This is a genomic window from Neorhizobium sp. 2083 (assembly GCF_031455615.1).
Lineage (GTDB): Bacteria > Pseudomonadota > Alphaproteobacteria > Rhizobiales > Rhizobiaceae > Neorhizobium.
In genome coordinates, this window is the sequence record NZ_JAVDTC010000001.1 from 1,508,727 (window position 1) to 1,564,565 (window position 55,839).

At 62.8% G+C, this 55,839-nt stretch carries 54 protein-coding genes and 1 tRNA gene (1 of these 55 cut by a window edge); 17 read left to right on the forward strand and 38 right to left on the reverse strand.

Annotated features, from left to right (window positions below; translation table 11 throughout):
• The 4 genes from J2X76_RS07740 to J2X76_RS07755 all read right to left on the reverse strand — a co-directional run.
• Positions 1-518: the 5' portion of an ABC transporter ATP-binding protein gene (locus J2X76_RS07740; RefSeq protein ID WP_310214531.1), read on the reverse strand. 541 nt of this gene lie to the left of the window's left edge; only the first 518 of its 1,059 coding nucleotides appear in the window; the start codon lies at positions 516-518; the stop codon falls past the left edge of the window.
• Between the two features lie 6 nt (positions 519-524).
• Positions 525-1,316: an ABC transporter permease gene (locus J2X76_RS07745; protein ID WP_310214784.1), complete on the reverse strand. Its 792-nt coding sequence runs from the start codon at positions 1,314-1,316 to the stop codon at positions 525-527.
• Complete coding sequence (locus tag J2X76_RS07750; RefSeq protein WP_113130212.1) at positions 1,313-2,137, reverse strand: ABC transporter permease; 825 nt, start codon at positions 2,135-2,137, stop codon at positions 1,313-1,315. The genes J2X76_RS07745 and J2X76_RS07750 overlap by 4 nt, the downstream gene beginning before the upstream one ends.
• A gap of 89 nt (positions 2,138-2,226) precedes the next feature.
• Positions 2,227-3,267: an ABC transporter substrate-binding protein gene (locus J2X76_RS07755; RefSeq protein WP_113130213.1), complete on the reverse strand. Its 1,041-nt coding sequence runs from the start codon at positions 3,265-3,267 to the stop codon at positions 2,227-2,229.
• Between the two features lie 271 nt (positions 3,268-3,538).
• Here J2X76_RS07755 and J2X76_RS07760 point away from each other — a divergent pair, with 271 nt between their 5' ends.
• Positions 3,539-5,413, forward strand: a complete 1,875-nt coding sequence (locus tag J2X76_RS07760; protein ID WP_310214537.1) for an adenine deaminase C-terminal domain-containing protein — start codon at positions 3,539-3,541, stop codon at positions 5,411-5,413.
• 119 nt (positions 5,414-5,532) lie between these two features.
• Positions 5,533-6,636, forward strand: coding sequence for an NADH:flavin oxidoreductase/NADH oxidase (locus J2X76_RS07765; RefSeq protein ID WP_113130214.1), 1,104 nt, complete (start codon positions 5,533-5,535; stop codon positions 6,634-6,636).
• Between the two features lie 6 nt (positions 6,637-6,642).
• Here J2X76_RS07765 and J2X76_RS07770 read toward each other — a convergent pair whose 3' ends face one another.
• From J2X76_RS07770 to J2X76_RS07795, 6 genes are read right to left on the reverse strand one after another with little or no spacing between them, the layout of a single operon-like run.
• Positions 6,643-7,146 carry a hypothetical protein gene (locus J2X76_RS07770; RefSeq protein WP_310214540.1) on the reverse strand — a complete coding sequence of 168 codons (504 nt, stop codon included), beginning with the start codon at positions 7,144-7,146 and terminating at the stop codon, positions 6,643-6,645.
• Entirely contained in the window at positions 7,143-7,763 is a 621-nt protein-coding gene (locus tag J2X76_RS07775) for a hypothetical protein (protein ID WP_310214542.1), read from the reverse strand. Before J2X76_RS07775 ends, J2X76_RS07770 begins: the two co-directional genes overlap by 4 nt.
• A complete protein-coding gene (locus J2X76_RS07780) occupies positions 7,763-8,377 on the reverse strand; it encodes a hypothetical protein (RefSeq protein WP_310214544.1) in 615 nt (204 codons plus the stop codon). The genes J2X76_RS07775 and J2X76_RS07780 overlap by 1 nt, the downstream gene beginning before the upstream one ends.
• Positions 8,374-9,132 (reverse strand): ABC transporter ATP-binding protein, encoded by a 759-nt coding sequence (locus J2X76_RS07785; protein ID WP_310214547.1) that lies wholly within the window; start codon positions 9,130-9,132, stop codon positions 8,374-8,376. The genes J2X76_RS07780 and J2X76_RS07785 overlap by 4 nt, the downstream gene beginning before the upstream one ends.
• Positions 9,129-10,193, reverse strand: a complete 1,065-nt coding sequence (locus J2X76_RS07790; RefSeq protein WP_310214549.1) for an iron ABC transporter permease — start codon at positions 10,191-10,193, stop codon at positions 9,129-9,131. Before J2X76_RS07790 ends, J2X76_RS07785 begins: the two co-directional genes overlap by 4 nt.
• 3 nt (positions 10,194-10,196) lie before the next feature.
• Positions 10,197-11,288, reverse strand: a complete 1,092-nt coding sequence (locus tag J2X76_RS07795; RefSeq protein ID WP_310214551.1) for an ABC transporter substrate-binding protein — start codon at positions 11,286-11,288, stop codon at positions 10,197-10,199.
• Positions 11,289-11,509: 221 nt separating this feature from the next.
• On the opposite strand from J2X76_RS07795, the gene J2X76_RS07800 reads away from it, so the two are divergent.
• The gene (locus tag J2X76_RS07800; RefSeq protein WP_310214553.1) at positions 11,510-12,067 is read left to right on the forward strand and encodes a nucleoside 2-deoxyribosyltransferase; all 558 of its coding nucleotides are present in this window, start codon (positions 11,510-11,512) and stop codon (positions 12,065-12,067) included.
• On the opposite strand, the gene J2X76_RS07805 is transcribed toward J2X76_RS07800, so the two are convergent.
• On the reverse strand, positions 12,064-12,792 hold the full coding sequence (locus J2X76_RS07805) for a GntR family transcriptional regulator (protein ID WP_310214555.1): 729 nt from the start codon (positions 12,790-12,792) through the stop codon (positions 12,064-12,066). The genes J2X76_RS07800 and J2X76_RS07805 overlap by 4 nt on opposite strands.
• Before the next feature lie 241 nt (positions 12,793-13,033).
• Here J2X76_RS07805 and J2X76_RS07810 point away from each other — a divergent pair, with 241 nt between their 5' ends.
• The 6 genes from J2X76_RS07810 (at position 13,034) to J2X76_RS07835 (ending at position 18,941) form a co-directional block, all read left to right on the forward strand.
• Positions 13,034-14,125: an ABC transporter ATP-binding protein gene (locus J2X76_RS07810; protein WP_310214557.1), complete on the forward strand. Its 1,092-nt coding sequence runs from the start codon at positions 13,034-13,036 to the stop codon at positions 14,123-14,125.
• A 37-nt stretch (positions 14,126-14,162) separates the two neighbouring features.
• Positions 14,163-15,452: a PotD/PotF family extracellular solute-binding protein gene (locus tag J2X76_RS07815; protein ID WP_113130222.1), complete on the forward strand. Its 1,290-nt coding sequence runs from the start codon at positions 14,163-14,165 to the stop codon at positions 15,450-15,452.
• A gap of 160 nt (positions 15,453-15,612) precedes the next feature.
• Positions 15,613-16,524, forward strand: a complete 912-nt coding sequence (locus J2X76_RS07820; protein WP_310214560.1) for an ABC transporter permease — start codon at positions 15,613-15,615, stop codon at positions 16,522-16,524.
• A gap of 13 nt (positions 16,525-16,537) precedes the next feature.
• The gene (locus J2X76_RS07825; protein WP_113282757.1) at positions 16,538-17,356 is read left to right on the forward strand and encodes an ABC transporter permease; all 819 of its coding nucleotides are present in this window, start codon (positions 16,538-16,540) and stop codon (positions 17,354-17,356) included.
• 5 nt (positions 17,357-17,361) lie between these two features.
• Positions 17,362-18,108 carry an aspartate/glutamate racemase family protein gene (locus J2X76_RS07830; RefSeq protein WP_310214564.1) on the forward strand — a complete coding sequence of 249 codons (747 nt, stop codon included), beginning with the start codon at positions 17,362-17,364 and terminating at the stop codon, positions 18,106-18,108.
• The gene (locus J2X76_RS07835; RefSeq protein WP_310214566.1) at positions 18,105-18,941 is read left to right on the forward strand and encodes a GNAT family N-acetyltransferase; all 837 of its coding nucleotides are present in this window, start codon (positions 18,105-18,107) and stop codon (positions 18,939-18,941) included. The genes J2X76_RS07830 and J2X76_RS07835 overlap by 4 nt, the downstream gene beginning before the upstream one ends.
• Before the next feature lie 50 nt (positions 18,942-18,991).
• Here the strand turns inward: J2X76_RS07835 and J2X76_RS07840 are convergent, their stop codons facing one another.
• From J2X76_RS07840 to J2X76_RS07905, 14 genes are all read right to left on the reverse strand, one after another.
• Positions 18,992-19,813 (reverse strand): bifunctional allantoicase/(S)-ureidoglycine aminohydrolase, encoded by an 822-nt coding sequence (locus J2X76_RS07840; RefSeq protein WP_310214569.1) that lies wholly within the window; start codon positions 19,811-19,813, stop codon positions 18,992-18,994.
• A gap of 214 nt (positions 19,814-20,027) precedes the next feature.
• The gene (locus J2X76_RS07845) at positions 20,028-20,942 is read right to left on the reverse strand and encodes a DUF6282 family protein (RefSeq protein ID WP_310214571.1); all 915 of its coding nucleotides are present in this window, start codon (positions 20,940-20,942) and stop codon (positions 20,028-20,030) included.
• 34 nt (positions 20,943-20,976) lie between these two features.
• Complete coding sequence (locus tag J2X76_RS07850) at positions 20,977-21,891, reverse strand: hypothetical protein (protein WP_310214573.1); 915 nt, start codon at positions 21,889-21,891, stop codon at positions 20,977-20,979.
• Between the two features lie 2 nt (positions 21,892-21,893).
• Positions 21,894-22,682 carry an aldolase/citrate lyase family protein gene (locus tag J2X76_RS07855; protein WP_310214575.1) on the reverse strand — a complete coding sequence of 263 codons (789 nt, stop codon included), beginning with the start codon at positions 22,680-22,682 and terminating at the stop codon, positions 21,894-21,896.
• Between the two features lie 114 nt (positions 22,683-22,796).
• Entirely contained in the window at positions 22,797-23,264 is a 468-nt protein-coding gene (locus tag J2X76_RS07860) for a PaaI family thioesterase (RefSeq protein WP_310214577.1), read from the reverse strand.
• Positions 23,264-24,145, reverse strand: coding sequence for a 3-keto-5-aminohexanoate cleavage protein (locus tag J2X76_RS07865; RefSeq protein ID WP_310214581.1), 882 nt, complete (start codon positions 24,143-24,145; stop codon positions 23,264-23,266). Before J2X76_RS07865 ends, J2X76_RS07860 begins: the two co-directional genes overlap by 1 nt.
• 96 nt (positions 24,146-24,241) lie before the next feature.
• Positions 24,242-25,126 (reverse strand): helix-turn-helix domain-containing protein, encoded by an 885-nt coding sequence (locus J2X76_RS07870; protein WP_113130233.1) that lies wholly within the window; start codon positions 25,124-25,126, stop codon positions 24,242-24,244.
• 128 nt (positions 25,127-25,254) lie between these two features.
• The gene (locus J2X76_RS07875) at positions 25,255-26,475 is read right to left on the reverse strand and encodes an MFS transporter (protein ID WP_310214584.1); all 1,221 of its coding nucleotides are present in this window, start codon (positions 26,473-26,475) and stop codon (positions 25,255-25,257) included.
• Positions 26,476-26,703: 228 nt separating this feature from the next.
• On the reverse strand, positions 26,704-28,215 hold the full coding sequence (locus tag J2X76_RS07880; protein ID WP_310214587.1) for a tripartite tricarboxylate transporter permease: 1,512 nt from the start codon (positions 28,213-28,215) through the stop codon (positions 26,704-26,706).
• A 9-nt stretch (positions 28,216-28,224) separates the two neighbouring features.
• Positions 28,225-28,710, reverse strand: a complete 486-nt coding sequence (locus J2X76_RS07885) for a tripartite tricarboxylate transporter TctB family protein (RefSeq protein ID WP_113130236.1) — start codon at positions 28,708-28,710, stop codon at positions 28,225-28,227.
• Between the two features lie 47 nt (positions 28,711-28,757).
• On the reverse strand, positions 28,758-29,252 hold the full coding sequence (locus J2X76_RS07890; protein WP_310214589.1) for a nuclear transport factor 2 family protein: 495 nt from the start codon (positions 29,250-29,252) through the stop codon (positions 28,758-28,760).
• 15 nt (positions 29,253-29,267) lie between these two features.
• On the reverse strand, positions 29,268-30,080 hold the full coding sequence (locus J2X76_RS07895; protein ID WP_310214591.1) for an amidohydrolase family protein: 813 nt from the start codon (positions 30,078-30,080) through the stop codon (positions 29,268-29,270).
• Positions 30,081-30,363: 283 nt separating this feature from the next.
• Positions 30,364-31,344 (reverse strand): tripartite tricarboxylate transporter substrate binding protein, encoded by a 981-nt coding sequence (locus J2X76_RS07900; RefSeq protein WP_310214593.1) that lies wholly within the window; start codon positions 31,342-31,344, stop codon positions 30,364-30,366.
• A 377-nt stretch (positions 31,345-31,721) separates the two neighbouring features.
• Positions 31,722-32,759, reverse strand: a complete 1,038-nt coding sequence (locus J2X76_RS07905; RefSeq protein WP_310214596.1) for a dipeptidase — start codon at positions 32,757-32,759, stop codon at positions 31,722-31,724.
• Between the two features lie 211 nt (positions 32,760-32,970).
• Here J2X76_RS07905 and J2X76_RS07910 point away from each other — a divergent pair, with 211 nt between their 5' ends.
• From J2X76_RS07910 to J2X76_RS07940, 7 genes are all read left to right on the forward strand, one after another.
• Positions 32,971-34,569, forward strand: a complete 1,599-nt coding sequence (locus tag J2X76_RS07910) for an ABC transporter substrate-binding protein (protein WP_113284340.1) — start codon at positions 32,971-32,973, stop codon at positions 34,567-34,569.
• A complete protein-coding gene (locus J2X76_RS07915; RefSeq protein WP_162732458.1) occupies positions 34,566-35,579 on the forward strand; it encodes an ABC transporter permease in 1,014 nt (337 codons plus the stop codon). The genes J2X76_RS07910 and J2X76_RS07915 overlap by 4 nt, the downstream gene beginning before the upstream one ends.
• Positions 35,576-36,478: an ABC transporter permease gene (locus J2X76_RS07920; RefSeq protein WP_310214786.1), complete on the forward strand. Its 903-nt coding sequence runs from the start codon at positions 35,576-35,578 to the stop codon at positions 36,476-36,478. The genes J2X76_RS07915 and J2X76_RS07920 overlap by 4 nt, the downstream gene beginning before the upstream one ends.
• Positions 36,479-36,482: 4 nt before the next feature.
• The gene (locus J2X76_RS07925) at positions 36,483-37,310 is read left to right on the forward strand and encodes an ABC transporter ATP-binding protein (RefSeq protein ID WP_310214601.1); all 828 of its coding nucleotides are present in this window, start codon (positions 36,483-36,485) and stop codon (positions 37,308-37,310) included.
• Positions 37,307-38,050, forward strand: coding sequence for an ABC transporter ATP-binding protein (locus J2X76_RS07930; protein WP_310214603.1), 744 nt, complete (start codon positions 37,307-37,309; stop codon positions 38,048-38,050). Before J2X76_RS07925 ends, J2X76_RS07930 begins: the two co-directional genes overlap by 4 nt.
• 56 nt (positions 38,051-38,106) lie before the next feature.
• Positions 38,107-39,615, forward strand: a complete 1,509-nt coding sequence (locus tag J2X76_RS07935) for a serine hydrolase domain-containing protein (RefSeq protein ID WP_310214604.1) — start codon at positions 38,107-38,109, stop codon at positions 39,613-39,615.
• A gap of 62 nt (positions 39,616-39,677) precedes the next feature.
• The gene (locus J2X76_RS07940; RefSeq protein ID WP_310214607.1) at positions 39,678-40,562 is read left to right on the forward strand and encodes a LysR family transcriptional regulator; all 885 of its coding nucleotides are present in this window, start codon (positions 39,678-39,680) and stop codon (positions 40,560-40,562) included.
• Positions 40,563-40,569: 7 nt separating this feature from the next.
• Here the strand turns inward: J2X76_RS07940 and J2X76_RS07945 are convergent, their stop codons facing one another.
• From J2X76_RS07945 to J2X76_RS07995, 11 genes are all read right to left on the reverse strand, one after another.
• A complete protein-coding gene (locus J2X76_RS07945; RefSeq protein WP_310214609.1) occupies positions 40,570-41,436 on the reverse strand; it encodes a D-amino-acid transaminase in 867 nt (288 codons plus the stop codon).
• 20 nt (positions 41,437-41,456) lie between these two features.
• Positions 41,457-42,503 carry a P1 family peptidase gene (locus J2X76_RS07950; RefSeq protein ID WP_310214612.1) on the reverse strand — a complete coding sequence of 349 codons (1,047 nt, stop codon included), beginning with the start codon at positions 42,501-42,503 and terminating at the stop codon, positions 41,457-41,459.
• Positions 42,504-42,653: 150 nt separating this feature from the next.
• Entirely contained in the window at positions 42,654-43,760 is a 1,107-nt protein-coding gene (locus tag J2X76_RS07955; protein WP_310214613.1) for a hypothetical protein, read from the reverse strand.
• Positions 43,761-43,964: 204 nt separating this feature from the next.
• On the reverse strand, positions 43,965-44,975 hold the full coding sequence (locus tag J2X76_RS07960; RefSeq protein ID WP_310214615.1) for an aldo/keto reductase: 1,011 nt from the start codon (positions 44,973-44,975) through the stop codon (positions 43,965-43,967).
• A gap of 63 nt (positions 44,976-45,038) precedes the next feature.
• Positions 45,039-45,740 carry a RibD family protein gene (locus J2X76_RS07965; protein ID WP_310214617.1) on the reverse strand — a complete coding sequence of 234 codons (702 nt, stop codon included), beginning with the start codon at positions 45,738-45,740 and terminating at the stop codon, positions 45,039-45,041.
• A gap of 44 nt (positions 45,741-45,784) precedes the next feature.
• A complete protein-coding gene (locus tag J2X76_RS07970) occupies positions 45,785-47,056 on the reverse strand; it encodes an MFS transporter (RefSeq protein ID WP_405029990.1) in 1,272 nt (423 codons plus the stop codon).
• Positions 47,057-47,162: 106 nt separating this feature from the next.
• On the reverse strand, positions 47,163-47,372 hold the full coding sequence (locus tag J2X76_RS07975) for a 2TM domain-containing protein (protein ID WP_113131276.1): 210 nt from the start codon (positions 47,370-47,372) through the stop codon (positions 47,163-47,165).
• Between the two features lie 230 nt (positions 47,373-47,602).
• Positions 47,603-48,361, reverse strand: coding sequence for an alpha/beta hydrolase (locus J2X76_RS07980; RefSeq protein WP_310214621.1), 759 nt, complete (start codon positions 48,359-48,361; stop codon positions 47,603-47,605).
• A 99-nt stretch (positions 48,362-48,460) separates the two neighbouring features.
• Entirely contained in the window at positions 48,461-48,583 is a 123-nt protein-coding gene (locus tag J2X76_RS07985) for a hypothetical protein (protein ID WP_310214623.1), read from the reverse strand.
• A complete protein-coding gene (locus J2X76_RS07990) occupies positions 48,580-49,575 on the reverse strand; it encodes an SMP-30/gluconolactonase/LRE family protein (RefSeq protein ID WP_310214625.1) in 996 nt (331 codons plus the stop codon). The genes J2X76_RS07985 and J2X76_RS07990 overlap by 4 nt, the downstream gene beginning before the upstream one ends.
• A 148-nt stretch (positions 49,576-49,723) precedes the next feature.
• On the reverse strand, positions 49,724-50,605 hold the full coding sequence (locus J2X76_RS07995) for a helix-turn-helix domain-containing protein (protein WP_310214627.1): 882 nt from the start codon (positions 50,603-50,605) through the stop codon (positions 49,724-49,726).
• Positions 50,606-50,913: 308 nt separating this feature from the next.
• Between J2X76_RS07995 and J2X76_RS08000 the strand changes: the two genes are divergently transcribed.
• A complete protein-coding gene (locus tag J2X76_RS08000; RefSeq protein WP_310214630.1) occupies positions 50,914-53,775 on the forward strand; it encodes a winged helix-turn-helix domain-containing protein in 2,862 nt (953 codons plus the stop codon).
• A 35-nt stretch (positions 53,776-53,810) separates the two neighbouring features.
• Here the strand turns inward: J2X76_RS08000 and J2X76_RS08005 are convergent, their stop codons facing one another.
• Entirely contained in the window at positions 53,811-55,148 is a 1,338-nt protein-coding gene (locus tag J2X76_RS08005) for an MFS transporter (protein WP_310214632.1), read from the reverse strand.
• 432 nt (positions 55,149-55,580) lie between these two features.
• Positions 55,581-55,657 (reverse strand) — tRNA-Met (locus tag J2X76_RS08010).
• Positions 55,658-55,839: the final 182 nt, after the last annotated feature.

Genomic DNA, 55,839 nt, shown 5'->3' on the forward strand with positions numbered 1-55,839 from the left:
ATGTCGATCCTGAGCTTCGCGTCGAGGTTGGAGAGCGGTTCGTCGAACATCAGGAGCGGCGGCTCGATGACGAGAGCCCGGGCGAGCGCGACGCGCTGCTTCTGGCCGCCGGAAAGTGCTGCCGGCAGGCGGTCGGCGAGCGGCGCGAGGCCGACGCGTTCCAGCATTGCCATTGCCCGTTTCGCCCGATCCGGCTTGGCAAGGCCACGCTGCTTGAGGCCGAAGGCCACGTTGTCCAGCACCGACAGATGCGGGAAGAGCGCATAGTTCTGGAAGACGAGGCCGATATCGCGGGCATGGGCGGGCAGTGTCGTCAGGTCGCGATCGCCGAGCCGGATCCGGCCGCTGGTCGGCTGCAGGAAACCGGCCACGAGGCGCAGCGTCGTCGTCTTGCCGCAGCCGCTGGAGCCGAGCAGCGACACGAGTTCGCCGGCGGCGACGGAAATCGACAGGTCCTTGAGAACCTGGGTGGTCCCGTAATGGGCGGAAAGGTTTTCGATGGTGAGGGATACGGTCACGGGAACCTACTTGGTCAGGAATGTAAGGCCGAGCGTCGCTTCGACGATCGCCATGACGCCGACGGTCACCAGCATCAGAAGCACGGAAACGGAGGCGATCGTCGGGTCGAAGAACTGCTCCATATGCGCAAGGATCTGGATCGGCAGGGTCGAGATGCCGGGACCGGTCAGGAAGACCGACACCGACACGTCGTTGATGGAAGTGATGAAAGCCAGAATGAAGGCGGCGATGACGCCGGCGCGGATGTTCGGCAGCACCACGGTCATGAAGGTCTTGAGCGGCGGGCAACCGAGGCTTCGGGCGGCTTCCTCGATCGAGAAATCGAAGGAGGCAAGGCTGGCGCCGACGACGCGTACGGAATAGGGCAGGATCAGCAGCGCGTGGCCGACGACGAGACTGATGAAGACCGGCAGGCCGAGACCTATGGTAATCGACTTCATGAGCGCGAAACCGAAGACGATTTCCGGCACCAGGATCGGCAGAACGAACAGCGTCGAGAGCCAGCGCGGCAGCTCGACACGGTAGCGGTTGAGCGCATAGGCCGCCGGAATGCCGATCAGCAGCGACAGGCCGGTGCCGAGAAGCGCCACCTGCAGGCTGGTGATCGCCGTGTGGCGGAAGGCCTCGATCTGGAAGATGTTGGCGAACCAGCGCAGCGTCAGCCCCTGCGGCGGAAAGGTGAGGAAGGTCGTGTCGCTGAGGGCGGCGCCGACGATGATCACCAGCGGCGCAAGCAGGAAGAAAAAGACGAGGATGGCGAAAGCGCCAAGAATGGGATGAATACGCGTCGGCATCAGACCGCCATCGGGTTGAGACGGCGTGCCATACGGCTCATGATGAGCACGACGCCGATGGTTATGACCACCATGATCGCGGCGATCGTCGATGCGCCGACCCAGTCGAAGGTCACCATGGCGCGCTGGTAGAGGAAGGTGCCCATCATCATCTGCTTTTCGCCACCGAGAAGCTGGGGTGTCGCGTAGGAGGTGAAGCTGCCGGTGAAGACCAGCACCGCGCCGACGATGAGGCCGGGGGTTGCGAGCGGCAGGATGACCTGGAGAAAGGTCGGGACCGGGCGGGCGCCAAGCGAGGCGGCGGCCTCGATGAGATCGCGCGGAATTCCCTCGAGCACGCCGACCAGGGTCAGGATCATCAGCGGCACGAACAGGTAGACCATCGCGACGATGACGGAGCCTTGCGTGTAGAGCATCGACAGGGGCTCACCGATCAGCCCGACCGACATCAGGACGTTGTTGACGATGCCGTTCTTGCCGAGAATGATCAGCCAGGCGAAGGAGCGCACGACGACGCCGGTCAGCAGCGGAAAGACCGCGGCAATGATCATGATGCTCTTCAGGCGTCCCGGCATCTGGGCGATGACGTAAGCCGTGATGAAGCCGACCACGAGGGCGATCGCGGTAGTGATCAGGGCGATCTGAAGCGTGCGGTAGAGGACCGCCATGCGGAAGCCGCTCTTGAAGAAGGCCGCATAGGTGGAAAACGGTCCGCCCGCTTCGCCGAAGGTGGTGGCGATCGTCAAAAGGACGGGGATCACCAGAAGCAGGATGACGGCGATCGTCGCCGGCATCGTCAAACTCCATCTGGCAAGCTTATTCATCTGGTGTTCTTTCAAAAGCAGGAGCGCCGCGTTGGTAGCGGCGCTCCGTTCTCAATTCAACCATACCGCCGGTTCGGGCGGCGTCGAAATTACTTGCCGAAAACCTCGTTCCAGCGATCGATCCAGTCGGTCTTGGCAGCGTTCATCTTGGCATAGTCGACGCGGGTCAGGCTCGAAACCTGGTCGGCGCCATAGGTCCAGATCTTCGCCTGGTCTGGGGTGAGCACGACCTTGGTGGAGATCGGCGCGTCAACGCCCTGCTCGGCTTCCTTCTGCTGCACGTCCTTCGACAGGATGAAGTTGATGAACTGGTGAGCCAGCTCGACGTTGGTCGAGCCCTTCGGGATGTTGACGGTGTTGAGCGTGGCGATATCGCCGTCCTTCAGCTTTGCCCAGGTCATCGTCTTCACTGCGGCCTGCATGGAGGCGAGCGTGAAGTCCTGGCCGATCGCAACGCGCACTTCGCCGGTCGAGATCAGGTTCACCAGTTCGGAACCGGTATTGTAGTTCTTGACGACGTTCGGCTTCAGCGCTTCGATGGCCTTGAACGCGCCATCGGTATTGGCGTAGGGATCGACGCCGGCATGTTTGCCGGCTTCGGTGACCACCATCGGGCCGGCCGTGGTGGTGATGCCGGGAAGAGAAACCGAGCTCTTCAGGTCCGGACGCCACAGATCGGCCCAGGAGGTGATCGGCGGGTTGACCTTGGCCGAGTCATAAACGAGGCCGATGCGGCCGATCGTGTAGGCCGGGCCATACTTGCCCTGCGGTGCGCGGCCGAGTTCGTAGATTTCGGAGAGGTTCGGGATCTTCGCCGGATCGACGGGCTGGAAGAGGCCCTGCTCGATGCCGAGCTGCGAGAAGCTGTCGGTCAGGTAGATGACGTCGACGCCCTTGCCGTCACGCAGCTTCAGCTTGTTCAGGCGGTCGGCATTGTTGCCGGTTTCGAAAACGATGTCGCAGCCGCAGATCTTCTTGAACGGGTCGATGATATTGGCGGTCATCTTCTCGCCGTTGTAACCCCACCAGGAAATGGTGAGCGTCTTCGACTGGGCGCTTGCCGTTGCCGCGCCGCCGAGCGTCGCCAGAAGAGCAAGGGTTGCCAATTGGGTGAAACGAGTGGCCTTCATAAGGCGTGTCCTTTTTTCGAAAAGCGGCGTTGATGCTCCCCTGGGCACCCCCGGGAATTGAGGGCGATACTATTTTTTGAACGCCCTGGCCGCAAGCCCAATTATTAGGCATGAACATCGAAAGACGCGATTTTCTTTAGGTTTAAAATACTACCTACTGCAGGTTGATTTCGGGCTGCGGTTCGGGTGCGGATGCGCGGTTTGCGACGGTTTACACGACCGGACATCGTCTTTAGGGTCCGGCGATCCAAACCTGACAGGCATGCTCCCGATGACGATTTCCGCCCCCCTTCCCGACGACCTGCTGATCAACGCAGCCGACGAGGTCCGCATCCGCCAGGACCTGGTGCTGACGGCGCTCGGCAAACGGCCGGCAGACCGGCTGCTGCGGGTGGGAAGATTGCTCGACGTCCACAGCAGGACATGGCTCGAGGACCAGGAGATCGTCATCAAGGGCCGCCGGATCGCCTATGTCGGCCCGGCCGGCAGTTTTACGGGCGAGGTGGCCGAGCGCAGCCATGAACCGGATCTCTCCGCAGTGCCGGGTTTCGGCGAGGCGCACAAGCATATCGAAAGCTCGCACCTGACGCCGGAATGGGAAGCGGCGCTGGTCATGCCGCATGGCGTGACCTGGACCTGCGAGGCGAGCCACGAGTTCTCCAACGTCAATGGTGCCCGCAACCTGGAATTCTGGCTGGAAGCCCGCCGCCGCGGCTCGCCGATGAAGATCTTTCCGCTGCCGGGATCGGCCGTGCCGCCGACGGCCTATGAATGGGGCGGCGGCTATTTCGGTCACGATGAGCAGAAGCAGTTCATGGGCGAAAGCCTGATGGTCGCCGGTCTCGACGAGGTGATGGACTGGCCGTCGATCTCCGACCCGTCCAATCCCTCCTATGACCGGCTGTGGGGCATGATCGGCGCCACCTTCGAGAGCCGCGGCGTGGTCGAGGGGCATGGCGCTGGCTTGCGCGACCTGCCGTCGATCAACGCCTTCGCCGCCGCCGGCCTCGCTTCCGATCACGAGGGCTGGTTCCTGGAGGAGGTCTGGCAAAAGCTGCAGCACGGGTTGTTCATCGAGCTCAGGCCGCATTCGCTGCCGGAGGTCATCCAGGGGCTCATCGAAAAGAACCTTGCCGACTGGTCGCAGGTGGCTTTCGTCACCGACGACCGCAGCGCCTCCGACACGCTGAAGATGGGCGCGACCGATTACAACGTGCGCCTCGCGATCGAGAACGGCCTTTCCCCGGAGATCGCCATCCAGTGCGTGACGCTCAACCCGGCGCGGCATATGCGGCTGACGCCCTGGGTGGGCTCGATCGCGCCCGGCCGTTTCGCGGATGTCGTGCTGCTCGATGATGTCGAAAAGCTGTCGATCGCCAAGGTCTGGGCGGATGGCGGGCCGGTGTCGCAAGGCAAGACATTTACTGGCGCGCGCCCGCAAATCGGTTGGCCGGAATGGGCGACGAAGACGGTGAAGATCGACCGGCAGGTGACCGCGGCCGATTTCCGCATCGAGGCGCCGGTAGATCGTGCTACCGCCAATGCCGCGCTGCTGCGGCCCTTCCATTGGTCCGACGAGTTCATCACCATGGAACTGCCGGTCAGGGATGGCGTCGTGCAGCGCGACCACGACCGCAACGTCACCAAATTCTCGATCGTCGACCGGTTCTCCGGCGAGGCGAAGGTGTCGAAGATGTTCTGGCTCGGCACCGGGCCGCGCACGCCGGATACGGCGCTCGGATCGACGCTCGGCCACGACAAACACAATATCTGGGTGGTCGGCTCCTCCGACGAGGCAATGGCGATGGTCGCCAATGCGCTCAATGAACAGCAGGGCGGATGGGTACTGGTGTCAGGTGGCAAGGTGATCGCCCGCGTCCACTACGAGGTCGGCGGGCTGATGACGGCGCGGTCGGCGAAAGAACTCGATGCGGAAATGCAGGCGCTGTACAAGGCCGGCGAGACGATCGACTGGATGTACGAACCGACGTTTTCGCCGCGCTGGTGGCCGGGCTTCCCGGAACGGCTGTCATTTGCGACGCTGACCTGCTCACCCTGGCGCTGGGTGCTGGTGGCGCCGTCGGAGCGGGCGCCGGACGGGTTCGTCAACGTGTTGACCGGCGAGACGCATCCGATCGTCTGGTAGGCCGCTCTCTTCAGCGTGACTTGAAGAGATCCGGTTGATTTGCCACAACGCCGGGATCGATTTCCGGCGCAAGTCCATCCTCCCACCTCGGCGCCGACGATCGCGCAAAGGAACCCGTCATGGCCCAGCCCGCTCTCTTCACTCCGCTCCGTGTCCGCAATCTGGATCTCTCCAACCGCATCGTCATCGCGCCCATGTGCCAATATTCGGCCGAGGACGGCTGCATGACCGACTGGCACCTCATCCATCTCGGCCAGCTCGCGCTTTCCGGCGCCGCACTTCTGACGATCGAGGCAACCGGGGTGACCCCGGAAGGCCGGATCACCTATGCGGATGTCGGGCTTTACGACGACGCGACCGAGAAGGCGATGGCCCGCACCATCGACAGCATCCGCAAATGGTCCGACATGCCGATCTCGGTGCAGCTCGCGCATGCAGGCCGCAAGGCTTCGACCGACAAGCCCTGGCTTGGCGGCAGCCAGATCGCCCCGGACCACGCCAACGGCTGGCAGACCGAGTCGGCCTCGGCGATCCCGTTCAATCCGAAATACGTGCCTCCCGTCGCTCTCGACAAGACCGGGCTGAAGAAGGTTCGCGACGCCTTTGCGGCCTCTGCGGTGCGGGCGGCAAGGATCGGGCTCGATGCGATCCAGATTCATGCGGCCCATGGCTACCTGCTGCACCAGTTCATGTCGCCGCTCGCAAACCAGCGGACGGACGAATATGGCGGATCGCTGGAAAACCGCCTGCGTTTTCCGCTCGAAGTTTTCGATGCCGTGCGGCAGGCATTCCCCTCCGACAAGGCTGTGACAGTCCGCGTGTCGGCGACCGACTGGGTCGACGGCGGCCTCGATATCGACCAGACAATCGCCTTCGCCCAGATGCTGGATGAAAGGGGCTGCGATGCGATCCACGTGTCGAGCGGCGGGCTGCATATCGAGCAGAAGATCCCGCTCGGCCCGAACTACCAGGTACCGTTGGCACGCGCCGTCAAGGCGGCGGTGAAGATGCCGGTCGTCGCGGTTGGCCTGATCACCGAACCGACACAGGCGGAAGCGATAATTTCGACCGGCGATGCGGATATCGTCGCGATTGCCCGCGCGGTTCTCTACGATCCGCGCTGGCCCTGGCATGCGGCGGCGGAACTCGGCGCCCAGGTGAAGCCGGCACCGCAATATCTGCGCTGCCAACCCTCGCAGTTCCGCAACCTGTTCACGGCTTGAGGAAGTTCACGCCTCTTCGTAGACGGCGTCGGCCGGCGCCGCGAGCAGCCGGTCGGCCATTTCCTGCTTCAGATAGGTCAGGCGGTCTTCCTCTTCGGCCGTGCGGCCCTGTTTCTGGCCGAGCCGGATAAACTCTTCCCGCACATGGCCGTCCTTCAGCTGCAGCGTCACCGTCCTGCCGCGATAGGTAAGTTCGAAGACGTAGCGCTGCAGGATGTCGCCGCGCTCCGGCTTGTCGAGCGACGGATCGACCGTGTAGCGGCCCTCGGTCAGGCCGCGCGTCACCATCTCGAACGCATCCCGGCCGCCTGGACCGCGGAAGGCGGTGCGGATGACGATCTCGCGGCGCTCCGGCGGGCTGTCGGGGCTCAGAAGCGGCATGGCGCGCTGCAACACCTTGAAGGCATGCGCGACGCCGCCCGGAAAACCGAAGCCGTGAAAGTGCATGAGATCGGCATAGGTGTAGGAGAGCGGCTTGCCGTCTTCGAGAACGTCGATCGTGTCGGTCATTTCGTCTGTGCTCCGTCCAGCTCTTCACGCATCCAGGGCAGGAAACCATCCAGGAAACGCGTCGTCGCCGGCATGAAATGGGATCCGTGATGAAAACACGGATCGAGGCTGGTGATGATCATGCGGCCGGGCGTGGTCACCTCGTCCACGTAGAGAATGGGTTTGCCCTCGCCGTTGACGGCCAGCACTTCGGCGCCATCAGGCGGGTCGAACCAGCCGTGCAGGTGCCAGGTGAGGTCGTCCTGTCCGAGGCGCCTGAAGAGCGAATGGCCGGCGGAGGCGACGCGGACACCGAGATCGGCGCCCGGCGTCAGCCACCACCACCAGTTCGTCGGCTGTGGCGTAAAGTTGATGCCCGGCAGGAAGACATCCCAGTTCGTCTCACCGGTGGCGACAATCGTGCCGCCCTGATCGAGATAGGCGCGAAGCTGGGCGGCATGCGGCGCCAGCCGGTCGGCCGGCGTGCGGCAGGGAATGAAGACGACGGCGTGTTTGCCCAGATCCACGGCGGGGAGGTCTTCCGGGCGCACCAGCACGTCAAAATGATGGGCGTAACGCGGCGCTTCGAGCGTTTCGATATGGTAATACGCGCCGGGATGGATCGCGAGAATGGTCATCAGTTCAGCTCTCCGGCGAGCCAGGCGACGGCGCGGCCGGCCAATTGCTTCCTGATTTCGGGATCGTCGCCGCAGCCCCAGAATTCGTTGCCGGCATGGGAGAGCAGCTCGCCGCCCTGCGGCCGGGCCCAGACCCAGTCGACCGGGGTTTGAGCCGGGCCGAGGACATTGATGACCACGGCGCCCGGCGGCGGAGGATTGTGACCACGTCCGTAGAAGCCGGCGACGCCGCGGTTGGTCTCCAGCATCTTCTGGTCGATGCCGGCGAAGATCGGATGATCGTGAAGCCTGGCCTGAACGAAATCCGGCCGTTTGGGATTGGGGATGGATCGGTAGATGCCGAGCTCGGCCAAGATCGGGCGCAGGATATGGCCGTGGTAAATCCACCGACCGCCGCGATCGAGGAAGGCGGTGACGTCGGGCGCGAAACGCTGGAAGCCGATCTGGTCGAGATGGGTGGTCGTGATCAGCCCACGCGCAATCGCGAAATCTTCACCGGTCAGGTCCATCTCCCGCACGACCTTCATGAGGCCTGAGGAGATCGCGTCCGCAAATGCCGGCGCGGTCATGGCGAACGGCTCCTGATAATGCGATTGGATCATCAAAATGGTCATGCGGCACGGATTCCGGCGAAGGCGGGCAGAACCGCCTGGTGAGTTTCGCCGGAGGGGCCGGCAAGTTCGACGACGCGCATCGACACGCCGTAAAGGTTTTCCAGATGTTCCGGCGTGATCGTCTCGGCAACCGGGCCGAACAGTGGCTGACCGCCCGGCATCATCAGCAATGCGTCGTCGGCGGATGAAAGCGCGTGGTTCGGATCGTGCGTGGTGAAGACGATCGCCTTGTCGCGCGGCTGGCGCAGCGTGTTGAGCAATGTCAGCAGGCGTTCCTGGTTGTGCAGGTCGAGCGCTGCTGCAGGCTCGTCGAGCACCAACGCCTCCGAGCCGGTGGCTATAGCGCGGGCGAGGAGGACAAGCTGGCGTTCGCCGCCGGACAAGCGATCGAAATAATGATCGGCGAAGCGGGCCGCACCCGCCCGTTCCAACGCCGAATGGGCAATCGCGAAATCCTCCGGGCCCGGCTGGCCGAAAATGCCCAGATGGGCGGCGCGGCCCATGACCGCGACGTCGAGCGCCCTGTAGCGCTGATTGCTCGTGCCGGTCTGCGGTACATAGCCGACGATGCTCGGTGCGATCCTGCGGCCGGCATCGAGCGGCTGGAAGCCGAGCATGGCCTTCAGCGTGGTCGTTTTGCCGCGGCCGTTCGGGCCGAGGATGGCAAGCGTACGGCCGACCGGTACCGAAAAGCTCAAGCCCTCGATGATCGTCCTCGGCCCGAACCGGACGGTGGCGTTTTCGAGGCCGATCATGAACCGTTCCTTTCGCGGTAGTGATTGCGCAGCAGCATTGCGAAGATCGGCGCGCCGACCAGAGCGGTGATGACGCCGAGCGGGATTTCCGCGGCGGTGGCGGTGCGGGCGAGCGTATCGATGATCACCATGAAGCCGGCGCCGAGCACGACCGAGGCCGGCAGCAGGGCGCGGTGATCATGACCGACCAGCAACCGCGAGGCATGCGGAATGACGATGCCGATCCAGCCGATGATGCCGGAGACCGCGACCTGGCTACCGACGATAACGGCGATCAGCCCGAACACCATCCAGCGCTCGCGATTGGTTTTGGCGCCGAGGCTTTGGGCCTCCGCTTCGTCCAGCGACAGGATGTTGAGACGGAAGCGCAGCATCCAGAGAAACGCGCCGCCGATGATGAGTCCAGGCGCGGCGATCAGCGTCCGTTCCCACGTGGCGGTCGCAAACGAACCCATCAGCCAGTAGACGATGGCGGGAAGCGAGGTATTGGGGTCGGCGACGAATTGCAGCAGCGAGACGACTGCAGAAAACATCGAGCTGACCACGAGGCCGGAAAGGATCACCGTGATCGTCTCGCTGCGGCCGTTGATGCGGGAAATCAGGCCGACGAGGACGACGGCCGCCATGCCGGAGAGAAACACCATGGAGATCAGCGGGAAACCCCAGATGCCGAGCATGATGCCGAGCGCACCGCCGAAGGCCGCGCCTTGCGAAATGCCGAGGATATCGGGCGAGACAAGCGGGTTGCGGAAGACGCCCTGCAGCGCCGCACCTGAAAGGGCAAGCCCGGCGCCGGCGAGTGCCGCGAGCACGACACGCGGCGCCCGGACCAGAAGAACGATGCGCTCGTCGATCGTCGCCAGTTCCCGCCACGGATCCGTGGCGCCGAGCCAGATCAGTTCGAGCGCGCGGGCGGGCGGAACGGCGAAGCGGCCGACGCAGAGGCTGACCACGAAAGCGACCGCAAACAGCGTCAGCAGCCCTGAGAAAACCAGGGTCTGCCGTGCCAGATGCGCGCGGCGGACCATCGGAGCCGCCTCATCCTGCGTCAACGCCGCCATGACCTACTTCGCCTTGAACTGGGCGTAGTTGGCCGAGCCGCCCTGTTCCTTCATCCACAGGATGCCGTCGATGTCGGCATCGGTGATGTCATAGTTGTAGAGCGTCTTATAGGCGGTCTTCATCTCGGCGCGCAGGTCGTATTTGAAGACGTCGGGCTGGGTCAGGTTGGCCGTCCACATCCAGGCGAGCGGCGATTCCTGGTTCGGCGGATCCCAGCGATAGCCGCCGAGCGGCATCTTGTAGACGCGCTTGTTCTTCGCGGCCTTGGTCAGCGACAAGATCGGGTCGTTATAGACCCAGTTGACGTCGAGCTTGGCCTCGAAGGCGTTGAGGAAGATGATTTCCGGATCCCACTGGGCGATCTGCTCCTTGTTGATCGTCACCGTGCCGTTGAGTTCGGCCGAGGCGTTCCTGCCGCCGACGAGTTCCATGTACCAGGCATTGTAGCTGCCCTTGGTTCCGGTGGTAGCGATCTCGCTCAGCGCGCGGGCGATATAAAGCGTGCTGGGCTTCTTGTCGTCCGGGATCGCCCTGGCCTTGGCTTCGATATCCTTCTGGACCCGGTCACGCCAGTCGACCAGTTCCTTGATGCGCTCCGGCTTGCCGATCGCTTTGGAGGTCATCGTCATGTAGTCGCGCGTCAGCTGCTCGGTGCCGTAAAGGATGAGCATGGCGTTGAGGCCGGCATTGGTGATCGGCGCGACGATGTCGTTGCCGCGGCCGCCCCACTGGATGACGAGATCCGGATTGGTCGCCGTCAGCGCCTCGATGTTCGGCACGAAATTCGGTGCCGTCACGTCGGACGGGATATCCTTGGTTTCCGGGAAGATCTTGCTCAGGATGCCTTCCAGCACGGCGCTCTTGGCGGTCGGGTTCATGCCGACAAGCTTCTTCGTGCCGCCATCCAGCGCGATCACCGTCGAGGCCATCGGAATGACGATCGAGACGATGCGTTCGGCGGCTTTCGCGAGTTTCACCTCGCGGTTTTCCTGATCCTTGAAGGTGATTTCCTGCGCCGCGGCGCCATGCGCCAGCAGGCCGGAAAGTGCGGCGGCCAGAAGGCCGCGCGAAGCAAAACGAGTGAGCGAAACCATATTAAATCCCCTGCCGGTAACGTCGTCGGGGAGCATTCCTAATGCGGGTGATTATTCTTGTCTACAAATCTCCACTTTAAAAAGCCGTTCAGACCGGTTGCGGGAGGAACGGCTTCAACGCCGGTGCCCGAAATCGGCCTGCCCGTGCATTGGCGCTGGCCATGCGGCGCTCCGGCCGATATTGAACGGCGAGGTCGATCGATTTTCATCAAAGGAATTTCATGCCCACCATCTATCTCGCCGGTCCCGAAGTGTTCCTTCCCGATGCCCAGACCGTGATGGGCGAGAAACGGCGGCTCGCCCGCAGCTTCGGCTTCGAGCCGACCGGTCCCGGCAGCGACGAAAACCAGGCGCCCGTCGGCCGGCTGACGGCGGAGGCGATCTACCAGCGCAACGATAACGCGATGCGGCGCGCGGATGTCTGCCTCGCCAATATCACGCCGTTTCGCGGCGTCAGCGCCGATCCCGGCACCGTCTACGAAATCGGGTTCATGATCGCGCTCGGCAAACGCGTCTGGGCCTATACCAACCATCCGGACGACTATGGCATGCGTGTGCGCTCGCTCTGGTATGCGGGGCTCGAGATCGATGAAAGCAGCGGTCGTCCCCGCGGCCCGGACGGGCTTTCCATCGAGAACCACGGCAAGTCGGACAATCTGATGATCGATGTGGGCATCGAGGAAGGCGGCGGGCGCGTCATCCGCGCCGTCGCGCTGCCGGCCGATCCCGAGCGGGACCTCGCGGCCTATACGGAGGCTTTGCGACACTTGCGCGGTTAGATCAGCGACAACGCGTCCTTGAGGCCGAGGCCTTGTTTCACCTGAAGATCGAGATCGGCTTCGATATGGTCGATATGGTGGATCATCAATTTGGCGGCGCGCGCACCATCGCCCTTTTCCAAGGCGTCGAGAACGGCGGTATGCTCGGAATGGCCGCAACTCGACACGCCGGAGCGGCCGTAGAGCGCGATCACCAGCGATGAACGGGCGACCAGTTCGTCCATGAAGCGCTGCAGGATGACGTTGCCGGCCACCGATGCCAGCATGAGGTGGAAATCGCCGGAAGCCTTGATCTCGGCACGGCGGGCGGCCGGACCGCGCTCGTTCAGATAGCGACCCTCCTCGTCGAGCTGGCGGCGGAACTGGACAATGTCCTCTGGCGTGATGCGCTCCACCGCCGCCGCGACGATGCCGGGCTCGATCAGCCGGCGAGAGGCAAAAATCTGGCGTGCTTCTTCCGGCGACGGATTGGAGACGAAGGCACCGCGATTGCGCTCCGTCTTTACCAGGCCCTCGAAGGCGAGCATCTGAAGCGCGGCGCGCGCGACCGTGCGACTGACATCGAAAAGAGAACCGACTTCGCTTTCGGACAGTTTCGTGCCGGGCGCGAGACGCCGGTCGATGATTGCATTGCGTAGGGATTCCCGGATCGCCATGGAGCGATCTTCCGGGGAACGTTCCTCGGGCGATGTGCCGGTGAGATTGATCTTTTCGCTGATATTCATTGCTGGGGGTCCACTATCCGGCTTTTGTAACCCGAGTGGCTACGGAATGCCAAGCGACTTGTTTTTGATCTAATGGCAAGATTGCATACGATTTGCCCATTGGATCGGAAACGATCGCATGATTTTTACGCAATCGCAAAGCGCGACTGGCGGGGCTTCGACGTAAAACCAAGTCTTTCTAAAGCTTTAATCGAGTTGGCATGGCTGATGCATAACAATATCAGACGCAAGGGAGCGCCTGATGAGCAAAGCCGCCGAAATCGACATCGCCTCAGTCTCTAAGATCTACGGAACAACAACCGCCGTCCACGCGATCAGCCTCAAGATTCCGGCCGGAAGCTATTGCTGCCTGCTCGGACCTTCGGGCTGCGGAAAGACCTCGACACTGCGGATGATCGCCGGCCACGAGAGCATTTCCTCGGGTGACGTCCGGCTTGGCAATACCGTGGTTACCGACCTGCCGCCAGCCAAGCGGGGCACGGCGATGATGTTCCAGTCCTACGCGCTCTTCCCGCATCTCGACCTCGTCGACAACGTCGCCTTCAGCCTGAAGATGAAGGGTATCGACAAGGACGAGCGGCGGGCCAAGGCGATGGACATGCTGCGGCTGATGCAGCTCGAAGCCTATGCGACGCGCCGCCCGGCCCAGCTTTCCGGCGGCCAGCAGCAGCGCGTGGCGCTTGCCCGAGCCCTGATAACCGATCCGGAAGCGCTGCTTCTCGACGAGCCGCTCTCGGCGCTCGACCCGTTCCTGAAGATCCGCATGCGCGCCGAACTGAAGAAGCTGCAGACCTCGCTCGGCATCACCTTCGTGCATGTGACGCATAGCCAGGAAGAGGCGATGGCGCTTGCCGACCTGATCGTCGTGATGAACGACGGCCGCATCGAGCAGGCCGCACATCCGCGCGTCGTGTTCGAAAAACCGGCGACCGCCTTCGTCGCCAAATTCATGGGCGACCATAACGTCATTTCCGGCCGGGTGACGCAGAGTTCCGGCGGGACATTGATGCTGTCCGTACCGGCCGGCGGTGAGTTCTTCGCCACCGACGACGGCGCCGCCGGGCTGAGCGACACCGCCGACATCGCCATCCGCACCGATCATGTGCGTATCGGCCAGCCTTCCGAAAAGGGCCTCGGCTTCACCGGCTCCGTCTCGAATGTCGAATATCGCGGCTCGTCGGTGAAGCTCTCCGTCAATGGTGCCGGGATCGAGGATTTCACCGCGATCCTGACCGACGCCGAATTTTTCGCCAACCCGGTCAAGGTCGGAGAAGCGATCCCGCTTTCCTGGGGCCGCGAGGACGCGATCGTCCTCGGTCGCCTCAAGAACTGATGCCACCACAAAAACTCAACCAGAGGAGAACAAGGCAATGACTGAGACCAAAAAAACACCCAAGGGAATTTCGCGCCGCACGCTGCTGAAGACGGCTTCCGCCGCGGCCGGTCTTGCCGCCGGCTCGGGCGCCATCACCGGCTTCCCGACCATCTGGGCCCAGAATCCGATCACGCTGCGCCAGTTCGGCACCGGCGTCTCGAACCTCAATGCGATCGCCGAAAAGTGCAAGGCCGACCTCGGCATCACACTCGAAATGACCGCGACGGATTCGGACGCAGCCGCCCAGCGCGCCGTCACCCAGCCGAATTCCTACGATATCGCCGATATCGAATACTGGATCCTCAAGAAGGTCTATCCGGCCGGCGTGATCCAGCCGATGGATACGACCAAGCTCAAGTATTACGACAAGATCGTGCCGCTGTTCAAAAACGGCAAGCTGAAGCCGGACAGCGTGATCGCGCAGGGCACCGCGCCGCACACGGTCGGTTATGTCGCAAAGCCCGGCGACAAGACCTTCGCCAAGGAAGAGACCAAGTGGTTCACGATGGTTCCGACCATCTACAACGCCGACACGCTCGGCATCCGGCCGGACCTGGTCGGCCGCGAGATCTCGACCTGGGCCGACATCATGGACCCGAAGTTCAAGGGCAAGGCCTCGATCCTCAACATCCCGTCGATCGGCATCATGGATGCCGCGATGATCATGGAAGCCATGGGCAACATCAAATATGCCGACAAGGGCAACATGACCAAGGCGGAAATCGACAAGACGATCGACTTCCTGATCAAGGCCAAGCAGGGCGGCCAGTTCCGCGCCTTCTGGAAGTCGTTCGACGAAAGCGTCAACCTGATGGCGTCGGGCGAGGTCGTCATCCAGTCCATGTGGTCGCCGGCCGTCGCCGCCGTCCGCTCCAAGGGCATCGCCTGCAAATACCAGCCGCTGAAGGAAGGTTACCGCTCGTGGGGCGGCGGTCTCGGCCTTGCTGCCCATCTTTCGGGCGCCAAGCTCGATGCGGCCTATGAATATATCAACTGGTACACGTCCGGCTGGGTCGGCGCCTATCTCAACCGCCAGGGCTATTATTCGGCCGCCATGGAAACCGCCAAGGCCCACATGTCCGCCGACGAATGGGGCTTTTGGATCGAAGGCAAGCCGGCCAAGGGCGATATCGTCGCTCCGGACGGCAAGATCATGGAAAAGGCCGGCGCCGTGCGTGACGGCGGCTCCTTCGAGGAACGCATGGGCCATGTCGCATGCTGGAACTCGGTGATGGACGAGGACCGCTACATGGTCCGCCGCTGGAACGAGTTCATCGCCGCCTGATAGCGCAAAGGCCCCTCATCCCCCTGCCGGGACCTTCTCCCCGCAAGCGGGGCGAAGGAGGATGGGGCGCCGGCGGTGCCACAAGTCCCTTCTCCCCGTCCCGACGGGGAGAAGGTGCCCGGCAGGGCGGATGAGGGGCAAACCCAGGAGACATCGAAACATGGCGACGATAGCATCATCAGAGTCGGGAACGACCGAGAGCGAGAAGCGCAAGAGCTTCCGCCTGTCACCGGCCGCCATCTCCTATCTCCAGGCGACGCCGCTGGCGCTGATCCTCGGTGCTTTCCTGCTGCTGCCGATCCTGATGATCTCGGTCGTCAGCTTCTGGGATTATGACTTCGCCCAGATGTATCCCGATTTCCTGACCATGAACTATGCCGAGACGCTCGGTTCCTGGGTCACCTGGAAGACCTATCTGAACACCCTCAAATTCGCTTTCCTGGTCTGGGCGATCACTCTGTTCGTCGGGTTCTGGGTCGCCTATTTCCTTGCCTTCCACATCCGTACCACCGCCATGCAGATGGTGCTTTTCCTCGTCTGCACCGTGCCGTTCCTGACGTCGAACATCATCCGCATGATTTCCTGGATCCCGGTGCTCGGGCGCAACGGCCTCGTCAACACGACGCTGATCAATGCCGGCATCATCCCCGAACCTATCGAGTGGCTGCTCTATTCGGATTTCGCCGTCGTGCTCGCGATGGTGCATCTCTACACGCTGTTCATGGTGACGCCGATCTTCAACACGCTGATGCGCATCGACAAGTCGCTGGTCGAGGCGGCGCGCGACGCCGGTGCCACGAGTTGGCAGACCCTGACCAACGTGATCCTTCCGCTTGCCAAGCCCGGCATGGCGATCGGCACCATCTTCGTCGTGACGCTGGTCATGGCCGATTTTTCGACGGTGCAGGTGATGTCCGGCGGCCAGAGCGCCTCGGTGGCGCTGATGATGAAGAACCAGATGTCGCTGCTGCAATATCCGGCAGCGGCCGCCAACGCCGTCGTGCTGCTGGTCCTCGTTCTCCTGATGGTCGCGGGCATCCTGCGCATCGTCGACATCCGCAAAGAGCTTTAGGGAGGGCTTCGAAATGCACAGCGACAAACGCGGCCGCGAATTCTACCTTCTCGCCATTTTCTTCGCCGTCTTCGTGCTGTTCCTCTACGGCCCGCTGTCGGCGATCCTGATCCTCTCCTTCCAGGGGCCGAACGGCGGGCTCACCTTCCCGCTGAACGGCGTGTCGCTGCGTTGGTTCGCCAATCTGTTCGAGACCCAGGCGGTCGGCGATTTCGGCGGCTCGTTTCGTCGCTCCGCCATGCTCGGCATCATGGTGATGATCGTCACCGTCGTCGTCTCGCTGCTGGCAGGCCTTGCCTTCCGGCGGCGCTTCATAGGTTCGACTGCGCTCTTCTATCTTGCAGTCGCCAGTCTCGTCGTGCCGTCGATCATCATCTCGCTCGGCATCGGCGTCGTTTTCCAGCAGCTCGGTTTCCAGCCGTCCTGGTACAGCTCCGCCTTCGGCGCGCATCTCACCTGGACGCTGCCCTTCGGTGTGCTGATCATGTTCGCCGTCTTCAACCGCTTTTCGCCGGCCTACGAGGAAGCCGCGCGCGATCTCGGTGCCTCGTCATGGCAGACCTTCCGCCATGTCGTGCTGCCGATGATCGCGCCGAGCCTTGTCGGCGTCGGCCTGTTCGGCTTCACGCTCTCCTATGACGAATTCGCCCGTACACTGATGACGGCGGGCACGTTCAATACGCTGCCGCTCGAAATCTACGGCATGACGACCAATGTCACGACACCGGTGCTCTATGCGCTCGGCACGGTGACGACCGTCTTCTCGTTCCTCGTCATCGCCGGCACGCTCGGCCTGATCGTCCACCTCAATCGCCGCCGCCTGCGGTCGTGAACAGAATGCGCATTCTTGTCGTAAATCCGAATACCACCGCCAGCATGACGGCGACGATCGCCGATTCCGCAACCCGCGTCGCCAATGCCGGCACCGAAATCCTTGCGGTCACCTCGTCCATGGGGCCGGTCTCGATCGAAGGCTATTATGATGAAGCCTTCGCCGTCCCCGGCCTGCTGGTCGAGATCGCCAAGGGCGAAAAGGCCGGCGCCGATGCGGCGATCATCGCCTGTTTCGACGATACCGGCCTCGATGCGGCGCGGGCGCTCGCCCACATCCCGGTGATCGGCATCTGCGAGGCGGCGCTCGCCTCGACCGCCTTCATCGCCCAGCGTTTCACCATCGTCACGACCATGGAGCGTTCGCGGCTGCCGCTCGAACATCTGGTTCATCGCTACGGCATGGCCGGGCGCTGCAAGGTGCGGGCCGCAGACATTCCCGTCCTCTCGCTCGAAGACCCGAATTCCAATGCCCGCGACCGGCTGCGCAGCGAGATCGCGACGGCGCTGCGCGACGACAAGGCGGAGGCGATCGTGCTCGGCTGTGCCGGCATGGCCGATCTCACGGCCGAACTTCGGGCGGAATTCGGCGTGCCTGTCGTGGACGGAGTGGCTGCGGCGGTGAAACAGGCGGAAGCGCTGGTAACATTGGGCTTGTCGACGGCGAAGCGGGGCGCCTATGCTTCGCCTGTCTCAAAACCCTATAAAGGCCTTCTCGAAGGTTTCGGCCCCGGGAAACTCACCACCTCATGAATAGCCAGCACCCCATTCGCGCACTCACCTCTCCCGAAGTCGAACAGCTGGTGGACTGGGCGCGGATCGAGGGCTGGAACCCCGGCCTTGCCGATGCGCCAGCTATTTATGCGGCCGACCGCCAAGGCTTCATCGGCTGTTTCGTGGATGGCAAAATGGCGGCGGGCATTTCCGCCGTCCGCTACGGTTCGGCTTTCGGCTTTATCGGGCTTTATATCGCCCATCCGGATTTCCGTGGCAAAGGTTTCGGCAGAAGGGTGTGGGATGCCGGCATGGCGCATCTCAACGGCCGCGCGATCGGTCTCGACGGCGTGCCGGAACAGCAGGCGAACTATCGCAGCATGGGGTTCGAGACGGCCTATGAAACGTTTCGCTGGAGCGGCAGCCTGGAAGGAAGCCCCGATGCAGAAGTCGCCGCGATCACGGACGATCTCGTACCTGCCATTGTTGTCTATGACCGGAGCTTCTTCCCTGCGGAGCGCAGCGCCTTTCTGGCCCAATGGCTGAAGCCGCCGCGAAACGCCAAGGTCATCATCCGAGACGGTCATATCCGTGGCTACGCGGTCTGTCGGCAATGCCATGACGGCTACAAGATTGGCCCATTGTTTGCGCAGACCACCGCCGACGCGCAGAGGTTGCTGGACGCTTTTTCTGCCGAGCTCGGCAACAAGACCCTGCATATCGACGTCCCGGCCGCGCAGACGGAATTCTGCGCCTATCTCGAAGCGCATCACTTCACGAAAGGCTTCACCACCGCACGCATGTATCGCGGCCCGGCACCGGCGGTGCAGATGTCGGGCGTGTTCGGGATTACCACGCTGGAGCTCGGCTGAGGGCAGCGTCCCGACGCCCGGACGCTGCTCGCGCTTGCCAGGACCGGCGACTACCAGAGCTCGGCGTGGCGGTGAACGTCCTTGTAGAGCAGGTAACGGAAGCGGCCGGTGCCGCCGGCATAACATGCCTGCGGGCAGAAAGCGCGCAGCCACATGTAGTCGCCGGCTTCCACCTCGACCCAATCCTGGTTGAGCCGGTAAACCGCCTTACCTTCGAGCACGTAGAGGCCATGCTCCATGACATGAGTTTCCATGAAGGGAATGGTAGCTCCCGGCTCCAATGTAACGATGTTGAGATGCATGTCGTAACGGATGTCGGACGTATCGACGAAACGGGTGGTGCCCCAGCGATCGCCCGTGTCCGGCATCCACGAAATCGGATGCTCGTCTTCATGGGTGAAGACCGCCGGCGGAGCTTCCAGCCCCTCGACCACCTGGAACGCCTTGCGCACCCAATGGAACTTCACCGGTGCGGTGCCCCTATTGCGCAGCTTCCACGGCGATCCGGCGGGGATGAAGGCGAAAGATCCGGGCCTCAGCGCCTGATCATTTCCGGCAAACTCGATCGACATCTCGCCCTCGACGACGAAGATCGCCGCTTCGGCGCGGGTGTTCGGTTCGGGCCGGTCGCTTCCGCCGCCCGGCTGCACTTCCATGATGTATTGCGAAAACGTCTCAGAGAACCCTGTCATCGGGCGGGAGATGATCCATGCCCGGGTTCCTTCCCAATGGGGAAGCAGGCTGGCGACGATATCGGACATCACGGTTCGCGGGATGACCGCATAGGATGTCGTGAAAACGGCCTTGCTGGAAAGGAGTTCGGTCTGCGGCGGCAATCCGCCGAGTTTCGAATAATAGTCTCTGTTCGTCATGGGTCTGCTTGCGGTCCAATTTCGCGGCGTCTGATGCGTAAGGTTTAAGCCCCGCGCATCTCTAAGCAACCACAAATTCGACCCGGAAAGCCGCAGGCTTACGATTCCGTCGATTATTCGTCTTGCGACGATCTCGGAGCGATACAGCGAAGCGCAAGGATTTTGCCTGAATGCAGGCCGCAAAGCCGCGGCCTGTTTTATCTCTCACGTCCCGCTAAAGCAGTCCCGCCGCATTGGAGGAGACCAGCTTGCGGATCTCGGACTTCGGCATCTGCAATTCGAGCAGGTCGTTGACGATAGCCCGGTAGCCCTCGACAGGACGCGGCATTTTCACGAGCCCGAGGTCGGAGCCGAATATGGTCATGTCGACGCCGGCAACTTCCACCAGGCGGCGCAGTTCCGACGCATCCCATTTGGCCGGACCGCGCTGGTTCGGGATGAACATGCAGATCGAATGCTCCATATAGACCCCGAGCCGGGCAAGCTCCCTCATGTCGTCGTCGCTGCAGCCGATGACATAGGTGGGATGATTGACCAGCATTTTCTTCACGCCGCGCCGCTTCGCCTCGGGAAACAGCACCTTGAGCTCATGGACCGAGAGATGCCCGCCGGCCAGGATGATGTCTCCAGCCGCGATGACATCGATGACCTCGTTGGTTTCCCTGGTCAGCTTTCCGTTCTCGTCCAAGACGGTCAGGGGAATGGGCGGCAGCATCGGGTTGGCGCTCTTCGGATAGTTCTTGGTTTCGTCGGCGCTCTTGTCGATGTGGTTCTGAGCCGCGAATGTCGGCATCCAGACGATCTTGCCGCCGAGCTTGACCGCGTGATCGACAGCATGGGGATTGATGCCGCCACTGGCATTGTTGAGCGCGACGCCCGAATAGAGGCGTGTGCCTCTGTCGGGATAAAGCGTTTCGAGAAGTTGGGCATGAGCCATGCCGGGATAGAAATGGTCCTTGTAGACGAGTGCGGAGAAACCCGCCTCGGACGCTTCCACCATGGCCTCATAATGGTCCAGCAGGCGGGGAAAAACCGCCGGCCCGCTGTGGCAATGCAGGTCCACAGCGCCGACGAGAAGGTCGGCGATTTCGGCGTCTCGGTCGGTCGCAAGGGCGGCGGATTGGGTCATGGATGGGCACTCCCGGAAAGGCTGGTGTTCGGTTTTACAGTGTGACGGCGTCGGGCGCGGGGTATTCGGCCGCATTCAGCACCCAGCCGGGTTTTGCCGAAAAATCGGCGCGGGGCGGGCTGAAGATGTCGACCAGCACATTCTTCACCGGGTCCATGGACCGCGATGTGTGGATGGCCGGCGGCGGGATGACGGCGACGGAAGGTGCGGCGCAGAGTTCCGCATCGTCCGGCCGCCAGGCGTTCATGTCGCTGATCCATGGCCAGCGCAGGTAATGGATGTAGGAACCTTCAACGCAAAGCGAATACTGCTCGAAATCCTCGTGGAAATGCGGAGACATCTTGGTGACGTCGCGCGGGCCGCTGCCGGGCAGGTAGTTCACCATGATCGTCGAGCAGCGGAAGATGCGCCCGAACCGGCCGGGCTCGGGAGGCACATCCAGGCTATAGTGACGCAGCTTCGGCCCATCGAGGGGGTCGGGCCAGGCCTGGAACGGCGGCACGTTCGGATCGGGACTGAGATAGGAGCCCGCGTTGGAGCATTTGGCGACGAGATCGGCGGCCCGCGTGGTCACCAGCCGGATCACTTCGCCATCGCCCTTCAGATGCACTTCACTATCGCCGGCCGGTACGACCACGAGGCAAAAACCATCGACCGAGATGCTCTCGCCATTCCAGCGGATCTCGACAGGCGTATCGGGCTTGGGGAGAAGGACGACGTATTCGTCAAGCTGATTGACGCGGGAGAGCACAAGGCCAGCCTTGCCGGTGGTGTGCGCCACGACGAGGTTTTGCCCCCGCGCGCAATAGGTCGTGCTGCCATCCGCGACGTCCTGTGGCGGCGCATCGTAGAAGCGCGCATATTCGCCGCCCTTGAATGCCGTCGGCACGGCGCCTGTGGCAGCAGCGGCGGTGTTGAGGCTCGCGCGTGGGTCGTTGGCTGCGTACATTTTCACGTCCTGACTGATGGGGATTCGATTGCGGCGGCGTTGAACTCGGCACGGATCCGGGCGGCGCTGGTGCGCAGGATGCCCTGGTCGGAGGAGACGATGAACGCGCTCGCCCCTTCGGCACGGAACGGTTCGATTTCGCCCACCGAGCCGACCATTACGCAGACAGGCTTGCCGGCGTTGCGGGCAGCCGACAGGATGCGGGCGACCGCGTCCTTGACCACCGGCTCGCTCGCCGACCGGGCGCCGAGGGAAACCGTCAGATCGCCACGGCCGATAAAGATGCCGTCGAGCCCTTCGACCGCCAGGATGTCCTCGATGACATCGATGGCTTCACGATCCTCGATCATCGCCAGGACAGCGATATCGCGATCCTGTGCCTCGATATGATCCCACATGCCCGTCGCGCCATATGCACCGGCCCGCGGGGAATTGGAAAAGCCGCGTATGCCGCCGCGATATCGGCTTGCGGCGACCACGGCGCGGGCGGTCTCGACCGAGGCCACATGCGGAACCAGCACGCCATTGGCGCCGCAATCCAGCACCGACTGGATACTCGCGGGAAATGACGAGGGAACCCTGACGAGGCCGGCGATGCCATTCACCCGGCATCCGAGGAGAATCTGGTCGGTCGCGGAGCGATCGATCGGCGCGTGTTCCTCATCGATGACGACAAAGTCGAAACCGGCTCCACCCAGGATTTCCGAGGCATGGCTGGTGGGCGTCTTGACGAACGCGCCGAGCAATTGCTGGCGTGCCTTGAACCGGGCCGTAAACTCCGTTGGTGGCATTGTTCCTCTCCCTGTCATCGTCTTGTTGTCGTCACTCTGCGGTGTTCGCAGGTGGCGGGGGAGTACCGGCGTCCGGCCATTTCAACGCGTGAAAAACAAGACGAAGGATTGCGGTCAGGCCGCCGGCTTGACCAGCTTGAACACCGACTGCAGGGAGGCGACGGCTTCCCCACCCACTTCCGCCAGCCCATCGACGAACACCAGCGTCCGGGTGCGGCGGGTCACCCGGCACCGGCCGATCATGAAATCGAACGGCTTTACCGCGGCCAGGAACTGGACATTGAGCTGGACGGTGACCGATCGCACCGGCCCCACCTGACCTTCGGCACGCGACAGGGTTTCGATGAGCGTGCCGCCCAGCGCCTGGTCGCAGAAAGCTGTGAGCGCACCGCCATGCATGTTGCCGTTGTTATTGAGCGTGTTGGGCGTGCAGTGCATGGCGAAGATGAACTGGCCGTCCTCCTCCTGTTTCTGCCAGAAGGGTCCGATCAGATCGAAAAAGGGATTGGACCGGCGCCGGGTCCAACCGGCCCCGGCGGGATCGAAAACGCCTTCGGGAAGCGGATGGGTGTTGCTTATCATCAGGCTGCCGCCCTCGCGGCTTCGAGCGACAAGATCTCGCGGGCTTCGGAGGGTGTGGCCGGCTCGGCCCCGAGCGCCCTGATGATTTCGACGGCGCGCTGCACCAGAGGCTCATTACCCTCGGCAAGCACACCCTGCTCCAGATACAGGTTGTCCTCCAACCCGACGCGGCAATGTCCGCCGAGAATGACTGACTGGGCGACCATGGGCATCTGGAAGCGGGAAATGCCGAAGGCGGACCAGATCGTGCCCGGGGGGAGGAGCGAGCGCATCAGCAGCATCGCCTCGGTGGTTGCCGGCGCGCCACCCGGAATACCGAGGCAGAACTGGAAGAAGGGCGGCTTGGGCAGGTGACCCGCCTCCAGCAGCCGCACCGCCACGCCCACATGGCCTATATCGAAGACTTCGAGTTCCGGCTTCACGCCGGCGGCGCGGATCATCTGCGCCATGGCAATCAGATGCGGCGGCGTGTTGACGATCGCCCGGTCACCGAAATTCATGGTCGCCACGTCGAGCGTGCAGATGTCGGGACGAAGGCGCGAGACGTGGTGGGTGCGCACCTCCGGTGAACGGACGGGCGGTGCGGCAGTCTCGTCCAGGGGCGGTGCATAGCCGGCTCCCGGTCCCGCCGTCAGATTGATGATGACATCGCTGCCGGAGCGGCGGATGCGCTGCATCACCTCGTCATAGAGCTCGAACTTCATGGAGGGCGCCCCCGTCTGCGGATCGCGCACGTGGATATGCACGGAAGCGGCGCCGGCCCTTGCCGCCCTGATCGCCTCGTCGGCGATCGCTTCGGGCGTGATCGGAACGTATTGGCTGTTCTTCGACAGCGCGCTGCCGCCCGTGACGGCACATGTCAGTATCACCTTGCGCTTCATTGGATCCTCATCGGGTTTGCGGCGTGATCGCCATGGCAAAGCCGTGCCGCGCGCGATCGCGCGGCATCCGGCCGATATCGATAATCGGGTGGCGCCTTAGTAGGTGGTGCCGTGCAGGCTTCGCATGTCCACCTCGATGGCGGATGCGGCTTCGAGCATGGGCTGGACCACGCTTTCGAGAATGCGGTCGCTCGAAACCGCCGTGCGGTAATAACCGACGCCCATGCAGGCCGAGCAGCGCTGCTGGTCGAAGATCGGGACCGCGACGAACTCGAAAACGCGGCGTGGTCCGCCGACGCGGGCATAACCGCGCTTGCGGGTAGCCCGGAGGTCACGCAGCGTGCGGGCGACATCGATCGGCTTGCCCTGTTCCCGGCGCTGCTGGGCGACCGCGTTGAGGAGGAGCGCGCGTTCCTCGTCATCGCAGAAGGCGAGGTAACATTGCCCCATTGCCGTCAGTTCCAGATCAAGGAACCGGTGCAGGACCGGAAAAGGATAGGCCCAGGGGCTGATCGGTGCCGTGGTGAAACTGACCAGGATGTGGCCGTCACGCAGCGTTCCGAGGCTCACTGGCCACTTGATGTCGTTGGTCAGCGCAACCGCCCGCGACCGCGCCGCCTCGATCAGCAGCGGCGCCCCGCTGAAACCCGAGGCAAGCGAGACGACCTTCGAGGTCACGCTATAGCCGCCGACGAAGTTGTCACGGACCACGTAGCCCTCGCTGATCAGGGTTTCGAGCATCCTGACGATCGTCGGCTTGGACAGCCCGGTCACCTGATGCAGCGAACCGATGGTGGCGATGCGCTGCGCATTCAGCGCCTGCAGCAGCACCAGGACCCGGCGCGCGGATTCGACCGGGGCGTAGGACGGCTTGTGTTCGTCGATGCTGCCGCGCAATGAATTCGCCCTGCAGTGAAGATCGTTGTATTTCGGTAGCTGCGGAGATCTGGCCGGTCTCTCCCTCAACTCGCTGTCGAACATTCAGAACTCCTCCCAGAATTCTTCAGCATCGGTTTGGTTACCAATGCCGATAAAAGCGTAGTTGTGACCTGCCGACTAGGCCAGCAGTTTCCATGGCGTATTTCAATACGTGAAATGCAATTGCGGGATCACCTGGGCCGGCGAAACGCCAGGGCGATGATGGCGGCATAACATGCCGCCAGGGCGGCAACGCCGATAACGGGAATGACCATGCCCACGAAAGTGGCCGCCGCGCCGATCAGGAAGCTGCCGACTGCCGGTCCGCCGCGGATGATCATGCTGTAGATCCCCATCACCCGGCCGAGCTTGCCGGGCTCGCTTTCCAGCTGCAGCAGCGCCTGACCGGCGATACCGGCATGCATATTGGCGAAGGACATGCAGAAGATCGCGATCAGCGCGAAATGAAAGCCGGGCACAAGTGCGAGCGCAACAAGCGACGCGGTAGCGCAGAGCGCTGCGACAGCGATGCCGGGAACGCCGCGGCTGCTGGATGGCCGCAACAGGGTCACCGTACCGGAGACAATCGATCCCAGGGCCGAAGCGGCCATCAGCGCGACAAAACCATCGATGCCTCTGGCGAACAGGGCGTCGGCCACCGCCGGCAACATCTGCAGGATCCCGCCGACGCTGATCCCGGAAAATCCCATCAGCCCAAGCGTGGCGAGCACGCCTCTATGGCGCAGCACATAACGGAAACCGTCGGCCGTCCCCGATCCAGGCATGGTGCCGGCCGGGCGCGCCATGCCTCTTTGCACTCGGATCACTGCGAGAGTGTAGGAAAAGCAGGCGATCGCCAGTCCACTGACGGCAAAGGTAATGCCGACATTGACCTCGCTGATCAAAGCGCCGGCGATGACCGGGCCGACAAAGCGAGCCAGGTTGAAGCTCAGCGCATTCAGCGCCACCGCGGCATGCAGATAGTCGGGGGGCACGATCTCCCGGATGAGCGATAGCCGCGCCGGCTGCTCCAGGCTGCTGGAGATCCCGAGCACCAGGGTCAGCCCGAACAGCACTTCCACCGTCGTCAATCCCGCCCATGACAGCATGGCGAGAACCAGCGACTGCACGATCGCGACCGACTGGGCCCGGCGCAGCACCTTGATCTTGTCGTGCGCATCCGCAAGCGAGCCGGCATAGCTGCTGAGGAAGATCGACGGCAACATGTCGGCGGCCGCGATCAAACCCAGCCAGAACGGCGACCGGCTGAGTTCCCAGGCCAGCCAGGCGACACCGATCTTCTGCATCCACATGCCGAGAACGGAGATGATGCTGCCGATGGCAAAACGGCGATAATGGAGGTCCCTGAGCGCCAGGAGCGGGTTATAGCGTGGTGACTTGCCAGCGCTCATGGCCGCAGCCGGCGAAAATGGACAATGAGTGCGGGTTGCAAGCCTCACCTGTGGATTTTGGAGTGGGAGGGCCGCTCATGGCGGCGTCAGGACGGTTTCCCTGTCCCGACGAATAGAGCGCCAGATCGCCCGCGGTCCATCTCCGCCGGCGGCTCATTTCAAGAGATGAAACAGAATAGGTGGCAACCGGGCAAGCCGGATGAGAGCCGGCCCGGAGTCTGACGAGGCTCAGTCCTCTTCGGCGAACACGACCCTGCGGCTGTTGCGGATGGCCGGAAACAGCACGGCGAACAGCGTTACCGCCGCCACGATCAGCAGGCCTGCCGTGATCGGCCGCTGGAAGAAGGTAAGAGGATTGCCGTTCGCCAGCAGCATGGCACGCCGCAGATATTCCTCCAGCATCGGCCCAAGAACAAAGCCGAGAAGCAGCGGGGCAGGCTCGCAATCGAGCTTCGTCAGGCCGTAACCGACCACTCCGAAAACCGCCATGACGACGAGATCGAAGGGGTTGTTGCCGACGCTGTAGACGCCGATCGCCGAGAAGCCGATGATGGCGGGGAACAGGAAGTGATTGCGGACCGACAAGAGCTTCACCCAAAGCCCGACAAGCGGCAGGTTGAGAACCACCAGCATCAGGTTGCCGATCCACATCGAGACGATCACACCCCAGAACAGCACCGGCCGCTCGTTGACGAGATTGGGGCCGGGCGCCACGCCCTGCAGCATCAGCGCCCCGATCATCAGCGCCATGATCGGGTTGGACGGAATCCCGAGCGTCAGCATCGGAATGAACGAACTCTGAGCCCCGGCATTGTTTGCGGATTCCGGGCCGGCGACACCGGCCAGGGCGCCGTGACCGAAGCGTTCGGGATGGCGCGACAGCTTTTTCTCGAGCGCATAGGACGTGAACGACGAGAGCATCGCCCCACCGCCGGGCAGGATGCCGAGAATGGAGCCCAGGCCCGTGCCGCGCAGGATCGGGCCGGCCGATTCCCTGATATCGGCCCAGGAGGGCATCAGGCCCGTCACCCGGGTGGTCAGCACATCGCGCTCCTGCTCCCTTTCATCCTCCAGACCCCGCAGGATTTCGGCGATGGCATAGACGCCCGAACCAAAGGCGATGATCGGAATGCCGTCCGCCAGATCCAATGTCCCGAGGGTGAGGCGCATGCTGCCGGTATAGACATCCGTCCCCACGCAACCGAGCAGTAGGCCGAGCACGATCATGACAAGCCCCTTCAGCACCGAGCCATGCGCGAGCGCAATCGAGGCGACAACGCCAAGCACCATCAGGGCAAAATAATCCGACGGGCCGAACTGGAGGGCCAGCGTCGTCAGCGGAACAGCAAACAGGGCGATGACGAGCGTCGCGAAGCAGCCCGCAAAGAAGGACCCGAGTGCTGCGATTGCCAATGCCACGCCGGCCCTTCCCTGACGCGCCATCTGGTAACCGTCGATCGCGGTGACCGCGGAAGTGGCTTCACCGGGCAGATTGATCAGGATCGCCGTCGTCGACCCGCCATACTGGGCGCCGTAATAGATGCCCGCCAGCATGATCATCGAGGCTTCCGGCGGAAACCCGAACGTCACCGGCAACAGGATGGCGATGGTGCCGAGCGGTCCGATGCCCGGCAGAACGCCGACCGCGGTGCCGAGCAGGCAGCCGATGAAGCAGAACAGAAGATTGGAAGGTTCGAGAACCGCCCCGAAACCCACGGCGAGATTGGCAAAGATATCCATGGCGTATTTCTAACCAATGATCAGATCGCCCCAGAGGGGGATCGGCAGGTTCAGGAGGAAGTGGAACACCGCGACGCAAAAGATGGTGAAGCCGGCGGAGAGAAGCAGCGACTGGCGCAAGGTGGCAAACCGGCTGGCAAAGCTCGAAAGAAAAATCGTCACGGCGACCGCGATCACGAGGCCGAGCGACTGGATCGTCAATCCGAACACGAGAGGAGCGCCCATGACCAGTATCGACGATTTGATCGAAGCGAACCGAAGCGGCTGGGCGCCTGACGAAAGCGGCGTGAAGGCAACGGCCAGAGCCAGCAAAGCCAGCAGGATCGACAGCATGACGGGGAAGAACCCGGACCCCATTTCGGCCGCGGTGCCGATCTTCAGCGTGCGATAGGCGTAAATGCCGGTCGCCACGGCGAAGCTCACGAAGATGGCTGCGAAGGTGATGTTTCGTCGGCTAAGCGATCGCGGTCGGGGCCGGCCCATTTCGGTTGTCATGCTGTTCTCCTCCTCAACGGCATTTCAAAATCGGTATCAGGCCTGAGCTAGCTCTGGTCCTGCGGTTCGTCCGACAGCAGGCTCCTGCGCAGATGATCGGGCATGGTCGTGGTCGGTTCCTCTCCCCTGAACAGGGCGGTGAAGGTCTTCGACCGGATCTTCCAGCCTCCCTGCGCATCGCGGACAAGCACCTCGACAACTTCCGAAATGCTGTTCGGCCCGCTGACGGACAAGACGGGTACCCCATCGACCGCATAGATGGTCATGATATATCGGATCGTCGCCCGGTCGGGGCTCTCAATGGTGATCATCGGATTATTGATGAGATGGCGCACGACCCGATCGCCGCGGCTGACGCGCCAATCGTAGAACGCCTTGATCTGCTGCCTGCCCGTATAGGCGGTCTCGCCGGATCCGAACACGCCGTCCTCGGTGAACAGCGTATGGGCGCGAGCTCCCCAATTGGTGTCGACATCGTCCCAGTATTCGGTGACGAGAGACAGGATAACGGATTTGACCGCAAGTTCAGCGAGTTCGTCCATATTCGTTCCCAGACATTACATGAAATAGAGTTCGAGGGCGTTGCGCCCGCCGATGCGTCGTCGCATGGCCGGGTCGGGCACCCACTCCGACAGAGCCGCCACGGTTTCCCCGTAGGTGACGCGACCCTCAAAGGCGGCGAACGGCCAGTCGCTGGCCCAGACCAGCCGCTCCCCGCCCGTCAGCCGCAGCAGGTCGCGTGAGAAATCGATCGCCAGCGATGGAGGCCTGAACCGGTAACCCGCCGAAAGCTTGACCCAGGCATTGCCCCGTTCCAGCGCATCGAGCACCAGCCGAAACCCGGGATCGTCCACCCCCCTGGCCGAATCGGGCATTCCCATATGGTCGATCACCATCCGGGCACCCGAGGCAGCAATCTCCTCCATCATCACCGGCAGGCGATCGGCGCGTTCGATCAGGTGGACATGCCAGCCGAGATCGGCGACACGCCGCAGCAGCCGACGATATTCCGGCGAGGTGATGTCGGGCGCCTGATCGAGCGTCCGCCACATCAGTCTTATCCCGACGAAGCCGTCATCGCGCATCCGCTCCAGCTCGTAGATGCTGATCGACGGAGAGACGATGGCAGTCGCCCGCAGGCGCCGGTAGCGGCGCAGGGCGTCGCGAACATGGTCGTTATATTCCCCGTGCAGGCTGGCGGCAGCAACGACACCGAGCGCGATGCCATGCTCGTCGAGCAGTCCGATCAGCCGATCGACGCCGGCATCTTCCGGCGGCCTGTGCCAGGCATTCGGCGCCAGCGGCAGATCGGTGGTGTAGATATGAAAATGCGTGTCGACGAGCGGCGGTTCATTGTCCGTGTCAGCCATGCAGGGTCGTCCTTCTTCCGGGATGCGCTCGATGCCGCGGCGAGGAGCAGGCGTCACCCGGCGGCCACGCTTCCGATTACCGGCTTGCCAGGCAATTTGCAGAGGATCGATGCCAAGAGCACGACCGGTCAGGGTTCCGGATTCTCAAGTCCTGCCGCCGGCTCCAAGCATCTGCGAGGCGGTGGAGCGGGGCCTTGCGATCAGCGTGCAACCACATCATTCAAAATGAGCTTCGGCCCCTTCAGGCGGGCCGCAGTTCGACCGCCCGCCGGAAAGGAAAAGCCTATTCGCTCCGGATGTTGTACTTGGCGATGATGTTCCGCCACAGCGCTTCCTCATCGACCACGATCCTGTGGAATTCCTCCGGCGTGGTCGGCGCTGCGATCTGCCCCGCCACGGCGAATTTTGCGATCGCGTCGTCGGATTTCAGATAGGCGGTGAGAACTTCGTTGATCCGCTTGACGATCGCGGGAGGCGTGCCCTTCGGAGCCATGATGCCGCCCCAGGGAACCGCGACGAGATCGAGTCCCTGCTCCTTCAGGGTCGGAACATTGGGCAGGATCTTTGCGCGCTTGGCCGAGATGACGGCGAGCGGCTTCAGGTTCCCGGCTTCGATGTGCTTGATATAGGCGTCGCCGAGATAGTCCACGGACAGGTCGACGCTGCCCGACAACATGTCGGTGACGATCGGGGGGCTGCCCTTGTAGCTGACGAGCTTGATGTCTATGCCGGCCATGTCCATGATCGCGGTCTCGATCATATGACCATAGGATCCTATGCCGTTATTGCCTGCGCTTACCTGCGAGGGGTTCGCCTTGGCATAGGCGATCAGTTCGCTCAGGGTTTGCGCCGGGAAATCCTTGCGGGCCACCAGCACCATGTCGCCCACGGAGAACTGGATGATGTGCTCGAAGTCCTGTACCGGCTTGTAAGGCAGACCCGGCATCGTATTGGTGAAATTGGCCGCCGGTCCGGGATAGGCGGTCACCAGCGTATAGCCATCCGGCTTCTGGCGCGCCACATAGCCCGTACCGATGGCACCGCCCGCACCCGGTTTGTTTTCGACGATCACGGTCTGGCCGACGCCCTTTTCAAGCGCCGCCGCCACGAGGCGCGCCAGATAATCGCTGCCGGCCGCGAATGCATGGACCAAGGTGATCGGCTTGTCTTTCGGCCAGTCCGACGCCATGCCGGCGCTGCTGCTCGCGGCCACGCCGACGAACCCCAGCAATGCGATACCGATGGATGCCAGTATGCTGCGCATCGTTTCTCCTCCCTCAACCCGGCGACGTTTGTGCTCCCCATCCCGGTTGACGATCGATCATAAACAAAACCGCCGCTACGGCCATTGCAGCAAGGCATCTGTTTCATTCATTGAAATTGGCCGCGGCCTTTCGGGGACGCGGAACACAAGCCTCGGAGCGTTCTGCTGCGATTGCTGCTTTGGAAGCGGGTCGATGGACCGCGGCGAGCCCGCCGCCTCTAGGCCACGGAATACACGAGCCCGACCGAATCGGTAAGGTCATCGCTCTGGAGAGTCGGCAAACTGTTGGCGACATCATTGAATTGCAGACATGGGGCAATCACCGCGCACATCCGCCTCCGGACGGATGTGGCGGGACTTGGACTTGGCGTGCGCAATCAGGCCGCCCAGCTGCGTTGCAATACGGAGACCCAGTTCTCATGGGCGATCTTTTTCAGTTCCGCATCGTTGAAACCGTGGCGGCGGAGTGCTTCGACGAGACGCGGCAGGCCAGCGACGTCCTTCATCTCGGCCGGAATAGTCGTACCGTCGAAGTCCGAGCCGAGCGCCACATGCTCGATGCCGATGCGTTCGGCGATATACGCGACGTGGCGGACGATGAGGTCCAGGCTGGTATTCGGGTCCTTGATCCCGTCGTTGCGCAGGAAGAGGACGCCGAAATTGATGCCGGCCAAGCCGCCCGTGTCCTTGATGGCGTCGAGTTGGCGGTCGGTCAGGTTGCGGCTGTGCGGGCAGAGCGCGTGCACGTTCGAATGGGAAGCAACGAGCGGCGCCCTGGAGATTTTCGCGATCTCCCAGAAACCGGCTTCGTTCATATGCGACAGGTCGACCATGATCTTCAGCTCGTCGCAGGCCTGGATGAGGTCGCGGCCCGCATCGCTGAGGCCCGGGCCGATATCCGGCGAAGACGGGTAGCGGAAGGGAACGCCGTAAGCGAAGACGTTCGGGCGGCTCCAGACCGGGCCGAGCGTACGAAGGCCGGCCTGGTGGAGAACATGCAGCGCATCGAGATTGGCTGCGACGGCTTCGGCTCCCTCGATATGAAGGACGGCTGCGAAACTACCGGAGTCGATCGAGCGGCGGATATCGGCGGCGTTGCGACAGACTGTCACTGCGCCTTGCGAACGTGCTTCGATATCGAACAGCAGCCGCGCCATTGCGAGCGTTTCATTCAAGGCATCCGGCTGAGCCGGCGTCGGGAAATCGCCATTGGCATCCTTGGCCATGCTTGGCGAGGGAACATAAATGGCGCAAAGACCGCCTGCGAGACCACCGGCCCTCGCGCGTGGCAGGTCGATATGCCCCGCCTCTTCACCTTCGAGAAACCGCTTCACCGGATCTTCACCACCGGCGCGCCTGAGGCGCAGCAGAACATCGTTATGGCCATCGAAGACCGGGAGCAAATCGTTGAGCATTTCCTGAAATATCCTGCCAAAGCACGGGACTTTTGACTATCCGTACGTAGCCGGCGCGGCGGCCGCAAATGCAAACCGCGCATAACCCATTCGAAAAACGGAATTGGTCGCCTGAAATGGCGCCTGATATGAGGCTTGCATCATTTTTCGGCAAAATCTTAACCGGCCTCCCGCATTTCCGGAGGCCCGGCCATTCAAGGGGAATAGAATAATGGTATCCAGACGTAACTTTCTGATCGGCGGCGCTGCCCTGCCCTTCCTGTCCTATCTCGAACTGGCAGACACCGCATTCGCGGCCACGCCGAAGGATATCCTGGTCGTTGCCCAGCAACTCGACAACATGACCAGCCTCGACCCGCATGAGGGTTTTGAGGCCGTCGGCGGCGAAATGATCAGCAACATGTACCAGAAGCTGGTGCGCGCCAATAACGACAATCCGGATCAAGTCATCCCCGTTGTCGCCGCTTCGTGGGAAGCGGATGCCGAGAGCAAGGTCTTCACCTTCAAGCTCTCCGACCAGAAGTTTTCGTCCGGCGCGGATGTCACGGCCGAGGACGTTGCGTTCTCGCTGCAGCGCGCCATCAAAATGAACAAAAGCCCGGCTTTCATCATCAACCAATTCGGCTTCACGGCCGATAACGTCGAGGCCCGTATCGTCGCCAAGGACGCCAAGACCGTCACGCTGACGACCGAAAAGCCGACCTCGATCTCCTTCCTGCTGTTCTGCCTCTCGGCGAATATCGGCGCGATCGTCGAGAAGAAGGTTGTCATGGCGAACGCCGTCAATAACGACCTCGGCAATGCCTGGCTGCAGAAGAACAGCGCCGGCTCCGGCGCCTTCATGCTGCAGGCCTGGAAGGCGTCTGAAAGCATCTCCCTGCAGCTCAACCCGCATGGCCCTTACAAGGGCAATCTGAAGCGCGTCATCGTCCGGCATGTGGTCGATCCGTCTTCCCAGCTTCTCATGCTGCAGAAAGGCGATGTCGATATCGCCCGCGACCTGACGTCCGAACAGTTGAGAGCCGCGCAGAACGACAAGGACATCACCCTCATCCAGAAGCAGATCGCTTCGCTGGTGCTGATCTCGCTGAACCAGTCCAACCCGAACCTCGCCAAGCCGCAGGTCTGGAAGGCCGTGAAATGGGCTCTCGATTACGAAGGCATGCAGAAGAACATCATTCCGCTCAGCCACGTCGTGCACCAGAGCATGGAGCCTTCGGGCTTCCCCGGCACCGTGAAGGATCTGCCCTACAAGCGGGACGTCGAAAAGGCCAAGGCGCTGATGGCGGAAGCCGGCCTGAAGGACGGTTTTGAGATCACCCTCGATCACTATGCCGCCCAGCCTTACCCTGATCTCGCCCAGGCGATCCAGGCGAACCTCGGTGAAATCGGCATCAGGGTGAAGCTGCAGTCGGCCGAGAACCGCCAGGTTCTGACCAAGATGCGCGGCCGCCAGCACGAGATGGCGCTGTCCGCCTGGGGCACGGACTATTTCGACCCGAATTCCAATGCCGAAGTCTTCTGCATCAACAAGGACAATTCGGAAAACGCCAAGAACAAGCCTTTCGCATGGCGCTCCTCGTTCAAGGACGACGCTCTCGCCGCCAAGGCGGAAGCCGCCCGCGACGAGAAGGACCCGGCCAAGCGCATCGCGCTTTACGAGGCCCTGCAGCGCGACTTCATGGAAAACAGCCCGTTCGCCGTCATGTTCCAGACCACCAAGACCGCGGCTTGCCGGGTTGGCGTGGAAGGGTTCCGTCTGGGCGTCTTGTCCGAAGGCAATACCTACCTGGAGACCAAAAAGGCTTGAAGAACCGGCTTAAGTCCTTTTCCGCAATGCTGAGCAGCGTCATCCTGACGCTGTTCGGCCTCACGGTCCTCACCTTCCTCATCGGCCGCGTCATGCCGGTCGATCCGGTTATCGCCGCCGTCGGCGACAATGCGCCGGAGGATGTCATCCTGCGGGTACGCGCCGAAATGGGGCTCGACCAGCCCATTCCGGTGCAGTTCCTGCATTATCTGAGCCAGCTTCTGCACGGCGATTTCGGCATGTCGGTTCTCACCAAGAACCCGGTCGCGACCGATATCGCCCGCTTCTTCCCGGCCACGTTCGAACTGGCCACCGCAGCCCTGCTGCTGGCCACCCTCGTCGGCATTCCGCTCGGTGTCTGGGCCGCCGTCCGCCAAGGTTCGTTCACCGACCAGGCGATCCGCGTGCTCTGCCTCGCCGGCCATTCCGTGCCGGTCTTCATGCTGTCGATGATCTCGCTGCTGATCTTCTATTCGGCGCTCGGCATCGCGCCTGGGCCGGGCCGTCAGGACATCATCTATGACGGCATGATTCCGACGGTGACCGGCCTGATGTCGGTCGATACGCTGCTTGCGGGCGATCTCGACGCCTTCCGGGATGCGCTGGCGCATATGGCCCAGCCGGTGATCATCCTCGCCTATTTTTCAATGGCCTACATCGCCCGCATGACACGCGCCTTCATGATCGACGCATTAAAGGGCGAATACGTCATCACTGCCCGCGCCAAGGGGCTTTCCGGCCTCAAGGTCGTCTGGAGCCATGCCTTCCCGACCGTCGCCGTCCAGCTCATCACGGTTCTGGCGCTGACCTATGCCGGTCTGCTCGAAGGCGCGGTCGTCACCGAGACCGTCTTCTCCTGGCCGGGCATCGGCCAGTATCTGACGACATCGCTGATGAACGCCGACATGAACCCGGTCATCGGTTCGACGCTTCTCGTCGGCCTGATCTATGTCGGGCTCAACCTACTCGCGGACATTCTGTACCGTCTGCTCGATCCGAGGGTGCAATAATGACTTCCGCTTTCCGTAACTGGGCGCTCAGCGAAACGCCCTCCTCGCGCCGTCAGGCCGCATGGGGCAACCGTTACCGCGCCTGGCTGAACTTCAAGGGCAACCCGCTCGGCATGATCGGGCTGACGATCATCACGATCTTCGTGCTGATGGCGATCCTCGCGCCGCTGCTCGCCACCCACAATCCTGCAACGCAGGAGCTGGGCAACCGGCTGGCAGCACCAAGCGCTGCGCATTGGCTGGGCACCGACGAGCTGGGCCGCGATGTCTATACCCGCATCCTTTATGGCGCCCGCGTCACGCTCGGCATGGTCATCGCCGTCGTCGTCCTCGTCGCGCCGCTAGGGCTCGCCATTGGCTGCATCGCAGGCTATTTCGGCGGTATCGTCGATACGATCCTGATGCGCATCACCGATATCTTTCTGGCCTTCCCCCGCCTCGTTCTGGCGCTTGCCTTCGTTGCGGCGCTGAAGCCGGGCGTCGAAAGCGCGGTTCTCGCCATCGCACTCACCGCATGGCCCCCTTATGCCCGCATGGCGCGCGCCGAAACGCTGACCGTACGCGGCAGCGATTTCATCGCCGCATATCGGCTGACGGGCGCTTCGCCCTGGCGGATCATCTTCCGCCATATCGCGCCGCTCTGCACGCCGAGCCTGATCGTCCGCGTCACGCTCGACATGAGCTCGATCATCATCACCGCCGCCTCTCTCGGCTTTCTCGGCATGGGCGCGCAGCCGCCATCGCCGGAATGGGGTGCGATGATCGCCACCGCCAAGCGCTTCATCTTCGAACAATGGTGGGTGCCGATGATCCCGGCCGTCGCTATCCTGCTCGTCTCGCTTGCCTTCAACTTCCTCGGCGACGCACTGCGCGACGTCCTCGATCCGAAGGGGAACTGAGCCGATGCTGGTCGAAATCCAAAATCTCCATATCGGCTTCCAGAGCCGCACCGGCTTCGCACCCGCCGTCAAGGGCGTGTCGCTGAAGCTCGGCACCGAAAAGCTCGGCATCGTCGGCGAAAGCGGCTCGGGCAAAAGCCTCACCGCCCGCGCGCTGATGAAACTTCTGCCCAAGCAGACCCGCATCGAAGCCGACAGATTGGCCTTCGACGGCATCGACATCATGTCCGCCAGCGAAAGAGAGATGCGCCAGATCCGCGGTAAGCGGGCGGGCTTCATCCTGCAGGACCCGAAATATTCGCTGAACCCGGTGAAGACCATCGGCAGCCAGGTGGCGGAAGCCTGGCGCACCCACAAGGGCGGCGGCAAGCGACAGGCTTTGGAAGCAGCGATTGCGCTTCTCGAACAGGTGAAGATCCGAGATCCGAAAAAGGTCGCTGGCTCCTATCCGCACGAAGTTTCCGGCGGCATGGGACAGCGCGTCATGATCGCCATGATGCTGGCGCCGGACCCGGAATTGCTGATCGCGGACGAACCCACCAGCGCGCTCGATGCGACCGTTCAGGCCGAGATCCTGCGGTTGATCGAGGAGCTGGTGTCGGAGCGCGGCATGGGCCTGCTGCTCATCAGCCACGATCTGCCGCTCGTCTCGCATTTCTGCGATCGCGTCGCCGTGATGTATGCCGGGCGCGTGATGGAAGAGCTGAAGGCATCCGAGCTCCTTTCCGCACAGCATCCCTACACGCGCGGGCTGTTGAACTGTATGCCTTCGCTGATCCATCCCAAGGAGCGCCTGCCCGTGCTGACCCGTGATCCGGAGTGGCTGAAATGACCATCGAGATCGACAATCTGCGCATCAGCTTCGGTGACAAGGAAGTCGTCAAGGGCGTCTCTTTCAAGGTGGCTGAGGGCGCCAGCTTCGGCATCGTCGGCGAAAGCGGCTCGGGCAAATCCACCGTGCTGCGCGCCATGGCCGGCCTCAACAACCACTGGTCCGGCCGCATCGCCTTTTCCGGTGAGGACGCGCCGCTGAAGCGCCCGCCGGCCTTCTTCCGCAAGGTGCAGATGGTGTTCCAGGACCCCTACGGTTCGCTGCATCCGCGCCAGACCATCGACCGCATCCTGTCGGAACTTCCGCTCGTGCACGGCATGAACGATATCGACGCCCGCATCGCCAAGGTGCTGTCGGCGGTGGCGCTGCCGCAATCGGCGCGCTTCCGCTTTCCGCATCAGCTCTCCGGCGGTCAGCGCCAGCGCGTGGCGATCGCCCGCGCCTTGATCGCCGAGCCGCAGGTGCTGCTGCTGGACGAGCCGACCAGCGCGCTCGACGTTTCCGTGCAGGCGGAGATCCTCAATCTTCTGGCCGATCTCAGGGTGGAGCAGAACCTTACCTATGTGATGGTCAGCCACAATCTCAGCGTCATATCGCATCTCTGCTCGCATGTCGGCGTGATGATCGACGGCCACATGGTCGAGCAGGTGACGGCCGAGGATCTGCGGCTCGGAAATGTGCAACACGCGCACACACGCGAATTGCGCACCCTGAGCGTCGAACTCGAAGAACCGGCCTGACCTTTCAGGGTCTGGCGGACCAGGGTCCGGTTTTCGAGGGTTTATTGGAGAAGTACATGTCGATCACGGCCAATTGGGAAGCGGCGCAGGCAGCCGCCGGGAAGTTCGCTGCCAGCTGGGGCGCGGACCAGCCGGGCGGCGCAGTGATCGGGTTCGACGAAAACGGCATCCGTTTCGCCGAAGTCGGCGGCGTCGAAAACCTTTCGACCATGGCTTCCTTCACCGCCGATACGGTCGTGCGTTACGCCTCCGTCACCAAACATGCCTTCTGCACCATGGTCCTGTCGCACCCGGACGCGATCTCGCTCGACGATAGGCTCGGCCTGCATCTGCCGGAGCTTCAGGAACCGCTCGCGAGCGTAACCGTTGGCCGCGCGCTCGACATGAGCGGCGGCCTGCCCGATACGCGCGAATGCCTGTCGCTGCTCGGCCTGTCGGTCTATACCGAAACCAAGGCCGGACCGCTGATGGAGTTCCTGGCCCGTCAAACGCGGCTGAACTACGACGCCGGTACCGAAATCTCCTATTCCAACACCGGTTATCGGCTGGTCGAAACAGCGCTCGAGCGCAAGGGCCTGTTCTTCCGCGATTTCATCCGCTCTGCCGGCGCGACAACAGATGCCGTGCTGGACGCGCCGGATCTCTGGAACGATGCGGTTGCCGGCCTTGTGCCGGGGTACTGGCATGACGGCGAAAAATGGCAGCTCTCCGCCGCCGGCCTCCATATCTCCGCCTCGGGCAGCATGACCGGAAGTGCGACGAGCCTTGCCAACTGGCTGCGCGCCCTGCTCGCCGGTGAAGGCTCGTTCGCCGGTATACTCGACCAACTGGCCGCGCCGCGTGCCCTCTCCGACGGCCGCGAAAGCGGCTACGGTCTCGGCCTGCGCCGCACACTCCTAGGTGGGCACGAGTTTACCGGCCATGGCGGTTCTCACCCCGGCTACAAGAGCTATTTCCTGCTCGATCGTCAAAGCAGAAGCGGTTTCGTCATCGTCTCCAACCGCGAAGACACCAATGGCAACAAGATTGCCCAGGAGGCCATGGCGGCTCTGCTCGGCCTTGCCCCGCCCGTCCCCTCGACAGCGCTGACGGACGGCCTCTATGTGACCGAGACCGGTCCCTTCTGGATCGAGGTCAAAGGTTCCACCGTCACCTGGCTCGATGCCGATGAGACCGTCTACGAGGACGACGGCGAATTCGTTTCGTCCTTTTCCGCCTCCTCGCCGATGCGCCTCAAGATGGATGGCCCAGCGGTCGTCGGCGAGATCGGTCATCCCGCGCGCCGCCTGCTGCCGGTCGTCGATACCGGCATACCGGCCTCGCTTGCCGGTCGCTGGCTCTCTGACGAAGGCGCCTGTTTCGAGATCGATGGCGATGCGGTCGTGATGGGCGTCGGCCCGGTTCGCCATCGCATGCCGCTCAAGGCTCTCGGCAATGGCCGCTTCCTGTTCACCCTGAAGGACGGCCCCTGGACGAAGCGCGTCTGCCTCCATCTCCTGTCCGAAAACCGGCTCGAACTCGTCCTTTCCCGGGCGAGAATGATCGAGTATAGCCGCGCAGGCTGATTGCGTTTTTCCGCCAATCAGACCAAGGGAGAAGCGCGGTCGGTTTTCCATTGGAGCTCGTGGTGGAAGTCAAATGGCTTGAAGATTTCCTGGCACTGGCCCAGACGCTGAACTTTTCCAAGGCGGCGGAAGAACGGCATGTCACCCAATCGGCCTTCAGCCGCCGGATTCGGCAGCTGGAAACCTGGGTCGGCACCAGCCTGATCGATCGCGCCACATATCCGTCGCGACTGACCGATGCCGGCGAACGCTTCGTGCCGATTGCAGAGCAGACCCTGCAGGGCCTCTACCAGGCTCGCCGCAATCTCCAGCACGAGGAAGGCAACGACGCCCGCACGGTCACCGTAACGGCGCTGCACACGCTGTCCTTCACCTTCTTCCCGAACTGGCTGAACGGACTCAACGCGAAGCTCGGACCGATCGTTTCGCATATGCGGCCGGACTCGGGCAGCATGGAGGAAAACCTCAACTCATTGGTCGATGGGGACTCCGATTTCCTGTTGACCTACCAGAACGAGCACGTGCCGATGCTGCTCGATCCGCAATTCGAACATCATCGCCTTGGCGCGGAAATCATCATTCCGGTTACCGCGCCGGACGCCAACGGGCAGCCGCAGCATCGCATCGAGCCGGGTTTCGCGCATGTCAGCTATCAAAAGATTTCGTTCTTCGGCCAGCTTGTCGCCGGCGCCATGGCCGATCGCCTGCCGCCGGATAACCGCGTCCATGTCGGCAGCATGTCGGTTGGCCTCAAGGGCATGGTATTGGCAGGCTGGGGGATTGCCTGGATACCGGAGAGCCTGGTAACCGCAGAACTCTCCGATGGCCGGTTGGTACGGGCTGCGGAGCCGGACTGGGATATCGATGTCGAGATCCGGCTCTACCGCTCCAAGGAAAACCGGCGGCCCATCATCAAACGCACTTGGGACGTTCTGGCCGCCGGCTGAGTTTTCGTCAGACCGCAGTGCGGCGGGCATTGTCCATGTAGAGCGTCCGCAGACGCCTGAACATCGGGCCGGCCCTGCCGTCGCCGACCGGCTTGCCGTCGATCGAGGTGATCGGCACGATGAAGTTCGACGCGCTGGTCAGGCAGGCTTCCCGCGCCGCCATGGCTTCCTCGACCGAGAATGGACGCTCCTCGATCGTCAGCCCCTGTTCGCGGGCAAGATCGAGCACGGCCAGGCGCGTACAGCCCGGCAGCGTGGCGTTGCCGTTGGCCCGGGTTACGATCTTGTCGTCATGGGTAATGATATAGGCCGTGGACGAGGCACCTTCGGTGACAAAACCTTCCTCGACCATCCAGGCTTCGTCGCAGCCTTCCGCCTTGGCGATGCGCTTGGCGAGAACCTGTGGCAACAGACAGACGGTCTTGATATCGCGACGCTCCCAGCGCTGGTCGGGCACGATCTTGACCTTCAGGCCCCTTTCCACGGCGGCCACATGTTCCAGCGTCTTTGCCTGGGTAAACAGCAGCAGGGTTGGCTGGAGGTTATCCGAATAGAGGAAATTGCGATCTTCGGCGCCACGCGTGTATTGCAGGTAGATGACGCCCTCGGTCAGCTTGTTCTCGGCGACCAAACGCTTTTCGATCGCAACGATCTCCTCGGTCGGGATTGGCAATGCGCCGCCGATTTCCCGCACGCTGCGCTCAAGGCGCGCCATGTGAAGCGGGCTGTCGATCAGCTTGCCGTCGAGAACGGCAGTCACCTCGTAAATCCCGTCACCGAACAGAAAGCCACGATCGAAGATCGAAATATGGGCTTCGTTTTCGGGCAGGAAGGCACCGTTGAGGTAGACGGTGCGGGGTTCGGCGGCAGTCATTGGCACTCCAGTCTAAAAAATCAGCGACGCTTGAGGGCGTCGAGTGAAATCGCATGAATGGTCGAAGGCTTGCCGGTCCCGGCATTGTAGCCGTGTGTGGTCGTCGCCATCGTCATCGAATTGAAAATCGCCTCCTCGCTCGCCTCGATAACGGCTTCGAAGAGCGGCGAGACGACGTCGTTTGAGAGAGCGGGATAGTTGGCGACCGCCTTGCGGCGCTCTGGCGTGCGGCGCACGTCTTCCGCCGTCGAGAAGGCAAGCGCATAATCGCCGGACCCGTTGCTGAGAGCCGCACCGGTGCGCGCCAGGCCGCCGAAACAGCGTTCCGCAAGACGTCCGAGATTTCGCGAGCAGAGCGGCGCATCGGTCGCGACGATCATGACGATCGAACCATCCTTGTCATGACCTTCCGCTTCGTAAGGCCAGCCGGCGACGCTCAGCTTTCCACCGTAATTCGACTGCACGAGAACACCGACCGTATAGGACGCACCCGCGACAGGAACGACGCGGGAGCTGGTGCCGATACCACCCTTCAGTCCGAATGCGACCGTGCCGGTGCCCGCGCCGATCGCGCCTTCTTCGACCGTACCGCCTTTCGCGGCGGCAAGTGCTTCCAGCATTTCATCGACACTCGGGCGCGCCGCGCGGATATCGTTGAGTCGGGAATCATTGGTCTCACCGACGACTGCGTTCAGCGACACGACCCGCTCGTTCCCGGCCTGTGCCAGCGTATGGCGGTTGATCGCCTCGATCGCGCGACCGACGCCCAAAGTATTGGTGAGCAGTATCGGCGTCTCGACCTCGCCGAGCTCGGCGATCTGCGTCGAACCCGCGAACTTGCCGAAACCGTTGAAGACGGCGAGCGCCGCCGGCACCTTGTCCTGAAACAGGTTGCCGGCATGCGGCAGGATGGCGGTTGCCCCCGTGCGCGTCCGGTCGCCTTCGACGCAGGTGACATGGCCGACCGAGACACCAGCGACGTCGGTGATCGCGTTCAGCATACCCACAGGGTAATGGCCGACGGATATGCCAAGCGAACGCAAACGGGCACGACTTTCATAAGTCATTGAATGAGCTCTGAGATCCAAGTTACCGATAGGGTACTTCAGACGAAGGGCTACGGACATGATAAAAACGGAATAGTTTCATGCCGGCTTTGCAATAAACGCTGCCTTCGCGAGCCCATATGCGACGGGTCTCAGAATCTTAATTGCACTTCATCGATTGGACGGAGCGCCCATCTCCCCAGCCTGCGGCCCGTGTGGATATTCAGGACTGTAGGAATGCGTCGCCTTTTCTTCAATCGCGGGGCCGACATATCCGTTCGAGCCGTAGAAGGCGAAATGCAGCCCCCAATAGGCTGAGCCATAGAGCACGAAGGCGACAGCTACTCCGGCGGGTATGTGGCGAATCTTTTCCTTGAATTGCGGAAGGAAATGGGTCTCCCGGGCGTGATCCGCGGCGACGGCCAGCAGGATGGCCATGATCAGCCCGTGGCCGATCAGATCGACGCGGCCAAAGGGCCAGACGGCAGCCGTGAAGATGACCAGCAATGCGATCGCCGAGAGCCGGCGGATCAGCGGTGTCCAGACGAGGCCGAGCCCCAGCGTGAATTCGGTGACTCCCGCCATCGGGATGAAGACGTCGCGCGGCATGCCGAATGTCAGAAAGGGCTTCTCAACGACAAGCGGGTAGAACCAGCTCGGAAAGGCGAATTTCTCGAGGCTGGACCACATCAGCGCGATCGCAAGGCCCCAGCGAAGCGCCTCGAAACGATGAACCCGCCAGTTTTCGCGCTTTGACGGTTCGAGGATCAGGTAGGCGGCAACGCCGAGGCCAAGAGCGAGATAGTCGAAGAGATGGAAAAGGTCATAGTCCCGCAGCGCCAATATCCACAAAGCGATGATGCCGAGACCGGCGATCGGCATGGTCAAGCGTGAAAAGATCATGCCGGCAATTACCAGCTGGAGCCAGGAGACCCATTCCGTCGGCGTCTTGAGATCTGGTGTCAGATAGACACCGCCCACCGCAAAGATCGCAACGAAAAACGCACCGATAATGGCTCTGATATAATCATCCAGCCGCTGCCAGAGCGGTTCCGTGGCTCTGTCGAGCATGTCCAGTGCCACATACCCGTAGCGGCTTCGCTCCACAGCGCGTGCCAGACCAAAAAATACCAGGACCAGGGCGATCCCCACCCAGAACCAGGCATTGGACAGAGTGGAGGCGATCGGTTCCGGGGAAGCGCCCACGATATACGGTGCGAACCACTTGACATGGGCGTGTGCGGACGTGGCCGTCAGCGAAATGACGCAACCTGCCATGAGCGGAAAACCGCGGCACAATTTATGCAAAGCTGCGGACATGTTCAGGTCCCCTGGATTGAAAATGCAGTCAGGAAATTCGCGCCCTGGAAAACCCGGGACGAAAGCCGCACCGGATGGCGAGATAGACATATATCGACTGACGGAATGATGAAAAGAGGCGACGACCCTGGATCATTTCTGCGGATTTTCAGGTCCTTGCGCTTAACCCATATCGGGTACCGGGGCGACAGGGTTGATGAGACCCGCCTGGCGTAACGCCTGCCAGAAATCGACCGGCACCCGTTCCTCGAAGGCGGCGCGATCCTCCGAAATACGCTCAGGCCGGCTGGCACCGGGAATGACGCCGGCGACCGCGGGATTGGCCAGCGCGAAATGCAGGCCGGCGGCCTTCATGCTGACGCCGTGGCGGTCGGCGATCGCCTTGATCCGGGCAACCTTGTCCAGAATCTGCGGGGTCGCGGGCGCATATTCGAAATTCGGGCCGCCGACGAGGGCCCCGGAACTGTAGGGGCCACCGACGACGATGCCGAGGCCCCGTTCGGCCACGGCCGGCATCACCCGTTGCAGCGCACGGTCGTGATCCAGAAGCGAATACCGGCCGGCCAGCAGAAAGCCGTCGGGACGCGGTTCTTGCAGGCCAAGCAGGAGTTCGATCGGCTCGACCCGGTTCACCCCAAGACCCCAGGCCTTGATGACCCCCTCGTCACGCAGGCGGTCCAGCACTCTGAACGCTCCGGTGCGTGCGCTTTCGAACACGCTCAGCCATTCGTCACCGTAGAAATCCTGGGCGACGTCATGCACCCAGACGATTTCGATATGGTCGATCTTCAGCCTTTCGAGACTGCCTTCGATGGATCGCAGCGTGGCATCGGCCGAATAATCGTTCACGACCTTGTTGGAGCGGCCGTATTTGAACACGCCGTTCTCTCCGAAACCGCTGTCGCTGACGTCCTCGATTTCGTCGAGCACAAGCCGCCCGACCTTGGTGCTGATCACGTATTCGCCGCGCGGCTTGCCGGCGAGTGCTTCGCCCATGCGGATTTCCGCCAGGCCCGCGCCATAGAAGGGAGCGTTGTCGAAATAACGTATCCCGTCGCTCCAGGCGGCCTCCACCGTCGTGAGCGCCTCCTCCTCGGGAATGGCGCGGAACATGTTGCCCAGCGGTGCCGCGCCGAATCCAAGCCGGCTGGGGAGAAAATCCTTGAGTGCCATTTCCGATCGTCCTTCATGTTGTTGAGGGGCGGACATCCATCGCCCGGCCGGTCCGAAGTCAGTCTACTCCATATCCGGTTGCCGCGGGCCGCCTGGCAAAACCCTGTAGCGGATATGCAGCATGCCTCCGGGAAGCGGCTTCACCGAAACGAGGCGAAGAAGCCGGGCCTTCCCGAGATTATGGTCGAACGTCGTCGGCGTGCCTGGCTTGCCGTCGGCGATCGGCAGGATCAGCAGGCTGACGTCGTCGATCAGGTCATCCTTCAGAAAAGCTCCGTTGATCGTGCCGCCCCCTTCCAGCAGAAGAGTTTCGATGCCGAACTCGGCGCGAAGGATGTTCAGCGCCCGATCGAGGTCGAGATCGGCATCACCGGCAAAGATGTATGAAATGCCGTCTCTTCGAAGCTCGGCAAGGTGGTGGTCGGATACACCGGTGGTCAGCACGGCGATCAGGGCATCGCCATTCACCCGTTCCCGGTTGAGGTGCTGGCTCCCCGACCTGTCGAGATAGATGGCGTAGGGGGCCATTCCGGCTCCGGCCGACTTCCACGTCCGGCGTGGATAGATCTGATCGGTGACGATCGGCCGGGGTTCGCCTTCCGCGAACTCCGCTATGGTCACCGGGCCGACGAGCCATGCGTCGCAGCGCAGGTCCCCATGCAGCGTCTCGTAGGTTTCCTCCGCATCGACCGAATTCGGCCAACCGGCCGCGGTGATCCGGCCATCGATGCTGGACATCATGTGCAAGATGACCTGGGGTCTCATGATCGCTCCGCAAATCAGCTCGTCGCCGGGTGAGGCAGGAACAGTCATGGCAACGACCTTATACCCGGACGGGCAGGCCCCGCCGCCATCGTCGCCATGAACAGGATCAGTCCCGCCGAGGTCAGGATGAACCCTGCCCAGACGGTCGACAGAAGGCCGAGCCCCGCGCCGATCGTCATGCCGCCCGCCCAGGCGCCGAGCGCGTTGGCGACATTGAGCGACGCGAGGTTCATCGCGCCCATCAGGGTGACGGATTCCGGAGCAAGGCTGGTCAGCCGCACCTGGATCGCCGGGATCGCCGCCATCATGGTTGCTCCGACACCGAACAGTGCCGAAAACAGCACCCAGGGGTTCGAGCCCCAGAAAGCCAGGACGACAAGCACCAGGAGGGCGCATCCATAACCCGCGACAATGCCCCGGCTGGGATGGCTGTCCGCCAGCCGCCCGCCATAGAGGTTGCCGGCGGTCATGCCGATCCCGAAGAGCGCAAGAGCCGGCGGTATCGCCTCCGGGCCGAACAGCAGCAGATCCGTCACGAACGGCCCGATAAACGTATAGACGGCGAAGATGCTGGAAATACCCAGCGCGGCGACCGCCATCATCACCCAGACCCGGCCTTTTCGAAGTCCGCTCAGTTCATGGGTGACGGATGCGCCATCGAGCTCGGATGTGCGGGGGACGAAAAACCAGATCGACAGGAAGGAGAACATGCCGAGCACTGCGACACACAGATAGGTCTCCCGCCAGCCGATGGTTTGCCCCAGAAATGTCGCGAGCGGAGAGCCGAAGATGGTCGCAACGGTCAATCCGGTCATGACGATCGCAAAGGCCTGCCCCGAACGGTCGGAACCGACGACATGCGACGCGACCACCGCGCCCGCGCCGAAATAGGCGCCTTGCGGCAGGCCGCATATGAAACGGGCGACAACGAAGAAATTCAGGTTGGCTGCAATGGCGGACAGGACATTGCCCACGATGAAAACGCCGATGAGGAGAAGCAGCAGCGTGCGTCGGTTCAGCCGGGCGGCCGCCAGCGTGAGGACCGGGGCGCCCACGACCACGCCGATTGCGTAGGCCGTGATCGCATGGGTGGCCGCCGGAAGGTCAACGTCAAGGCTTGCGGAGAAAAGCTGGATGATCCCCATGCTGGCGAATTCGGTCGTACCGATGCAGAAGGTTCCCAAAGCCAGTGCCAGCAAGGTCAGCCAACCCGTGCTTGCTGCGGAAGGAACGGGCATCTCCGCTTTGGCGGAGGCAGTATTGGTGATCGCTCTTGCGGCCACTTCGACCGCCGCGGGATCGTCTGAGATAGACATGCTGCATCCCCTGTTCTGGATTGCATCTGAGGGCGACGGTGTCTGCGGCCCCGGCCGGTTTCCGCGACGAACTTCCGGCAAATCACCTGAAGGCCCGCGAAGGACCTCAGGGAGTGCCGGTATTGCTATCGTGGTAGAGGCGGATGGACAGCCAGTGAGCAACAAGACCGATGCCCCATCCCAGCACCACCCAGGCGATCCAGTAGGGCGAGCCCGTCAAAAGATTGACGATGAGAAGCACGACGATGGTCGGTATGAAGACGATGGCATGGATGCGAAGGCCGAGTTGCCTCTGCGCTTGGCTGGCGTGTCTCATGACGTTCTCCTGAACGTTTGAATTGGCGGTTTTCTGAAGGCGCGATTGCGAATTGCGTCTCCTGAACGGTGACGGAAATGCCAGCTCCGTATTGTTTCCGGAGCCGGTCGATGCGGTCGTGGCGGTTTGTGTATGGCTTGCAGGATAGCCTGATCAGGCGATCGCGCTCTTTGCGAATATTGCTTTCCCTTTGAGCAGGATTGCTCTTTCGGTTGAACCGCGCCGTCTCCTTATCGGCTGCCTTCGACGGCCGCGAAGATGGCGTCCGCCACGGCCTGCGGCTGCGACAGCATCGGCACGTGGCTGGATGCGACATGGACTGTTTTCGCCTTCATCGTCTGCGCGAAGGCCTGCTGCAGGGCCGGCGGGATGATCTGATCGTTGTCGGAGATGACGAACCAGCTCGGCTTGTGCGTGAAGGCGGCGGACGTCACTTTGCCGTCGAAAGCGCCGGCGAAAAGCGGCGCCTGGGTTGCAGCCAGCAGTGCCGCCTCACCCGCCGGAATATCGGGGGCGAAATAGCGCGCCATTCCCTTCGAGGACCATGTGAGCGCGCCCTTGGCATCCGCGTGGATCTCCTTCGACCATTCCGGCGGCTGGGGTGCGGCTCCGACGATGGCGTTGACCGACTGTCCGGGCGACGGCGCAAAGGCCGCCACGTAGACCAGCGCGCGCACCTTCTCGCCGTTGCCGGCCTCGGTGATGACGGCACCGCCATAGGAATGACCGACGAGGATCACACCGCCCTTCTGATCGTCGATCACGCGGCGGGTCGCCGCGACGTCCGCTTCGAACGAAGACAGCGGATTGTGGACGGCAATGACGTCCACCCCCCGCGCCTGCAGAAGCGGCACCACGCGGGCCCAGCTCGATCCGTTGGCCCAGGCTCCATGCACGAGGACGATGGCCGGCGCGTCGGCACTCCAGGCGGGGGAACCGAGTCCGGCCGCGGTGATGGCGGCCGCTGCTGCGACATGCTTGAAAGACATGGCATTTCTCCTTTGTGAATTGCTCCCGCGGCAGATGCGGCGGACGTGCGGAATTGTCGTGAGAGAATGGGGCGCCCTCGGGCGCCTGCGGCGGGGGCACTATCGCGGCAGCCACCCGATCGCCGGTGCATGCAGGCTGTGGATGTAGAGACGGTCGGCCGTTTCGGTCGCTCCGGTGGTCTCGGGATAGGCGCCGCCGGGATCCTGCAGGTCTTCCGTCACCCGGCCATCCTCATCGATGGCGAAGACGTGCCCGTATAATTGACCGGTCGGCAGGAAGGATCGCGGCAGCCGCAGCAGCATCTTTCGCAGGAACGGCCGTTCGGCGAGCGAATCCGCCGCCGGATTGCGCGGCCTGAACAGCCGACCCAGATGCGCCCCCCGCGTCCACGCATCAGGTTGTCCGGGTAGCCCGGGAGGTTGTCGAGCAGCACGCGGGCCTGGGAAGAGCCGCCGCGTACGTCCAGGTCTTTCGCGTCGCGATCAATCTTCCAGACGCGGTAACGGCCGGTCTCGTTGACGAACAGACTCCGCCCGTCGGACGACAGGGCGATGCCGTTGGCGAAGGAAAGGCCACGGGCGACGATCCTTGTGCTGCCGGTCGCCGGGTCATAGGCGAGTACGCGGCCGCTTGCCGCCTGCTCGATGATGTCGAGCACGCTCGCCTCCAGGGTGCCGCCCCATTCCGCCGGCAGGAAACGGGCGGAGGACTGGGTAAAATAGACCGTTCCGTCCGGCGAGACGACGATGGAATTGGCGTAGCCGATCGGATCATTGGCGGTCACGCGATCTGTCAGCAGGCTCACCTCTCCGTCGGCATCGATGGCAAGCAATCCTTTCATCGCGTCCGCGGCGATCATCCGTCCATTGGCGTCGAAGTCAAAACCGAGAACCCGCCCGCCCGTATTGGCGAAGATCTGCCGGTTCCCGCCGTCGGCATCCATACGCAGCAGATTGCCGCTGGTCATCGCCGCATAGAGCTTGCCGCCCGGTCCGATCGCGATGTGTTCCGGGCCGAACTCGTTCCCGATGCCGATCCGGCGCAGACCGGACAGGCGCGTGTTCACAGCATGGGCACCGACGTAGCCGGGCGGTATCGGTGCCGGCCATGACACCGGTTCGGCCGGAACCGGCCAGAAGCCCAGATAGGCAACTGCGGTGACCAGCACGAGACCGGCGACGCCGGCGGTTCTTCGAACAACGGTTGCGTTCACGTCATGCCTCCGGGCTGGAGCGAATTGCTGCGGACATCGACATTTCTAGAAGGCGCGCCGATCCAGGTATTTCGAGATATTGCGCAGCTACGGACGCATATTGCTGTTCTTTATCCTCCTTTGGACGCCGGCACCGGCGCTCCGGAGGTCAACGCAAAGGCGATCCGCGATATTGGCGAGGCGTCATCCCTGTCACCTTGCGGAAGGTGCGGGCAAAGTTGGCCTGCGATCCGAAACCGGTGTCGAGGGCGATTTCGGCTATCGTCGAATCTCCGGAGACAAGCATACTCTGGGCCGCCCGGATGCGGTGCTCGATCACGTAGCGGTGCGGCGGAAGTCCCGTCGTTTCGTGGAACAGGCGCGAAAAATGAAAAGGACTGAGGCAGGCTTCGCGCGCCAGATCCTCCAACGCTATCTCGTCCCCGAGCTTCGCCTCGATGAAATCGAGCACCCGTTTGAGCCGCCTCGGATCAAGCGATGGCGCCGGTATCGACGGCCGCCAGCGGTCGACGGTATAATTGCCGATAAGATGCGCCGCGAGGGTGGTCCGCAGTCCGTCCGCGAAGATACGGTCGGCGGGCATGGCGTCACGGCCGAGAAGACTGTGCAGACTCGTACCGATCTGCGCCAAGGTCGGATCGCTGAAGCCGCCCGCATAGGCCAGCCGGCACTTGTCCGGGTCGATCCCATAGTCGGCAAGCGCGCTTTCATCGAGCAGCCTGGCCGGCAGGAAAATGAGAAGGCATTCGACTGAGCCGTCCAGCTCGAGCAGCGTCTCATGCGTGCCGGCCGGCACCAGCCAGCTCGTCCCCGCTCGCGCCATGCCTTCCTGCAACTGCCCGTCGCCCCTGCGCCGCACATTCGCCCGACCCGAAAGGATGTAGACGAGTTCGGTGCATTCCGGCCTCACGCAATTCTGGCTACCGGGTCCGATATGCCTGTGCTCGACGCGTAACGCGTCCCATTCGGCCGCATCGCCGACAAGCGTGCTGAGCTGGTATTTCCGATCCCCGTGAGTGAGCAGCGGCATTTGGCAATCCCCGGCATTGCAGTCCCGACCGATCCCCCGAACCGCAGGCAAGCCGATATGGATCTCGGCCGCTTGGGCGGAGTTCCTGGAGGTTGCGGAGGCGGTTGAGTGCCGATTGGCAGGCTTTCAAGAGCAGGAGGATTGTTGCCCGACCAGCGCCGCTTGGCGAGTTAAATCCGGTTAAAGCCTGTCAGCGCGGGCGGGCGTTTCGGCAACCTGGCGTTTTCTCGCGCCCACGGTTTTGTTTCCGCCGGAGGCGGGCTACGTGCTATTGGTCCACAGGGGACGTCAACCGGGAATGGAGGGATGTGTTGAGCGATGTCGCGCCGGGGAATTCGCGGTCATTCGCCTTTGGCCCGTTCCTGCTGCTTCCCGAACGCCAATTGCTGATGCGCGACGAGGCCCCTGTCCGCATCGGCGGGCGGGCGCTTGATATCCTGACCATGCTGGTCGAGCGTCCGGGGGAGGTCGTCGGCAAGCGTGAGCTGATGTCCCGGGTCTGGCCCGGTACGATCGTCGAGGAAGGCAATCTCAAGGTCAACATGGCCGCGCTCAGGCGAGCGCTTGAGGAGGGATCGGATACGACGCAGTATATAGCCACGGTCGTTGGCCGCGGCTATCGTTTCACCGCCCCGGTCCAATATTCCGGATCAAGCCCTCTCCCGCCCGATACGGAAGCGGTGCCGCCGCATAACCACAACCTTCCGACGGCCACCACCCGCATTATCGGACGGCAGGATGCCATCAATGCGACGCTGAGGGAATTGCAGGACGCGCGGATCGTTTCGATCGTGGGAGCCGGCGGGATCGGCAAGACGACCGTCGCTCTCGCCGTCGCCCAGCAGACCGTCGGATTGACCAGGGACGGGGTTTGGCTGGTCGACCTGTCCCCGCTCAAGGATCCGGCGCTCGTGCCCAATGCGATAGCCACCGCCATCGGCCTCGCCGCGCATTCTGCCAATATGCTGGCGGCTCTTGGCGGGTTTCTGCGCGACCGGGAGATGCTGCTCGTGTTCGACAGTTGCGAGCATATCATCGAATCCGCCGCCGCAAGTATCGACCGGATCCTGGCGGATGCACCCGGCATCAGGATTCTGGCCACCAGCCGCGAACCTCTTCGGGTAAAAGGCGAACGGGTTCGCAGATTGCCAGGGCTGGCGACGCCATCCGAAACAAGGGAGCTCAAGGCCGAAACCGCGCTGGCCTTTCCGGCTGTCCAGCTTTTCGTCGATCGGGCGACGGACAGGCTCGAATCCTTCAACTTCGGCGATGCCGATGCGCCGATCGTCGCAGAAATCTGCCGCAAGCTCGACGGGCTCGCACTTGCCATCGAATTGGCGGCCACCCGCATCGATGCATTCGGCATTGCCGAACTGCTCAAGCAGCTCGACGATCGTTTCCGGCTGCTGCAGGGGCACAGGGGCAGCATAGAAAGACATCGGACCCTCGCCGCGACGATCGACTGGAGTTATGACCTTCTCTCCGACAGCGAACGCACGATCATGCGCCGGCTGGCCATCTTTGCCGGCCTATTCAGCCTGGATTCCGCCTGCATCGTCGCCGCCGACGCGCATATCGATCGCGCGCTGGTCATAGACGGCATCGCCAGCCTGGTCGCCAAGTCGCTGCTAGCGGCCGAAGTGCAGGACATGGAAGTGGAATATCGGATGCTCGATACCACCCGCACCTATGCGCTCGAAAAACTGGCGGCGAACCACGAACTCGGCCATGCCAGGCGGCGCCACGCGGAATATTGCCTCGAACTCGTGGGACTGGCGAAAGCCGATGTGGATCGACTTTCGCGGATCGACTGGCTCGCCCGTTATGGACCGAAAACCGACGACATCCGCGATGCAATGCGTTGGGCCTTCACCGGCTCGGCCACCGCGCTCGGTGTAAGGCTCACGGTGGCGGCCATTCCGTTCGGCAAGCAGGTGTCGCTGGTCGAGGAATGCCGGACGGCCGTCGAAAGGGCGCTCGACGACCGCTTTTGTGAACATCGCAGCATCCGCGATGACCTGATCCTCAATCTCACGCTTGGCGCGACGCTTCTGCACACGCGCGGTCCCCTTCTCCAGGTGAAGGCGTCGTTGAGCAAGGCGTTGGAGATCGCAGAGGAGCTTGGCGACGCCGACCTGCAGCTGGAGTGCCTTCGGGGGCTTTCGGAATATGAGTTATGGACCGGCGACTCCCGCTCCGCCATGGCCGTTTCCGATCGCATCCGTGCCCTTGAAGGCAAGGGGCAGGAGGTGGCCGCGGGCGATGCCGACGCGCAGGCCGGTTCGGCACTGCACTGGCTCGGAGCGCTCGGAGCAGCTCGCTACCGGCTGGAGGGCATCGTGCAGAAGCCCTTCGTCGCGGGACAGCGCCCGGATGCGATGCGCTTCGAATTCGACCAGCGACTGATGGCCCGCGGCGCCCTTGCAACGGTGCTTTGGCTGCAGGGTTTCGCCGACCAGGCACTCGTTACCGCCCGGGAACAACTCGAAGACGCGGAGGCTTCGAACTACGCAGTGTCGCTGTGTTCCGCACTGCTGCACGGCTCGGCAATGATCGCGATGTATGTGCGGGACTACGCGGCCGCCCGGAACTTCATGGATCGCGGCATCGAACATGCCAGACGCCATGGACTGACGATCTGGAGGGCGATGGTGACCGGCGGCGGCGCCCGGCTCAACCTATATCTGGGCCAGCCGCTCGACCTGGCGCATCTTCGCCGCAACCTTGCCGAAGTACGCGAGGGCGGCTTCCGCCTGCGCTACCCCAACTACCTCACCAACTTTGGCGAGGCGCTCGCCCGGCAAGGCGACCTCGAGGGCGGTCTCGCCGCCATTGACGAGGCACTGGCTATCTGCAAGGACACGGGTCAGGTTGTCGGCATCCCCGAGATCCTGAGGATTAAGGGCAACGTCATCCGCTTCGAGTCTCCCGACCACTGGGAGAGAGCGATCGAGTGCTATCTGCAGTCGATCGAACTGGCGCGACGCGACCGCGCGCTGGGTTGGGAGCTGCGCTCCGCGATCAGCCTCGTGAAGCTCCGGCGCGAAAGAGGCGGCAGCAACGAGGCCGAGGACATGTTGGAGTCGACTTACGGGCGCTTCCAGGAAGGCTTTTCGCCCGGCGATCTGACGCGCGCACGCGCATTGATCGAGACCCGGAGAGCCCTGTAGCGGCTGGAAAGCCCTCGCCGCTCCGTCCCTGGCGCTTATGGCTTAACCACCCGCGATTTCAGGGCGACGAGGCCCACCCGGATGGGCGGCCAGATGACGACGAAGGCCAGAAGAGCGGCAAACAGGCCGACCGTTCCCATCGCCGGCTGAAGCGCGTTTCCGCCGCCGAATCCGTGTTCCGCCACCAGCGGCACGAGGGTCGGTCCCAGGCCGATCCCGATCAGTCCGATGAAGGTCAGCGACAAGGCGATCGTCGTTGCACGCATCTCGCTCGGCACGCTTTCCTGCATCACGACATGACCGATGACGTAACCACCGATCGAACCGAACGCCCAGACGCCCAGCGCCAGGGCAGCCTGCTGCCCCGTGCCCGCGAAAAAGATCATGGAAGCTCCGGTTATCGTCAGCAGATAGCAGCCAAGCAACATTACGACTCGCGTCTCCACGCCCCATCGCCGCACGAACCAATCGGAAAGCGCCCCGCCCGCCACAGCGGCGGTCGCCCCGCTGACGGAGACCGCAAGCGCGAGATAACTCCCCACCTCCATCGAGGTCATGCCGTAGCTACGCTGCAGCAGCGTCGGCATCCAGGCGAAAAGCCCGTTGTCGCCGATCGCGAGAACCCCTTTGACGAGGCAGACGCGCAAGACCGTTCCCCGGTCCGCCATCAGGCGCCGAAATACGTCCCAAAACCGAAGGAGGCCGGAACTGTTACGTCGCACCGGCTCGGGTATCGACATAAGAAAGGGCAGCAAGACGACGCCCGGGAGCCCGACCAGCACCATCAGTTGGCGCCATGGCACCAGTTCCCCGATCAAGGGAGCATGGATAAGCCATCCGGCGTCGATCCAGCGGAGAAGCAGCCCGCCGATAAGGAGAGCGCCTCCGGCGCCGAACGTGGCTCCGAGCGAAAAAAGCCCGAGCGCTGTCCCACGGCGGCGCGGGGAGAAAAAATCGATGATCAGCGAAGATGCCGCGGGCACGAGCGCTGCCTCTCCCAGCCCCACGGCAATCCGGGCGCCGAAGAAGCTCCAGAAATCGGAGGCGAGCCCACAACCGATCGTGGCCGCCGACCACAACAGCACACCGCCCGCGATGAGGTTCCGGCGGTTGACGGAATCCGCCAACCTTCCACAAGGAAGACCGGCAAGGGCGAAAATGATGGCAAAGCCGGCACCCTGGAGCAGGCTGATTTCGATGTCCGTCAGCTCGAGGTCATTCCTGATCGGATCGACGACGAGATTGATGATCAGCCGGTCGGTATAGGAGACCAGCAGGGCGATACACAGGACGGTCACGGCATACCACCCGACCGCCGGGGACAACGGCTGCCCCGAGGGCGGACTGCTGCAGGATACGGTCGAATCGATCATGGCCTAACGCTCCCAATCCTTGAGGCCATGAATGGAGCCGTAATGCTCCCATAGCACCTGATGGCTGATCGCCTATCTCACGTTGAGAATTTTCAGACGGAGACATTTATAGCAAGAGAATGGACCGTGATGGAGCCGGATGAGATCAGACTACAGCAAGTCGGATCAAAAAAGAGCAATATCCGCGGTTCGGTGTATGAGCACGTGGTTGGGGAGATGGCTTCGGGATGCGTTTGTTTTGGGCTTGTTTGGGGGCGTGATGCTGTTCTGGCTGCATCGGAAGCTGGTTTATGGACTGTGGCTTCGGGGTGGTGTTGGGTGATGGTTGCCGGCAGGGATGGGGGGTTGGGTTGGGCCGGTCTGTGATCGGGTTAGAAACGACTTCGGCCTCCCGCGGGAGGCCGACAAAGTCTTGATAGTCTTGGAAATTTTTGGTTGCGGGGGCAGGATTTGAACCTGCGGCCTTCAGGTTATGAGCCTGACGAGCTACCGGGCTGCTCCACCCCGCGCCAAGCGTAAATCCCTGTTGGATTTATCGCGGTGATGTAAACGCTTGGCGTTTACATCTTCTGCCGGAGCAAGTTGGCAAGGCCAAGTTGTCTCCTGTAAGGATGGCATCGGACCAAAGCCGGGCGCCCTCCTTGGACAATTTCGTGTTCAGCAAAGCAAAAAGGCCGCTTTGGGCGGCCCT

Coding starts and splice junctions, on each gene's coding strand:
- J2X76_RS07750 (WP_113130212.1), bottom strand. CDS start 2,137: ATGAATAAGCTTGCCAGATGGAGTTTGACGATGCCGGCGACGATCGCC.
- J2X76_RS07755 (WP_113130213.1), bottom strand. CDS start 3,267: ATGAAGGCCACTCGTTTCACCCAATTGGCAACCCTTGCTCTTCTGGCG.
- J2X76_RS07760 (WP_310214537.1), top strand. CDS start 3,539: ATGACGATTTCCGCCCCCCTTCCCGACGACCTGCTGATCAACGCAGCC.
- J2X76_RS07765 (WP_113130214.1), top strand. CDS start 5,533: ATGGCCCAGCCCGCTCTCTTCACTCCGCTCCGTGTCCGCAATCTGGAT.
- J2X76_RS07770 (WP_310214540.1), bottom strand. CDS start 7,146: ATGACCGACACGATCGACGTTCTCGAAGACGGCAAGCCGCTCTCCTAC.
- J2X76_RS07775 (WP_310214542.1), bottom strand. CDS start 7,763: ATGACCATTCTCGCGATCCATCCCGGCGCGTATTACCATATCGAAACG.
- J2X76_RS07780 (WP_310214544.1), bottom strand. CDS start 8,377: ATGACCATTTTGATGATCCAATCGCATTATCAGGAGCCGTTCGCCATG.
- J2X76_RS07785 (WP_310214547.1), bottom strand. CDS start 9,132: ATGATCGGCCTCGAAAACGCCACCGTCCGGTTCGGGCCGAGGACGATC.
- J2X76_RS07790 (WP_310214549.1), bottom strand. CDS start 10,193: ATGGCGGCGTTGACGCAGGATGAGGCGGCTCCGATGGTCCGCCGCGCG.
- J2X76_RS07795 (WP_310214551.1), bottom strand. CDS start 11,288: ATGGTTTCGCTCACTCGTTTTGCTTCGCGCGGCCTTCTGGCCGCCGCA.
- J2X76_RS07800 (WP_310214553.1), top strand. CDS start 11,510: ATGCCCACCATCTATCTCGCCGGTCCCGAAGTGTTCCTTCCCGATGCC.
- J2X76_RS07805 (WP_310214555.1), bottom strand. CDS start 12,792: ATGAATATCAGCGAAAAGATCAATCTCACCGGCACATCGCCCGAGGAA.
- J2X76_RS07810 (WP_310214557.1), top strand. CDS start 13,034: ATGAGCAAAGCCGCCGAAATCGACATCGCCTCAGTCTCTAAGATCTAC.
- J2X76_RS07815 (WP_113130222.1), top strand. CDS start 14,163: ATGACTGAGACCAAAAAAACACCCAAGGGAATTTCGCGCCGCACGCTG.
- J2X76_RS07820 (WP_310214560.1), top strand. CDS start 15,613: ATGGCGACGATAGCATCATCAGAGTCGGGAACGACCGAGAGCGAGAAG.
- J2X76_RS07825 (WP_113282757.1), top strand. CDS start 16,538: ATGCACAGCGACAAACGCGGCCGCGAATTCTACCTTCTCGCCATTTTC.
- J2X76_RS07830 (WP_310214564.1), top strand. CDS start 17,362: ATGCGCATTCTTGTCGTAAATCCGAATACCACCGCCAGCATGACGGCG.
- J2X76_RS07835 (WP_310214566.1), top strand. CDS start 18,105: ATGAATAGCCAGCACCCCATTCGCGCACTCACCTCTCCCGAAGTCGAA.
- J2X76_RS07840 (WP_310214569.1), bottom strand. CDS start 19,813: ATGACGAACAGAGACTATTATTCGAAACTCGGCGGATTGCCGCCGCAG.
- J2X76_RS07845 (WP_310214571.1), bottom strand. CDS start 20,942: ATGACCCAATCCGCCGCCCTTGCGACCGACCGAGACGCCGAAATCGCC.
- J2X76_RS07850 (WP_310214573.1), bottom strand. CDS start 21,891: ATGTACGCAGCCAACGACCCACGCGCGAGCCTCAACACCGCCGCTGCT.
- J2X76_RS07855 (WP_310214575.1), bottom strand. CDS start 22,682: ATGCCACCAACGGAGTTTACGGCCCGGTTCAAGGCACGCCAGCAATTG.
- J2X76_RS07860 (WP_310214577.1), bottom strand. CDS start 23,264: ATGATAAGCAACACCCATCCGCTTCCCGAAGGCGTTTTCGATCCCGCC.
- J2X76_RS07865 (WP_310214581.1), bottom strand. CDS start 24,145: ATGAAGCGCAAGGTGATACTGACATGTGCCGTCACGGGCGGCAGCGCG.
- J2X76_RS07870 (WP_113130233.1), bottom strand. CDS start 25,126: ATGTTCGACAGCGAGTTGAGGGAGAGACCGGCCAGATCTCCGCAGCTA.
- J2X76_RS07875 (WP_310214584.1), bottom strand. CDS start 26,475: ATGAGCGCTGGCAAGTCACCACGCTATAACCCGCTCCTGGCGCTCAGG.
- J2X76_RS07880 (WP_310214587.1), bottom strand. CDS start 28,215: ATGGATATCTTTGCCAATCTCGCCGTGGGTTTCGGGGCGGTTCTCGAA.
- J2X76_RS07885 (WP_113130236.1), bottom strand. CDS start 28,710: ATGACAACCGAAATGGGCCGGCCCCGACCGCGATCGCTTAGCCGACGA.
- J2X76_RS07890 (WP_310214589.1), bottom strand. CDS start 29,252: ATGGACGAACTCGCTGAACTTGCGGTCAAATCCGTTATCCTGTCTCTC.
- J2X76_RS07895 (WP_310214591.1), bottom strand. CDS start 30,080: ATGGCTGACACGGACAATGAACCGCCGCTCGTCGACACGCATTTTCAT.
- J2X76_RS07900 (WP_310214593.1), bottom strand. CDS start 31,344: ATGCGCAGCATACTGGCATCCATCGGTATCGCATTGCTGGGGTTCGTC.
- J2X76_RS07905 (WP_310214596.1), bottom strand. CDS start 32,759: ATGCTCAACGATTTGCTCCCGGTCTTCGATGGCCATAACGATGTTCTG.
- J2X76_RS07910 (WP_113284340.1), top strand. CDS start 32,971: ATGGTATCCAGACGTAACTTTCTGATCGGCGGCGCTGCCCTGCCCTTC.
- J2X76_RS07925 (WP_310214601.1), top strand. CDS start 36,483: ATGCTGGTCGAAATCCAAAATCTCCATATCGGCTTCCAGAGCCGCACC.
- J2X76_RS07930 (WP_310214603.1), top strand. CDS start 37,307: ATGACCATCGAGATCGACAATCTGCGCATCAGCTTCGGTGACAAGGAA.
- J2X76_RS07935 (WP_310214604.1), top strand. CDS start 38,107: ATGTCGATCACGGCCAATTGGGAAGCGGCGCAGGCAGCCGCCGGGAAG.
- J2X76_RS07945 (WP_310214609.1), bottom strand. CDS start 41,436: ATGACTGCCGCCGAACCCCGCACCGTCTACCTCAACGGTGCCTTCCTG.
- J2X76_RS07950 (WP_310214612.1), bottom strand. CDS start 42,503: ATGACTTATGAAAGTCGTGCCCGTTTGCGTTCGCTTGGCATATCCGTC.
- J2X76_RS07955 (WP_310214613.1), bottom strand. CDS start 43,760: ATGGCAGGTTGCGTCATTTCGCTGACGGCCACGTCCGCACACGCCCAT.
- J2X76_RS07960 (WP_310214615.1), bottom strand. CDS start 44,975: ATGGCACTCAAGGATTTTCTCCCCAGCCGGCTTGGATTCGGCGCGGCA.
- J2X76_RS07965 (WP_310214617.1), bottom strand. CDS start 45,740: ATGAGACCCCAGGTCATCTTGCACATGATGTCCAGCATCGATGGCCGG.
- J2X76_RS07970 (WP_405029990.1), bottom strand. CDS start 47,056: ATGTCTATCTCAGACGATCCCGCGGCGGTCGAAGTGGCCGCAAGAGCG.
- J2X76_RS07975 (WP_113131276.1), bottom strand. CDS start 47,372: ATGAGACACGCCAGCCAAGCGCAGAGGCAACTCGGCCTTCGCATCCAT.
- J2X76_RS07980 (WP_310214621.1), bottom strand. CDS start 48,361: ATGTCTTTCAAGCATGTCGCAGCAGCGGCCGCCATCACCGCGGCCGGA.
- J2X76_RS07995 (WP_310214627.1), bottom strand. CDS start 50,605: ATGCCGCTGCTCACTCACGGGGATCGGAAATACCAGCTCAGCACGCTT.
- J2X76_RS08005 (WP_310214632.1), bottom strand. CDS start 55,148: ATGATCGATTCGACCGTATCCTGCAGCAGTCCGCCCTCGGGGCAGCCG.